Source organism: Paenibacillus sp. Mc5Re-14 (assembly GCF_001049835.1).
Taxonomy (GTDB): domain Bacteria; phylum Bacillota; class Bacilli; order Paenibacillales; family Paenibacillaceae; genus Paenibacillus; species Paenibacillus polymyxa_C.
Genome location: NZ_CVPD01000001.1, coordinates 4321610 through 4379280 on the forward strand (window position 1 = coordinate 4321610; position 57671 = coordinate 4379280).

The window sequence follows — 57671 nt, forward strand, 5'->3', positions numbered from 1 at the left end:
AGGATGATCTGGTCGTGTTGTTTCAACCAGCTGAGGAAGGACCTGGTGGAGCCTTGCCTATGCGGGACAGCACGGAGCTGGCCGACTGGATGCCGGATGAAATTGTCGCATTGCATGTTGCACCAGAATATCCTGTAGGCACCATAGCCACTCGCCCGGGCATCCTATTTGCCAATACATCGGAGCTTTTCATCGACCTCAAGGGTACGGGGGGGCATGCGGCGTATCCACACAAGGCGAATGATATGGTAGTGGCTGCTTGCCAGCTGGTGGGACAATTACAGACGGTGGTAGCCCGTAATGTGAACCCACTGGATGCAGCGGTCATTACGGTTGGTAAGGTTAGCGGAGGCACGAAGCAGAATATTATCGCGGAAACCGCCCGTTTGGAAGGTACGATCCGAACGTTGTCTGCCGATACGATGACGCTGGTTAAATCGCGGATTGAGGCGCTGGTGCGCGGTGTGGAAGCTGGATTTGAATGCCAAGCGAAGATTCATTATGGCTCCAATTATTTGCAAGTATACAATGAAGCCAAGGTGACTGAGGAATTCATGAAATGGGTTAGTAATCGGCAGGATGTGCAGCTTGTTGAATGCGGAGAAGCGATGACCGGAGAGGACTTCGGGTATTTTCTGGAACGAATTCCTGGCTTGATGTTCTGGCTTGGCGTGGATACGCCTTATGGCTTGCACCATGCTAAGCTGGAGCCTGCAGAGGAAGCCATCGAGGTAGCTATCCGAGTGCTGACAGACTATTTTACATGGAAGTCACAAGGGTGAATGATACAGCCTGAATAATTATTTTTAATGTAGAGAATGTAATGGAATGAAGTCGAATTTTTTGAAGGAGGGTGTTATGGGAGAGCAAACCATCATCCGATTCGAACGGGTGACCAAACAATATGACAACGATCCCCCAGTGCTGGCGGATGTCAGCTTTGAGATTGAGCGTGGCAAATTTTATACACTGCTGGGTCCTTCCGGCTGTGGTAAAACGACGATTCTGCGTATGATTGCAGGTTTTGCAGAGCCGACAGAGGGCTCTATTTATTTGAATGGAAAACTCATTAATCGTGTTCCAGCCAACGAGCGGCAGGTCAATACGGTTTTTCAGGATTATGCGCTATTTCCACATCTGAATGTGTTTGAAAATGTCGCTTTTGGTCTGCGGATTAAAAAGATGAACAAAAAGGACATTCAGGAGAAGGTGACACAGGCGTTGTCCTTTGTCAATCTGGAAGGCTACGGCGAACGGGAAATTTCTGAAATGTCCGGGGGACAGCGTCAGCGTGTAGCTATTGCACGGGCTATCGTCAATGAGCCTGATGTTCTCTTGCTGGATGAACCACTGTCGGCACTGGATTTAAAGCTGCGGACAGAAATGCAGTATATTTTGCGTGAAATGCAGCAGCGACTTGGAATCACTTTTATATTTGTTACGCATGATCAGGAGGAAGCACTGGCCATGTCAGACGAAATTTTTGTCATGAACAAGGGCAAGATCGAGCAGAGTGGGACGCCAAATGATATCTATGATGAGCCGATTAATCGGTTTGTTGCTGATTTTATCGGCGAATCTAATATTGTTCCTGGACGTATGATCGCGGATTACCAAGTGGAATTCAACGGCCGACAGTTTGAATGTGTCGACGGAGGATTGCGTCCGAACGAACCTATTGAAATTGTAATTCGGCCAGAGGACTTGGAGATTACCAGTGTTGCTGAAGGCAAGCTGCGTGTTCAGGTGGATACCCAATTGTTCCGTGGAGTTCACTATGAAATAAGCTGCTATGATGATTCAGGACAGGAATGGCTGGTGCATTCTACCAAAAAGGCGGAGCTGGGCAGTGAAATCGGTCTGCGATTCGACCCGGAAGCCATTCATGTCATGCGGTTCGGGGAAACAGAGGAAGAATTCGATCGGCGTCTGGAAGCCTATGAAGAGGTGGATCAGCATGTCCGGTAATACAAGAGCAGCGTATCTGCTGCCTTACTATTTATGGATTGTGCTGTTCGTGGCAGCTCCAGTTGTACTTGTATTTTACTATTCACTGTTTGATGTGGATGGTCATCTCACATTCAGCAACTACGCTCAGTTTCTGACACCTGTTTATTTAAGCATGACGCTTAGCTCGTTTTGGTATGCATTTCTGATCACTGTATTTTCACTGCTCGTGGCGTATCCGGCGGCATATTTGCTTACTCGCACCAAGCATAAGCAACTGTGGCTGTTGCTCATTATTTTGCCGACCTGGATTAACCTGTTGCTCAAAACGTATGCTTTTATCGGGATTTTCGGGACTTATGGTCCGGTAAATGCGGTATTAGGCATGGTTGGGTTGGGCGGTCAGCAAATATTGTTTACCAGCTCCAGTTTTGTGTTTGTATCTGTTTATATTTTTGTGCCTTTTATGATTTTGCCCATCTATAATGCGTTGGAAGGTTTGAATCCTTCACTGCTGGACGCAGCCCGTGATTTGGGCGCATCCAAATGGACTGCGTTTCGCAGGGTTATTTTCCCGTTAACACTTTCGGGTGTGCGGTCTGGTTGTATGGCTGTGTTTATTCCAGCGTTGTCGCTGTTTATGATTACCCGTCTGATTGCAGGTAACCGTGTAATTACGCTGGGGACGGCGATAGAGCAGCATTTTCTAGTTACTCAGGACTGGGGTATGGGCTCAACAGTGGCTGTGTTCCTGATTTTGGCGATGGCGATCATTATGTTGCTCACCTCGCGAACGAAACGGAGGGTGCGGCATGGTAAATAAAAACCGATTCGGGAATATATATTTGGTGATTGTTTTTCTCGTGTTGTATGCGCCTATCTTGTATTTGATGTACTATTCCTTCAACAGCGGCGGGACTATGCACGAGTTTGAAGGCTTTACACTTCAATATTACAAAGAGGTGTTTGCAGACACCCGCTTGATCATTATTGTTATTAACACCTTAGTAATCGCTTTGCTGTCGTCTGCGTTGGCTACGATTATTGGTATCATGGGTGCGCTGGCTATTCATCAGATGCAGAACCGTCGAGTCAAAAATACGTTGTTGTCGCTCAACAATGTACTGATCGTGAACCCGGACGTCATTATTGGCGCTTCCTTCCTCATTTTGTTCACGATGGTTGGCATTAAGCTGGGTTTTTACTCTGTTTTGTTATCCCATATTGCGTTTAGTGTGCCGATTGCGGTCATTATGATTTTGCCGCGGCTTCAGGAAATGAGCCCATCCCTGGTGGACGCTGCGCGTGATTTGGGTGCCAGCCGGCTGGATGTGCTAACCAAGGTGATTTTGCCCTTTATCAAGCCAGGGATTTATGCAGGCTTTTTTATGGCGTTAACGTACTCGCTGGATGATTTTGCGGTGACCTTTTTTGTGACAGGCAGTGGCTATTCGACCTTATCGGTGGAAATATACTCACGTGCCCGTCAAGGGGTTTCCTTGTCCATCAATGCGCTGTCCACGCTCATATTCCTGTTTACTGTGCTGCTGGTGGTGGGCTATTACTTTATTATGCGCAAGGCGAATCGTAATGGTAAAAAAGAGCCTGCGGCGGAAATGGGGGTGCCTAGATGAAGTCGCTTGTGCGCGTGTTTCTGTCCATTTTCATCATCTCGTTTGGTCTGATGGGTGTGGCAGCCTGGTTGAACTCTAGTCAAGGCTACTCCGGTGGTAACACACTGACGGTGTACAACTGGGGAGACTACATTGATCCTGAGCTGCTGGAACAGTTTCAGAAGGAGACGGGGATTACCGTCATTTATCAGACATTTGATTCCAATGAGGCGATGCTGACGAAAATCGAGCAGGGAGGAACTTCGTTTGATGTAGCGGTTCCATCGGAATACGCTTTGGCTAAAATGAAGCAAGAACATCTACTGCTCCCATTGGACCATAGCAAGCTGCCGAATTTGAAGCATGTAGATTCTCATTATCTAAACCTTTCGTTTGATCCAAATAATCAATATTCGGTTCCGTATTTTTGGGGTACAGTCGGGATTGTGTTTAACCCGGAGCTGACCAAAGGCATTGATTTTCATAGCTGGGATGGCCTGTGGGACCCGAAGTTGCGTAATAACCTGTTGCTGGTTGATGGAGCTAGGGAGATTATGGGCATGTCGCTGAACAGTCTCCACTATTCCTTGAATGATACAAACAAGGCGCATTTGCAGCAAGCTTTGACGAAGCTGGAAAAGCTAGCACCTAACGTCAAGGCTGTGGTTGGCGACGAGATTAAAATGCTGCTAGCCAACGAGGAAGCTGCTGCTGGAGTTGTATGGTCCGGTGATGCGTCCGAAATCATGGATCAGAACGATAAGCTGGATTACGTCGTGCCAGATGAAGGGTCCAACCTGTGGTTTGATAATATAGTTATTCCAAAAACGGCTACCCATGTGGATGCGGCTCATAAATTTATCAATTTTATGATGCAGCCCGATGTAGCCGCTCAAAATGCTGAATTTGTGGGTTATTCCACACCAAACAAGGATGCAAAGAAATTGCTGCCTGAAGATATTTCTGGCGATGAGCGGTTCTATCCTCCAGCTGAAATTACAGATAAGCTTGAAGTATACGATAACCTAGGCAAGCGAATGCTCGCTCATTATAACGAATTGTTCCTGCAATTCAAAATGCATTTAAAGTAGGAGAGTGGCGTGTGGATACGGGGTGGTGCTTTAAAGGCCGCTGCGGAGGCGGATGGTGCTTACCATCGCTGTTAAATTCCGATTTTTATGATTACCGCATAAAGGTGAAAATCGGAATTTAAAGGCGCCGCTTCGCTTGTCCAGCACCATTCCGCCCCCTTCGCTGTGCCGTGCTTAAAGCAACGTACCCATGAATCCCACGCCGACGGTGAGGGAGTAGTGAGAGCAAACAGGCCCTTGAACCACCCGTGTAGGTGATTCAAGGGCCTGTTTTTTTTACCCACCGCGTGGGGCGGGTGAGTAATGTTTTTAGCCCTACCACTCCACACACGTTAGATAATTGTGGGACTTTAAGGCGGGCAGTGAGCGAAGCGGGCCAATTGAATCTGGAGAAGCGGCAGCGTTCGCCTTTGCTGTGGGATTCTTACCTATAAGTGTTTTATCCATTCAAGAATCCCACCGCGACGGCGATCGGAAGATCAAATGGACTGCGTAGCGCCTCTCCCACCTTAACTCCTCACAATTCCCCTAACAAACCTCTCTATTTTATCCAACCCTTGCTCCAGTACATCCTGTCCGTAAGCGTAAGATAAGCGAATATAACCTTCGCCATAGGAAGAAAAAGCATCTCCCGGCACGACGGCTACTCCTTGCTCTTCCAGCAGCTTCAAGGTGAAGTCCATTGAGCTTAATCCAAAATGGGCGATGGAAGGGAAAAGATAGAATGCTCCCTCAGGCTTCTCCAGCGGAATCCCCATATCTGTCAGTCTTCCGTGTACATAGTCACGGCGTTTGCGGTACTCTTCGCGCATCGGAAGTGCATCATCCACCCCAACGGTCAGGGCTTCCAGTGCTGCATATTGGCTAATTGAGCTAGCACAGGTCACGTTGTACTGATGTACTTTGACCATGTGCTGTGTAATTTCAGCGGGTGCAAGTGTAAAACCAATGCGCCATCCTGTCATGGAATGTGATTTGGACAGTCCGTTAATGACGATGGTACGCTCCCGCATACCTGGAAGAGCTGCAATAGATACGTGCGGTGTATCGTAAATCAGTTCGCTGTATATTTCATCTGAAATGATAAACAGATCGCGTTCCTTAAGTAAATCCGCGACTGCTTCCAGTTCTTGGTGACTCATCACCCGTCCGGTTGGATTCGAAGGATAGCCGAGAATGACTGCTTTTGTCCGCTCAGTCAGATAAGGCTTCAGTACCTCTGCCGTTAGCTTGAATCCGCTGTTGCGGGTGTCAGCCAACACTGGAATGCCACCTGACAAACGGATCAATGGCTCATAACCTGGGTAAATCGGCACAGGTAGAACAACTTCGTCTCCCGGTGACAAAATTGTGCGCAGGGTAATATCCAGCGCTTCACTGGCTCCGTTCGTCACGATAACCTCATCTTGTCCACGGTAATTCAGGCCGTATTTGCGGGCTACAAACGCTGCTGCAGCTTCTCGTAATTCCGGCAGTCCCGGATTAGGTGTATAAGTGGTTCGGCCTTCATCAATCGCCCGATGGGCAGCTTCCATAATATGCGCAGGGGTAGGGAAATCCGGCTGCCCAATCGTTAATGACAGAGTTCCGGGTAATGCGGCAACTTTGTTGGCGATTTTGCGGATGCCGCTGATTTGAATATTTTTGACCTGGTCGTTAAGCAAATGCTCCATAGCGTGTGTGCCACCTTTTTCTGTATTAGAACAAGTTTACAATAATATGATCTGATTATGCTACGGCAAGAAGAATTCATTTTACATATTTAAGGTACTAAATTGGCTAATTTGTGGTATCTTAATTATAGGATAAGTTTGTAAGCGTAATCATACGGAGAATGGGGAGGGAGTAGCTTCAATATTCAAGAGTTGGATGATCAAGTGGATCAGGATGAAAAAACATCTGAAGTCATTTTGATGTACTAGCCTTTCATGGTGTAAAGCTAGGAGATAAGGTAAGCATTGGTAGTTCGGTGAAAAACACACGGAAAGAGCGTAGGCAAGCAAGCTAATTGACTTATCGACCATAGAACTATATAAATGTCAGATTGGTTGACTTTGTGAGATAGTTAAGTTATCTTTTGTGGAGAAGTCGTATGATAAAGTAGAAGGAAGAGGTGAAGCGTCGTGGGAGTAACAGCTAAACAAATCTTTGTGAATTTACCAGTTAAAAACCTGCAACACTCCATTGATTTTTTCACTACCATCGGATTTGAATTCAACGCTCAGTTCACGGATGAACATGCAACCTGCATGGTTGTTAGTGAGCATATTTTTGTCATGCTATTGGTTGAAGAACGTTTTAAAGCATTCACTACAAAGGAAATTTCAGATGCCACGAAAAGCACAGAAGCGATTGTTGCTCTTTCGGTGGAGAGCCGAGAAAAGGTAGACGAGATCGTCCGCAAAGCTTTGGAAGCAGGCGGCAAACCCTCAAATGGGCCTCAAGATCATGGTTTTATGTATGGATGGAGCTTTCAGGATTTGGATGGTCATCTGTGGGAGTTCTTTTATATGGCAGAGCAGTAATAGAAGTAAGGGTGATTAAGTAAACGAAGTATGATGGGAAGTAATCTGTCCTAAAAAGATAGTTTACTTTCTTTCTTGCATGTTATCGAACTCATCAGGAGGAATTACAATGTCTAACGAAGTGAGAATATACCCTGTTCAAGTGCTCAGCGAAACATTGTCAGATTCACTAAGCAGGCTGTTGATTGACGTGGTTGCTGATGGTGCATCTATAGGTTTCTTACCACCCCTAGGGTATCAGGAGGCAGCAGCTTATTGGAACAGTGTGCTTGAGGACGGTGTAGTACTGTGGATTGCCGAGAAGGACGGAGTACCTGTTGGGACAGTTCAGCTTCAGTTAGCCCAAAAAGCAAACGCTACACATCGTGCGGAAATTGCAAAGCTTATGGTGCATCCGTCTGGACGCAGGCTTGGGATCGCACGACAGTTAATGAAGGCAGCCGAAGAAGAGGCAGTGCGTCAGAATAGAACTCTACTGGTACTGGATACGCGGGTGGGAGATCCTTCTAATAGATTATACGAGTCGATCGGGTTTGTGGAAGCTGGTGTTATTCCGAACTACGCTCAATCAGCCGATGGTCAGCTGCACGCCACTCGATATTATTATAAGCCTTTAAATCCGTATTCCAGTCATTGCTGAGCATTTGCCGAATAACCGTGGTATTTACGGGTAATCATAACTTGTCATAGGATTACATAACCTTTTTCCGCGTTTATTCGACTGGTAAAGCACGGGAATTGGAACATATAATGAAGAGGAGATCAGAAAAGGTCTTTTTTGTCATTTGACTGTACTGAATTGAAGAACGTAGCAAACACAGCGGAGGAATCAAAGAATATGAGGCTGGAGCATGATTTTTTAGGAACCAAGGAAGTGCCGTCAGATGCTTATTACGGTGTACAAACTCTAAGAGCAAAAGAAAACTTTCCAATTACAGGCCAACGATTGCATCCTGAGTTGATTAAAGCCATGGCGATTGTAAAAAAGGGAGCAGCGACGGTAAACATGGAACTAACCCGTCTACATCGCTCCAAAGCAGAGGCCATTATTCAGGCTGCTGACGAGATTATTCAAGGACAGTTGCATGATCATTTTATCGTCGATCCGATTCAGGGCGGCGCAGGCACGTCCATTAATATGAATACAAATGAAGTGATTGCGAACCGTGCGCTGGAGCTGATCGGCAAGCAGCGAGGAGACTATCAGGAAATCAGTCCTAATAATCACGTTAATATGGCGCAATCGACAAACGATGCTTTTCCTACGGCTGTACATTTGGCTGTATTAAGTATGATTGATAAGCTGCTAGTCACCATGAGTGAGCTTCAGGAAGCATTTTCCCGCAAGGCCAATGAGTTTGATAGTGTGATCAAAATGGGTAGAACCCACTTGCAGGATGCAGTACCGATCCGATTAGGGCAGGAGTTTCAGGCTTATGCGCGTGTACTGGGCCGTGATATCGGACGCGTCCGTGCGACCAAGGAGCACCTGCTAACGATTAATATGGGTGCAACAGCGGTGGGTACTGGCTTGAACGCAGACCGCCGCTATATTCAGCGTGTCGCTGAGGTACTGGCTGAGGTCAGTGGCTTTCCTGTGGAAGCAGATGAACATCTCGTAGATGCCACACAAAATACGGATGCCTATACTGAAGTGTCTGCTGCCTTAAAGATTTGTATGATGAATATGTCCAAGGTGGCTAATGACATCCGCTTGATGGCTTCTGGACCTCGTGCTGGTCTGGGAGAATTGAGTCTGCCTGCTCGTCAGCCAGGATCATCCATTATGCCGGGCAAGGTAAATCCAGTCATGTGTGAAGTCATTAACCAAATTGCTTTTCAGGTCATTGGTAATGATCATACAATCTGCTTGGCTTCGGAGGCGGGCCAACTGGAGCTGAACGTGATGGAGCCTGTACTTGTCTATAATTTGCTGCAATCGCTGGAAATTATGAAGCAAGGCTTCCACGTTTTCCGTGTTCATTGTGTGGAAGGAATTGAAGCAAATGTGGAACGGTGCCGTGAATATGTAGAGAACAGCGTAGGTATTATTACAGCGCTCAATCCGCACCTCGGATATGAGGTGGTATCACGCATTGCCCGCGAAGCAATTACGACTGGCAAATCGGTACGTGAGCTGTGTCTGCTATATAATGTACTGACTGAGGAAGAATTAGACATTATATTGGACCCGTACCAGATGACTCAGCCTGGTATTGCAGGAGAATCTTTGCTGAATCGTGAATAATATTGCGGAGTTTAGAATGTAGGCAACTTTGAGATAAAATGAAGGCAGCCCTGTCGAATTCGGCGGGGTTGCTTTTGTGTAAAACTGTGTCAGTGTGATAGGTGGTAACGGTAAGCCTACTAAGGAATATACCGCTTGCATACCTGCTGTAGAAAAGGGGAAGAGGAATGCTGCTGGAGCAATTATCGGCATATAAGGAATTAGGAATAGGACTTATTGTATTACTATTACTGCTTGTGCTCACCATCAGGGGGATGATACGTGGTCGTCGGAATCGGATTTTACGAGATCTGGACCCGCGTAAAATTGGAATTCAGGATATAGATCGTATGGAGGACGGCTCGGAATTTGAGCTTTATTTGCAGCGGTTATTATCCTCACTTGGCTATAAGGACATTTATAAAACAACTAGCAGCCGCGATTTTGGAGCAGATCTGGTATTTACAGACCGAGAAGGCGCCAGAGTCGTAATTCAGGCCAAGCGTTATGCTGTACAACATCCAGTCGGCTTGGGGGCTGTACAGGAAATTTACACTTCTATGCGTTATTATGCGGCCGATAAGTCTGTTGTCATCACCTCCGGACGTTACACGGAATCCTGTAAAACACTTGCTGCTGTCAACGGGGTTAAATTATTGGACCGCAATGATTTGGTGGATATGATTGACCTGTTTAAAGCCAAACGTCGTGAGGAGGTCATGGAACGTATAGAAAGTAAAACCGACGTGGTCGCCTCCAAATGGTGGAGCAAGAGCAAATCATAAAAGGGACTGAACTACTAGCCAACGAGATCGATGCCTGGTAGTCAGTCCCTTTTATTTTTTACATGATGGATCTTTATATACCGTTATCATCAGATACCTGTCCAGACATCCTTGGCATAGCGTTTTTCCTGTTGGAGATGATCCAACCATTGCTGCGCTTCTTCTTTACTTGTATGGTGTATATCCGCGTAAGCCGCACAGAGCGTGTTTTCAACGTCGGGGGCCATCCGGCTACCATCACCGCATACATACAGATGCGCTCCTTCATCAAGCAAGTGAATCAGAGTGTCTGCCCCTTCATTCATAACGTGCTGTACATACCTTTTAGGTTGACCAGGCAGACGTGAAAAGGCTGTATGAACCGTAACGATTCCTTCCTGCTCCCAGGTTTGCAGCTCTTGCTTGTATAGATAATCGAGCTTTGGATCACGGCAGCCATAGTATAAATGAGCCTCGCCGAGCTGTTCTCCTCTCTCCTTAAGCACATGGCGTGTTTGGAGAAATCCGCGGAATGGGGCAACGCCAGTACCCGGACCGACCATGATGACAGGAACGGTCGGGTCTTCCGGCAAACGGAAGCCAGACTGAGGCTTTCGCACAAAAATGACAACCGGATCATCTGGTTGGAGCTGTGCCAAATAATTGGAGGCAATACCGAGGTATTCGCCCTGTCCGCTACGGGCTGGTCCACGCACAACGCTCACAGTTATACTCGCTGAATTCTCCGATTCAAGCGGAGAACTGGAGATGGAGTAGTATCTAGGCTTGAGTGGTGGTAACAGTGAGATGAAATTTTCAAATGGCAGCTCACAGGCTGGATACTTCTCCAGAATATCTAGCATCGTGACACGCTTCTTTCGTATCTCTTGATCAAAGGTGGTATCCTCTAGCAAAGCTTCGATTTCTTTCTTGTGCGGGGGACACACTGTAAAGGATGCTAGTTGCCGTAGCTGGGCTCTGGTCGCCGGTTCTTGCAGTTCCACACTGAGAGTGAGCAAATCTCCTACACTGACAGGCCGATCTAAGGGGAGATGTGCCGCATCCCGGTCACTGCCTCTCAATACGATGTAGTTTTGATCCTGTAACTTAAAGTGTTGCATTACCCTATTCACCAGCAAAGCAGGATTACGCGGCAAAACACCCAGATGATCACCCTCGCGATAGGACATTCCGCTTGGTAATTGGATCTCCAGATGCCGAGTACTGCGTTCACTTTCAGCAGCGTGCAGTTCACGATTCACAGTAACAACGGCAGTAGCTGCCTCATAGTTGGCCGCCAGAGGAGCGCTAAGTACGTCGCTTACAAACTCTATGCTCAGACTGCTGGTGTCCTGTGGTTCTGTATCACTGTGCTCTATCCCGAAAGCATTCAGCAATTCCGGCCATAAGCCGTGGTTCCAGACTTCCCAATCCTTCTCGAAGTCACCACTAGCGTCGCCCTCGCCGCGATCATACAGTCGTTTTGCCCCTTTGGCAGCCATCAGTTCATCGATCATCCTTGGAATACGCTGATATGTGCTGGCCCAATTCCGGTCACCGCAACCAAAGACAGCGTAGCTTATGCCTGCCAATTGTCCCTCATCTACCTTCTTCAACCATTCTACGAAGGCATCAGCATTATCCGGCGGATGCCCGTTATAAGATGCGGTCGTAATAAGTACCACGCCTTCTTTAGGCAAATGGTCCACATGATCATTCAGAGTTGCTATGCTGCTGTTGAAACCCCATTTCCGACCTAAATCGGCTAGTTCACCTGCAAGTCCCTCAGCTGTACCCAGATTCGAGCCGTATAAAGACAACAAAGAAGTATCATGCTTTTCGGCATGGGGGGCTGCAACTTTTTGTTCCTCCTTTTCATGAAGTTCTTGAGCGGCACCTGGCAACATGATGGTAGTCTGTGTGCTGCGCGGACGTACTTGAATGGTGAAGCCTTCCGGCTTGAGCGTGAGCGTTTCTTTGACTTTCAACTCATAATGAGTATGATCAATCAGCTCAAAATGTTTCAGTACCATCCCCAGCACAAGGGTGGCCTCCTGTAAGGCGAACTGTTGTCCAATACAGGCTCGTTGACCGTTGCCAAAGGGTTTGTAGGCATCTTGCGGAATGGCGGAAGGGTCCTCGAAGCGTTCCGGTCGAAATTCCTCAACATCTTCGCCCCAAGCCTCGGTATCACGGTGCAGTTTCGGGATGAGTACATTGACGCTGTCGCCTTTTTTAAGCGGATAGGTTCCGTCGAGCAGTGTATCTTCTTTGGCAAAGAGAGAGAAGGCGGGCGCTGTCGGCCATAGCCGCAGGGCTTCATTCAGTATCATCCTTATGTACTTGAGCTCACGCACCTGAGTATAGGAAGGCAGCGAATCGGTCAGCACGCGATCTACTTCTTCATAGGCTTTAGTTAGCGTTCGTGGATTTTTAAGCAAATAGTAAATGGCAAAGGATAAAAGCCCACTGGTCGTTTCATGACCGGCGATGAGAAAGGTGATGATCTGATAACGGATATTTTCATCATCCAGCGTTTCACCTGTTTCCGGGTCCTTGCCTTCCAGCATACGTGCCAGTAAATCCTCTTCACCTTGGTTGCCCACGGTTTTGCGTTCTTGAATAATGCTGTCCACTAGAGAGAACATCGTTTCGCTGTCGTGTTTAAACTGTTTTTTCTTCGATAACATCAACCTGTTTTGCAAATTGAGGCGTTGCAACTGACCCATTGCTTCATCCAGTGCGCGTGTCATACTGGTCACGAACGGATGGGGCTGGTCGCGGTAAAAGCTGTTAAAACGATAATTAAAGCCGCATAATCCGATGGTATCCAAAGTCAGCCGGGTCATATCTTCCGGTACCTCTACACTTTCATCTGGATTGAGCCGAGACCATTTCTGTACCAGCTGAACAGCAAGATCAAGCATCATATTGTGGTAACCCTTCATAGCCCGCTGACTGAAGCTTGGTAGCAATATTTGGTGGGCCTTGCGCCAGTTCGGTTCCTCAGTCCAGCTTGTGAATAGTCCGTCTCCGGCAAAAGCTCGTACTTTTTGTAAGGGAGCCCACACCTGTTTGTCGAAACGGGATTCATCACAAGCATCTGCGACCAGCTTATGACCGGAAATATAAATGTTCGTTCCTTCAGGCAGATCCATGCGAAAGATGGGACCGTGCTCATTAGCAAGCTTAACCAGAGACTGGACAGGGGCATGTGTATCGATCAAGGGCAGATTTCCTAAGGGACCATATGTTTTAGGCTGCGGAATTGAATTTGTTGAAGTCATTCTAAATGTAGCTCCTTTCAGTTTCAACATAGAGTGATGGTTTCAGTTTCAAAATACCTAGGTTTTTCAATGGAAATTACACTTTAATCTTTCGAGATAAACGGAGATAAATGAATTTAGACAGTTCGTATAATAAAAACAATGAAAAATATACATTTTTTACATAATAAACAAAGACATCACACTTATCACACTTCTATTAACAATGAATTTACAGAAATTCTTATGAAAAAATATGCTTTTATAACCGATATAAAGATGTTGGGGATTTGCATTTTATGTTGAGGTGATATGTCATGAAGAAACGAGCTCTATTATTAACTTTTAGGTGGATTCCCATTGTCACGATCTTTGCATTATTGCTAAGTGCATGTGGGCAATCAGACGTACAAACCAAGGCCGAACCCATTAAGGTGGGAATCGTACTGTCAGATATTGGTCTGGGTGACCAATCTTACAGCGACGCGGCTTTTCGAGGTTTAGTCAAGGCACGGGATGAGGGGAAGATTGTTTTTGAATACCGGGAAATAACTGAGACCAAGACGTATGATGCTGCTTTTAATCAGCTTGTTCAAGAAAAAGCAGATTTAATCATTGGGTTGGGTTATATGGTGAAGGACAGTTTGGAGGCCGTTGCCAAAAAGAATCCAGACCGTAAATTTTTAATCGTGGATGAAACATCGGAATTGCCGAATGTGGCCTCCATTACGTTCAAAGCAGAAGAGGGCAGTTTTATGGCCGGAGTTGTTGCCGGGTTGACGAGTCGTACGGAACAGGTGGGTTTTCTTGGAGGTGCGGAATCTCCTCTGCTGAAAAAGTTTGAAATTGGGTATCGTGCAGGGGTGCAATCAGTCAAACCTAATGCGAAAGTTACGGCAACGTATGCAGGAGATTTTGGCAAGCCGGAGCTGGGTACGAAAATTGCAGATGACATGATCAACCAGAATCAGATTGATGTCATTTTTGCAGCAGCAGGGCTAACCGGTGTAGGTGCATTACAGGAAGCGCAGAAGCAGCATAAATTCGCCATCGGGGTCGATAGCGACCAGTTTTTTATTGCGGAAAAAGCGGTAGTGACCTCAATGATTAAAAATGTAGACACTGCAATTTATACAGTAGTCAAAGGCTTTGCAGATCATCAAAGAAAATTTACGGAGAAGGATATGGTGTTTGGACTTGCGGAAGAAGGTATAGGCTTGGCGCCTATTCGTGTCGTGACACTGAATCCGGATCAGCAAAAGGTGATGGATGATTTAATGGAAAAAATCAAATCCGGCACACTTACTGTACCCACCCAATAAATTTTCGCAAACGGAGGATGAATACTGATGAAACTGCAAGGTAAACTGGTGCTTAACGCGATGATTTCCCTGATCGCTTGCCTGGCTTTAGTAGCTTATATCATTTTTGAATTGTTACGTATTAACGCTCAAAGCAGTAATCTTGTTCCAGCTATGTTGAATGTACAGCAGCTTAATGCCTATTTGATTCAGTCGGGGCAGGCGCTGCAAAATTATTCTACTTCCATGACGGAGAGCAACAAAGCCGATGTGCAAAATCAGCTAACTCAGTCTGAAAAAACGATTACTTTGCTTTCACAGGGCATGATGCAGACCGAAGCACAGCAAAAGCGACTGGATACGATTAAAACAAAATTTAACCAATTGAAAGCAGCAACGGAAAAAGCGATGAGTGCTCAGAACAGCCCAGAATCCAAACGAGAGGCCATGCGTGCCCAGGGGATTCAGAACGATGTATTTATGCTGGATCTACTGACCAAGGCGCGTTACGACCAATACACAGAAGAGTTGACCAAGAGTATTCGTTTTACTTGGCAATTAGCCTTGACAGGCGCAGTTCTACTTCTAGTGGCGGTTGGGCTATATAATACATATACCTCCAGGCAGCTTGCCCTTAGAACCCGCAAGTTAACGGATGCAGCGAAGCAAATTGCCGAGGGGAATTTAACCGTTCAACTTCCTCAAACAAAGGGCCGAGATGAACTGGACGAGCTCAATGAATCTTTCCGTGTTATGATTGGGAACTTGCGCAGCATTGTACTCTCCATTGATCAGGCGGGGAATCGTGTCGATCTGATGGCTCGGGATATTGATCAGCACAATGAGGCCATGAAGGAAATTGTGACACAAGTCAGCACATCAACAGAGGAACTTGCGATAGGTAGTCAGAAAATTGCTGAGGACCTGTCATCGACGGTTGGCGTGGTGGATGATATGCATCAGAAGTTTGAATCAAATCTGCTGGAGACCACGCAATCCACCGCGTATAGTGAGGATGCTTTGCGTGTCATTGAGCAGGGTGCGCGTGTCATGAGTGATCAAATGCGAATCGTTGCGGAGAATCGTTCAGCAATGTCCGAAGTGGAGCAAACAGTCAGAGAGCTGGAGTCTAATGCAGCCGAGATCACAACTATGACTGGTTATGTATCTGAAATTGCCAGCCAGACGTCGCTCTTATCCTTGAATGCGTCGATTGAGGCTGCACGTGCGGGTGAAGCGGGAAAAGGCTTTGCTGTTGTTGCCAATGAAGTGAAAAAGCTGGCGAGTCAATCTGAATCTGCTGTAAAGAAAATTTATACCGCTGTTGAGGGGATCAAGCAGGCTATGGATAAGGTGAAGGCTTCTGTGGAGCAAAGTCAGGAGCTGTTCCGCGAGCAGGAGAAGGCAACCTCCTCCACCGGAGAATCGTTTAGAGAGATTAGTGGCAAAGTCCAGCAAATTGCCGGCCAAGTCAGCAAGTTATCCATAGACATGAATGTATCGCGAGAACTGAGTGTACAGGTGCAGCAAGCTATTGAGAATATTAGCGCAATCACTCAGCAGTCCGCCGCAGGCAGTGAAGAGATTACGGCTTCCACGGTGGAGCAGAAGCGTTCCTTCGAGGAATCGGCTGAGAAGGTAAAGGAGCTTCGCCAGATTCGCGAGGAGATGCAGCGGGAACTGAATCGTTTTCAGGTGGAAAAGACGAGCTGACACTGTAATACGAATACCTATGCTGCTGACCAATGAAGGCAGGCAGCACGTAAGAAGAAGTTCTACCTTGTACAGGGAGACTTCTTCTTTTCTTTTTATTTTTAATGATGTGACTTCTGTTAAGTTTAATTTGTAAAGGCAGGAAATTCCACTTCATGCGTCAAATAGATGTAGAGGTAATATGTCATCTAATATAGAGTAAGAGGAAGATGGACAACGTAGTCCGGAAGGATGAAGTTACAGGAATGTTGCGACTTAAGCTTCGATTGATACTGAAAAATAAGCAGACAAGACTGATCCTGCTGCTCACGCTGTGCGTGTCGCTCGTGATAAGCGTGATCGGCTTGCTATCGTATTCAAGATACCGTGAAGGTTTGGATACCGAGCTGAACACACCTAATATAGAATTGTTGCAAATCAATCTGGATGTGACCAATCGGGCTTTCCGTGAGTCGGATAACAAGGCGCTGGATGCGGCTTATCATCCGGATGTAGAGTCTTTTATACGTATTCATACGGACGGAAAGTCGGTATCCAACAAAGCTTCCGTTATAGATCGGCTTCAGAAATATTTGAAAACCCTTTCTTCGAGCGAAGAAATTTATTCGGTTGAAGTCATTTCTTTGGACAATCATGCTCTCATCTCCAGCAATTATGGTTATTTGCCCGATTGGAACCAGGCACCGGATACAACCTGGGTTCCCTGGATTCAGAACATTCACAAAAAGCCGCTACTGATTAAGCGAAGATGGTATGGCACGGATCAACAGCATGGCACGATAGAACTACTCTCGCTGGCTAGGCCTATAGTAGAGAATGGACAGGTCATCGGTGCAGTGTTAATCAATTTGGATTACGACCGTTTTTTCTCCAAATTGTATATTCATTTATCCAACTCGCAATACGTCTATGATCTGGAGGGTGAGCTGATCTATCCCAAGCTGAGATCGTCCTTACCCTTAAATGAGATGGGCATGGTTTTGAAAGAGCTGGATGTGAATCCTTACGCTTATGTAGAAATTGGAGATATGGAATATATGGCGAACCAGACCTTCTCTGATGTCACAGGCTGGCGTCTAGTATCACTCGTGCCGATGGACAAGCTGCTGAAAAATGTCAAGCTGGCGCGCAATATGATGCTGTGGCTGGCCTTGATCTCTATCCTGGCTGGGTGCTCAGCGGTTTACTATTACAGTTATGCGGCTTTTCGCCCCATGAAAAAAATTAATAGCCTCCTGAATTCAGGTAATAAGGGAACGCGCCAGGGAGGATTGTATGATCTGGAACCTGTGATTAGCAAGTTGGTTGGAGAATTTCATCGCAAATCATTGGTGGTAGAGCGAAGCTTGCCGGAGCTGCGATCCAAATATATAGAAGATGTCATCCAGCGTAGAATGGGTATACAGGAAATGCGTACGAAATGGGAGCAGTATTTTTCTGATTGGGACCGTAATTCTTTGGTTGTTATAATCGTGTCGATTGATCGGTATTCTACGTGGACCGCAAGCTTTCCAGAAGAGGACAAAATGCTGCTCAAATATGCGCTGAACAATATTTTGCTGGAGATGCTTGAGCCTCAGTGGAAAGCAGTCAGTGCGCCGGAGGAGGAGAATGGTCTGGTTGTCCTGCTGCAGCTCAGGGAGAGTGTATATGAAGTTGGAGCAGAGGGAGCAGCCAAAGAGAGAACATGGCTTCGTAAGAGCGTTGACAGGCTAATTCAGGTTGTTGGGGAGTATCTTCCCATGACTATTTCGGTAGGGATCGGCCATAAGGTCACAGATATTCAAGAGGTACGGGCGTCTTTTATACAAGGAAAAGAGGCGCTTAATTTACGTTTATACGAGGGGTATGGACGTTCACATATGAATATGAGCAGCAACATAAATGTGAAATGGGATTGCATAGTGGATGTGCAATCACAGGATCAGGCTCAGGATGCAAGATTACTGGACCATCGGCGTGTGGATCTGATTCGTGCTGTGGAGTCACAGGAGCCTGGTGCAAGTGCAAAGCTAGTCAGCCAGTGGGTAGAAGAACTTCGACACTATAGGACATCTCCAAACCAGGTCTACCTATTTGTTCATGAACTGCTGGAAGAATTGCTAAAATGGTGTGCCACTCAGAGTGTGACACCGCCAGATCAGCTCGCTGATTATCATTGGAATCAGATTCTGACGCTAGACCTTCAAGACATTGAGCTTTTGCTGGCCATTATGTTGACTGATATTGAAGAAAAATGGCATGGACGCCAACAGTCCAAAGATTTTGTACGTGTACAAGAGATGATCGACTATATGGAAAACTATCTGCATTTGAACATCGGGCTTCAGGAAATTGCGGATCATGTTCACATGAGCGTGTCCTCGGTGAGCAGTATGTTCAAGGAGGAAACGGGGAGTACCGTTTACGATTATTTGACTGGATTACGTGTCAAAAAGGCATGCATATTGCTATGTGAAACGCATTTGAAAATTGGTGAAATTGCAGAACAGGTCGGGTACCGAAATGAGAACAGCTTTATTCGTGTATTCCGCAAGTATAAACAAGTGACCCCAGGGAAATTCAGACAAATCAACAAATCTTCTAATGAATATGCAGATCGGTCAAAAGATCGGCGCTTTGGTGAAATCGAAGATAAATACGAGGATTAGGCGATAGATGTGGACCTCCACGCTGCGGTACATTGACTTCATGTAAGCGTGAACAATATGTCCGTAAAGGTTGGAGGTGACAACGGGTGCAAGATGGGCCCAGTTCATTTTTGGAGAAGAGGAAGCGTAATGAAGAAAAAGCCATGGCAAAAATATGTGCTGGTTGCGGCAGGAGTGGCTATGCTTTCTGCCTTGAGTATCAGTGAATATGTGGATCACCGTACCCTGCAGGATCACAGTCGTATATTTCCTGCGAAGCCAGTAACGCTTGTCGTTCCATATGCGGCGGGGGGCGGTACAGATATTACCGCAAGAGCGTTGGCTAAAGCCGCCGAAAAGCATCTCGGGCAGCCGATCATCGTCGTTAATCGAACAGGAGGCGGCGGTTCTGTCGGGCTGATGGAGGGAGCTGAGGCGCAGGCGGACGGTTATACCGTAACGTATCTGGTCGCTGAACTGACTACATTACCACATTTGGGACTGCTACCAATCACCTACGAGCGTTTTAAGCCGCTGCTTCAAACCAATATGGACCCTTCTGCCATTACGGTTCGGGCGGATGCGCCTTGGAAGACAGCGGAGGCATTTCTGGAGGATGCTAGGGTCCATCCAGGCAAGCTGAAAATGGGTAATGCAGGCACAGGAAGCATCTGGCACCTCGCTGCCGCGATGCTGGAGCAGAAAAGCGGAGTCCGCTTTACCCATATTCCTTATGAGGGAGCAGGCCCAGCAGTTTCTGCTTTAATGAGTGGATTCGTGGATGCTGTACCCGTCAGCCCCGCAGAAGTAAAGAAATACGTGGACGATGGGAAGCTTCGCATACTGGCGATCCAAGCAGACACTGTTTCGGAAGCGTTTCCAAAGGTGCCGACACTTCAGCAGGCGACTGGGTTACGTGTCCATTTTATCGGCACTTGGAGAGGGCTGGCTGTACCCAAGGATACACCGAATGAGGTGGCTCGAACGTTAGCGGATGCACTGATCAAGGGGACGAAAGACGAGCAATTCAGGGAGGAAATGCGGAAGCATGGGTTAGGGTTGCGTGTCCAGGATGCAGAGGCATTCGCACGTCAACTGAAGGATAGTCATGATACTTTCGCCAAATTAATTCCTGAACTCGGCTTAAGTCGCAAGTAAAACGGTCTTGTTTTTGCATTGGCAAAAACGAAAGGGTTGAATGAAGTTATGAAAATCAAACAAAATATCGATAAAATTCCTGGGGGCATTATGCTGGTGCCGCTGTTTATTGGCGCACTTTTTCATACGTTTACTCCATGGGCAGGCGACTATTTTGGATCTTTTACCAAGGGATTGATGACCGGTACGGTGCCCATTTTGGCAGTGTGGTTTTTTTGTATGGGTGCTTCCATAGATGTGCGAGCGACAGGCACTGTTTTGCGTAAATCAGGAACGCTCGTATTGACTAAAATCGCGGTCGCATGGGTCGTGGCGATCATAGCGTCCAGATTGCTGCCTGTTGGCGGCGTAGAAAGTGGGCTATTTGCAGGTTTGTCGGTGCTGGCGCTGATCTCGGCTATGGATATGACGAACGGCGGGCTCTATGCCTCCATTATGCAGCAGTATGGCTCCAAGGAAGAGGCAGGAGCATTTGTGCTGATGTCACTGGAATCGGGCCCGTTGGTGACCATGCTTATTCTAGGTAGTACCGGACTGGCCGTTTTTGAACCGCAAACATTTGTCGGTGCCGTATTACCATTTTTGGTCGGCTTTATGTTGGGCAATCTGGATCATGACTTTCGTAAATATTTTGGAAACGCGACACAGGCTCTGATTCCATTTTTTGGTTTTGCACTGGGGTGTTCTATTGACCTGAGTGTTATTGTTCAGACAGGCGTACTAGGTATTTTGTTGGGCATTTTTGTAATTATCTTTACAGGTATTCCACTGATTCTGGCGGACAAATATATTGGTGGTGGCAATGGTACGGCAGGAATTGCAGCCTCCAGCACAGCAGGTGCAGCGGTAGCCAATCCAGTCATTGTTGCCAATATCAAACCTGAATTTTTGCCTGTTGCACAATCTGCAACAGCATTAGTAGCCGCTTCGGTCATAGTGACCTCTATTTTGGTGCCAATTCTGACGGCATACTGGGCCAATTATATGAAGCGCAAGGGGAAGTCCAAAGGAGCGGGGCCTGTAACTCCAGGGGCGAATGTACCTAAATAAAGTTTGAATAATGAGGGCTCAATGGATCGACGTTACCATTACCCGGGAAATGTTGTGTCAGTTACAGTTACACCTTATATCCTGACATGATAAAACTTGTCCTAAAACGCTTCTGCCAACATACATATGTAAGCAGAGGAGCGTGATGGAATTGGAAAACAAGGTGCGTCGCTATTACCAGTTAAAGCAAAAGCAAAAAGAAATTGAAGGCGAACTGGCTGATTTGCGTAATGACATTACCGCTCATTGTGCAGAGCAGGAAGTATCCGATTGGGAAATTGGCAACTACCGAGTCAGGATTGTACAGCAGCACCGCAAGGAATACGATCATGCGAAATTGTATGATGCATTGCCTGATCCTCAATTATGGCGTTTGTTTTCCAAGCCGGACACTTTAAAAATTTCCAGCTTGCTAAAACTTAAGGTTATCGCGGAGGAGCAAATAAAAGATGCTGTTTCTCTTAAAACGGTGACCTTGTTACAGGTGGATAAAAGATAAATAAAAAGAGCTGCCCCGTTTTCGGAGCCAGCTCTTTTTATTATCTGTGGTTAGCAGTCTTCCACTTTCATATCTATTAAGCTATTTATCAGACAAACCTTTTCCCATGCCTTTGAGAAAATGAATACCGAACCCCATAGCCCGGTTTACATCCGGATCATTCATTGCCTTCATAAGATCACGCAGGCGAGTCTTTTTATTCTGCTTTAGATGCTCTTCGGCTTCATTCAGGCCCGTAGTGACGCTGCTTGCCAGTTTTTTCATCAGCTCGGGGTCTACCTCGGACAGCATCCCTGCTGCACCCATCAGATTATTGATCATGTTCGTCACAGGCTTGCGCGTCGCTTGTCCTACAGCGATTTTGGCGATGGTTTCTTTGGCTTTTAGCATAGACTGGGCTGCTTCGAGAAGACCGCTGTCATGCAGCTCACGTACAATTTCAAGCGTCTTATGCAATGCCGCTCCATTGTCCGCCAGATCGGCAGTCAGTTGATCCAGGGATTGTTTTTGCCGTTCTTCTGCTGTCAAAATACGTTTTCTCACAATTGAAATAGGCTTAGCCATGGTTCGACCTCCTTATTTTTGATCTACCAAATCGACGTAACCGGGACGATTCCACTTACGGTTCACTTCAACCCCATTTTGCGGATGCCGCTTTTTATAACGTGGATTGATATGAGGCAGTGGATTTTGACCATCGATCTCCAAAATTTGCATCCGTACTTTGGTTTGTTTATAGGCTGGTGTACGGGTGATGATATCAAATGCTCCACCAGTTAATAGATTGACAGCACCCTCATGGCTGGTAGAGTGCATTGGCACATAAATTTCAGTTCCCTGTACCCGGTCCGTCACCAGAACACGTAGCTTGACCGCACCATAGGGAGATTCCAGCCGAACCAGCGATCCGTCTGTAACTCCACGCTCCTCAGCCAACTCAGGGGACACTTCCACAAATACTCTTGGAAGTTTGAGCTGAAGGCCTGTTGACTTTGTCGTCATATTTCCTTCATGAAATTGTTCGAGCAGTCGACCATTATTTAAGGTCAGATCGAATTCAGCGGGGTACTCTTTTGGTGGTACATATTCGAAAAGTCCCAAGCGTGCTTTTTTATCTGGAAAGTTAAAGCCATTGGTATGCAGAAGCGGTGTGTTGCTACCATCCGGCGATCCCCAATGGAAGCTGTTCCAGCCTTCTAATACGTCATAATTACATTGAGAGAAAAATGGAGTGAGCGCCGCCATTTCCTCAAAAATTTCACTCGGATGACTGTAATCCCAATCAAATCCCATGTGCTTGGCAAATTGGCTGAAAATCCACCAATCCGGTTTGCTGTCTCCTATAGGGCGGAGCGCCTCGTATAAACGCTGTACGCGACGTTCGGTGTTTGTGAAGGTTCCGTCTTTTTCGAGTGAAGGTACGGCTGGCAAAATGACATCAGCGAATTCAGCTGTCTTGCTCAGAAATACATCCTGAACGACAAGGAAATCCAAATTCGCCAGCATTTCTTGGGTATGGTTGGAGTCCGCATCCACCCATGCCATTTCTTCTCCAGCGATATACATACCTTTGAGCTTACCCGTCTCAATGGCTTCCAGCATTTGAATGTTATCCAGTCCGCGTTGGCTTGGAATTTGTACGCCGTAGGCCGCTTCGAACTTGGAACGAATGGCATCGTTCGTTACGGGCTGATAGCCAGGGAAAATATCTGGCATCGTACCCATATCGGCAGCGCCCTGCACATTGTTATGACCACGAAGCGGATATGCGCCTGCACCCGGACGCATAAAGTTGCCAGTCACCAGCAGCAGGTTGGCAATTGCAATCGAAGTGTAGGAGCCTGCGATGTTTTGTGTCACGCCCATACCCCAGCAAATGGCCGTGCCATCCGCTTCGTGAATCATGGTTGCTACCTGAATCAGCGTCTCTTTGGAGATGCCAGTTTCCTGTTCGGCGAATTCCAAGGTGAAGTTCTCCAGCAATTTCAAATATTCAGGATAGAAATTTACATGTTCCTCAATGAATTTAGCATCATGCCAGTTTTGCTCAATGATGTATTTGGCTACAGCGGATAACCATACATAATCCGTACCTTGCTTCGGACGCATGAACAGATCTGCGCGTTCTGCCATTTCATGTTTGCGCAGGTCCACCGAGATCAGCTTTTGACCATGCAGCTTATGCGCACGTTTGATGCGGGTAGCCAGCACAGGATGTCCTTCTCCCGGCGCACAGCCGACCAGTATGACCAAACCTGCTGAGGCAATGTCTTTAATCGTACCGCTGTCTCCGCCGATGCCTCCGGTGTATTGTAGACCCCATGATGCAGGAGATTGGCAATACCGTGAGCAGTTATCAACGTTATTCGTTTGGAACACCTGACGAGCCAGCTTTTGCATCAGATAATTTTCTTCATTGGTAAATTTGGACGAAGAAATAAAGCCGAGTGCCTCGCCGCCGTAGGTTTCTTTGATCGCTCCCATTTTGCTGGCCATCAGGCTCAAGGCTTCTTCCCAGGTTGCTTCCACGAATTCGTCTCCTTGACGAATTAAAGGCGAGGTCAAACGCTGATCGCTATTCACAAAATCCCAACCGAATTTCCCTTTGACGCAGGTCGAAATGCCGTTAACAGGCCCCTCAGAGGTAGGTTGTACCTTCAAAATTTTGCGGCCTTTGGTCCAAACTTCAAAGCTGCAACCTACACCACAAAACGTGCAGACGGTTTTTGTTTTTTTCGTACGGGTTTCACGCATCGCTGCTTCAGCTTCCGAAATTGCAAAAATCCCGCTGTAGCCTGGCTCCACTTCCTTAATTAGATCAACCATTGGATTTAATAAATCCTTATTTATGCCGCTCATGAAGCCCGCCTCTCCCAGCATGGATTTTTCCATCAAGGCGTTACATGGGCAGACCGTTACACACTGACCGCAGCTGACGCAGGAGGAATCGTTAATTGCAACTCCTTCATCCCAGATCACGCGAGGGCGTTCAGCCTCCCAGTCGAGGGACAGTGTTTCATTGACCTGAAGGTTCTGACATACCTCTACGCATTGGCCGCATGCAATACATTGATTGGGATCATAACGGTAAAAAGGATGGGACATATCCACTTCTGTGGGATCAACCTTCGGTCGATATGGATATTTTTGATGTTCAATTTCCATAAGCTCTGCGGTGTTATGCAGTTTACAATTACCGTTGTTGTTATCGCACACTGTACAGTAGAGGAGGTGATTTTCCAACAAACGATCCATAGCCTCGGTTTGAGCTGCTTTTGCGCGATCTGAATGTAGATGAATATTCATTCCATTCGTAGCAAGTGTTGAACAGGAGCGTACAAGCTTTCCGTCTACTTCCACGATACATGTGTCACAGGTGCGGATCGGATCCACTTCGGGAACGTAACACAGTTGGGGATGGGCAATATTGTTTTCGTTGATTACTTCAAGAATGGTTGCACTGCTATTCGTTTTCAGTTCCTGTCCGTTTAATGTAATTTTGATCGTACTATCCGTCACGGTTCAGGCTCCTTTCAGATTTTGAATTTTAAAATTGGGAACAAAAAAACTCCACCATAAACACAAGTGCTCGTGTTTAAGCACTTGTGTTTATGGTGGAGTAGTGACCAAGCTCTAGGTCCTGGAGGCCAATCCGCCATAGGAGTATGTATTAATACCAGACAGTACGCACCGTCTGTATATCAATAAATTGAATATGTCATTTTCTGCATGTCATCTGGTGTAACTATAGCGTAAAATTTAAGATAGTTCAACGGTGATTTATTAAAATTTTTAATCGATAATGATTATCAATTGAGAAAGCGAAAAATCATTGACAAACGACCCAGGATTGCTAACAATAGGAATGTATCTATTTGAGAGCATTCGTGAATGGAGTGTACGTGAGAATCGCGTATATTTTATTTGGCGCAGCGCTTGTTAGTTTGATTTTTCTATATCACATGATGTGAGGATTCGTAAAATCCTGATGTAGATAAATTAACCGGCATTTAGCAGATTCTTCGGTATTCATAAGCGAAGAAGTTGTTGTGATGCCGGTTTTTTGGTTCAGTTTAGAGTTTAAAGAGGTTTATTAATGAAGACGGATTGAGGTGAACGGGATGGCGAACCGCAGCGACGATCAATGGAATCGTCCGTTACGGGACTTGAGAATATCCGTCATAGACCGATGTAATTTTCGGTGCCGATATTGTATGCCTGAAGAAATATTTGGCCATGACTATCCGTTTTTGCCAAAAGAAAAAATATTGACCTTTGCGGAAATTACCCGCCTTTCTCGTATCTTTGTCTCGCTGGGTGTTACAAAGCTGCGCATTACTGGTGGTGAGCCTTTGCTGAGAAAAGATCTGTCCTCGCTCATTCATTCGTTAACTCAACTCGATGGGGTTGAAGACATTGCTATGACGACGAACGGTGTCTTTTTGCCTAAGTATGCAGCGTCACTGCGAGAGGCGGGGTTGAAGAGAGTGACAGTTAGTCTGGATTCGCTTGATGATGATCGATTCCGCCGAATGAACGGGGGGAGAAGCAGTGTAAAGGCGGTGCTGGAAGGTATTGAGGCTGCAGCTCAAGCGGGAATGCAGGTGAAAATAAATATGGTCGTGCAAAAGGGCTTTAACGATCAGGATATCGTGCCCATGGCCGACTATTTTCAAAAGAAAAAGCATATTTTGCGCTTTGTTGAATTTATGGATGTAGGCAACACCAATGGCTGGAAATTGGATCAGGTTGTTTCCAAGCAGCAGATCATCGAAACGATCCACGAGCACATGCCGTTAGAACCTGTTCCACCCCAATACAAAGGTGAGGTGGCGACGCGCTATAGGTATCTGGACAGAGACGGGGAAATTGGCATTATTTCATCCGTTACGGACGCTTTCTGCTCCACATGTACACGGGCTAGAATTTCTGCTGAGGGCTCCTTGTACACATGCCTGTTTGCGTCTAAAGGGTACAAGCTTCGCACGATGCTGCGGTCCGAGCAATCCGATGATGAGATTAGATCTTACATTGAGCGTGTATGGAGAGGACGTACCGACCGCTATTCAGAGGAACGGTTGACTCATACAAAGCAAGCATCGTCCAAAATTGAAATGTCACATATCGGCGGGTGAACCAAAGAGCCAGCCTGTCAGAAACAAGGGAGTTGAGCACATGGAAAAGCCGGCTGAGGTAAAACGCGAGATCCTACGTTACCGGGACGGTCAGATCAAGCGTTTTGAAGACACAGTGGTGACGGAGTATCCGGTGACCATTAAAATTAATCAGCAGGAATTTGCCACCATGGTTTGTACACCAGAGTATGTAGAGGATATGGCAGTAGGCTTTTTGGCCTCTGAAGGCGTCATTCAACGGTATGATGATATCGAAGATATTTGGGTTCAGGAAAAAGAAGGATTTGTTCATATTAAAACCCGTCGGATGAATGAGTTTTATCAAAACTTTCATTCCAAACGATACATTACCTCCTGCTGCGGAAAAAGTAGACAGGGATTTTACTTTATAAATGATGCCAAAGTGGCAAAAAGAATGAATGATGCCCATGTTACGGTATCTTTTGATGACTGTTTTCGACTGATGAATTTGATGCAAACCTCGGCACATACGTTTCAGGAGACTGGTGGCGTTCACAATGCTGCGCTGTGTGACAAAGACGGAATAATCCTGTCCAGAATGGATATCGGCCGACACAATGCGCTCGATAAAATCTATGGGTACTGCCTAAAGCATGATATTATATTACAAGATAAAATCATCGTATTCAGTGGGCGCATCTCGTCTGAAATTTTGTTGAAGGTTGCGAAAATTGGTTGTGAGGTTGTTTTGTCCAAGTCAGCTCCCACAGAGCTTGCACTTGAATTGGCAGAGGATCTCGGGATTACTACCGTCGGTTTTATACGAAGTCGTTCTTTGAACGTGTACACGCACACGGAGCGGATTAATGAACTGGTAGAAACTAAAATATAATATAAAAAATAATCAATGTAGACCATCATCGTTAACCAGCATGGAATAAAACCTTTCGAGGTATTAGTTCATGTTGGTTTTTCTTGGTGTATATGCGATGGTCAGTCCTTGTACTGAAAGGGGGGAACCTACTTAATGAACTATCATATTCAAGTTTTTGCCGGACTTGCAGAACTGATGGGAAAGCCTATGATCACGGTGTCTGCTGATCAGGAAACGATGACCGTCAACGAATTAAAAGACTTGCTGTCCAAATATTTTCCTGAAGCAGCGGCCCAGTTGCAGGGGGCTTTTGTTGCCAGAAATCAAGCCTACGCCGCTCCTGAGGATCTGGTTAGTATACATGATGAGATTGCGATTATTCCTCCGGTTTCAGGAGGATGAGTTTCAATAACAGACTAGGTGAATTCGATAGATAGGGTGTATTAAAGGGGGGCGGGTGCATAATGCAATATCATATTCAATTATTCGCAGGTATGGCGGAACAATTTGGTGACGTGATCACTATGGAACTTTCACAGGAAACGGTGACCATTGCAGACATTCGAACAAGGCTGAATGAGCTGTACCCGGAGATAGCTTCACAACTGTCAGGTTCTTTTTTTACCCATCATAAGAAGTTGGCTTCTCCAGATGAACTTGTGCTTCCATCAGACGCAATTGCTCTTCATCAGTCAGCACCCGGAATGGAGACGGTCGTTTCAAAATGTGGCTTATACGCTATTACCTACGATCTGATTGATGCCGATGAGGTAACCTCCAAGGTACACGACCCTTCACATGGGGCTTCATTGACCTTTAATGGTACGACTCGGGAATTTACACAAGGTCAGCGAACGGTGCTGCTTGAATATGAAGCATATGTGCCGATGGCCATGAACACGATGAAGCAGATAGGTGACGAAATTGCAGATCGTTGGCCGTCAACGCGCACTGCTATTACACATCGGCTTGGTACGGTAAGGATTGGAGAGACCAGCGTCGTGATTGCTGTTTCTGCTGCGCACCGTGATGCTTGCTACGAGGCCAGTCGCCATGCTATTGAACGCTTGAAGCAAATCGTACCGATTTGGAAAAAGGAAGTGTGGGAAGACGGCTCGGAATGGAAGGGGCACCAGCTAGGTGGCTGGAATCCTCATAACACCCCATAACTTCGAGTTAGGCGGGACATCTGGACTTTTATCTTGTCTGATCAACTTGCAGCAATTAATGGATAAGAAGTATGGGGGCGTAAATTAACATGTCTGAAATGAAAAAGGACCCAATAACAGATGCTGATGCAAAAGCACACACGCAGGCGTCTCACGCTCGATATTCAAGACAAGAATTATTCGGAAAAATCGGGCCGACAGGACAAAAAAATATCCGCAGCAAGCATGTATTAATGGTAGGTGCTGGAGCACTGGGAACTGCGAACGCGGACATGCTGGTGCGAGCGGGCATCGGACGGTTGACGTTGGTAGACCGGGATTATGTAGACTGGAGCAACCTGCAACGCCAGCAGCTCTACGACGAAGCGGATGCCCATGAACAGATACCCAAGGCAGTGGCCGCCCAGAGGCGATTGCAGCAAATCAATTCGGACGTGGACATCCGTGCGCTAGTCCAAGATGTATCACTGGAGGAAATCGGCGATATTGCCGCAGGGGTGGACCTCATCGTAGATGCCACTGATAATTTCGATACACGTCTGCTTTTGAACGATTACGCTGTAAAGCACCAAATCCCCTGGATTTATGGAGCGTGTGTTGGTAGCTACGGGACAACCTTTACGATCGTTCCAGGACAGACACCCTGTCTGCATTGTCTGCTCGGAACTGTACCGCTCGGCGGTGCCACCTGTGATACGGTCGGTATCATTAGTCCAGCTGTACAAATGGTGGCAGCTTACCAAAGTGCCGAAGCATTGAAGCTGCTGACTGGGGACAATTCAGCCTTACAAGGCAAGCTGATTTCCTTCGATCTATGGAATAATCAACATCAGGCGATCCAGATCAGCGCCATGAAAAAAATTGATTGTCCGACGTGTGGTGAGCATCCAGTGTATCCATTTCTACAATCGGAGCATCAGGCTAAAACGGCTGTACTGTGCGGACGTGATACGGTTCAGATTCGACCAGTCACGGGTGCTGTACGTGATCTGAACGAAGCGGCACGCCTGCTATCCCGCCAAGGGGGCAAAGTGGAGCATAATCCATATCTAGTATCCGTTGTCATTGGATCGCATCGGTTGGTTCTTTTTCAGGATGGACGTGTTCTGATCCATGGCACCAAGGATATCGCCGAGGCAAGATCTATTTATCACAAATATTTGGGTTGACCCAATAGATTTGGACCGTTATGAGATTGCATTGTCAACTCATTTCGGAATTTAGAGGACAGGGGAAAAACAAATTGAAAAAGAGATTCGGGTACATATTCATGTTTTTTGGATTGTTGGCATGGGTTCTGGCTGGGTGTTCGTCTCCGGCTGCTGTACAGTCGACACCGTCCGCACCCAAAACAGAGTTGATTGTATCTGCCGCTGCGAGTCTTCAAGATAGTCTGAATACGCTCAAGGATCAATATGAAAAGCAGCACCCAGATATCAAGCTTACCTTTAACTATGCTTCATCCGGTACTTTACAAAAACAAATTGAGCAGGGTGCACCCGCTGACGTATTTATATCGGCAGGCATGAAGCAAATGAAGGCTTTAACCGATGCTTCATTAGTGGAAAAAGATAGCGTACTGCTTCAAAATAAACTGGTTGTGGTTGTTCCGCAAGATAAGGCGAACAGCACGGATAACAAAAGTATTACACTCAATGATCTGACAAATCCTTCTTTCCTAAAGCTTGCTGTTGGGGAGCCTACTACCGTTCCAGCCGGACAATATTCCAAAGAATCGCTGACAAAGGCCGGATTGTGGGACAAGCTGGAACCGAAGATGGTATTCGCCAAAGACGTAAGACAGGTATTAAACTATGTTGAAACAGGCAATGCCGATGCTGGACTCGTTTATTTGACAGATGCCAAATCATCCGATAAAACAGTCGTAGCACTAGAAGTACCTGAGGAATTGCATGCACCTATCCTGTATCCAGAAGGTATTGTAAAAGCAACCAAACACAGCAAGGAAGCAGGCGAGTTTGTCGATTTTCTGCGTACAGATGAAGCCATGAGCGTATTCAGTAAAGATGGATTTTCAGCTCCAACAGAAAAGAAATAGAATTCACAGATAAAGGAGGGGGTCCCGTTGGATTGGTCGGCTTTTCTTCCTCCGGTTATCGTATCTGTCAAAGTCGCTGTCGTTGCCAGCATTATTGTCTTTTTATTAGCTACTGTGGTAGCTCGGATGATGGCGAACTGCTCGCTGCGGAGAGGAACCAGCGTGATTGAGACCGTCCTACTTCTTCCGCTCGTTTTGCCGCCCACTGTTGTCGGCTTTATATTGCTCATCTTGCTGGGAAGGAAAAGCTGGATTGGCACTGCCTTTGAAAGTCTGTTCCAGCAGACCATTGTATTTACGTGGGGAGCCGCAGTGGTGGCGGCCGTAGTTGTTGCTTTTCCACTGGCTTATCGGACGATCAAAGCAGGCTTTGAAGCTGTAGATCCCGAGGTAGAGCAGGCTGCACGTGCGCAAGGTGCCAATGAATGGCAAGTGTTTCGACATATTACGATGCCCCTTGCCTACCGACCGCTCATTTCAGGATACATTCTCGGATTTGCCCGAGGGTTAGGGGAGTTTGGAGCTACACTGATGCTTGCGGGTAATATTCCTGAACAGACTCAAACCCTGCCTACGGCGATTTACACCGCGTCCGAGGTCGGAAATATGACACTCTCCTGGAGTTGGGTAGCCGTCATTATTTTATTCTCTTTTATCATGTTGATGCTGTCGAATCGATTGGTGAAAGATTAGTCTGTTTGGATTCAGTAATATACGCAGTCTGTCCGATCGGGCGGGCTGTGTTTTCTTTTCTATGCGTCCAATGGTAAGCATGTTCCAAGAATCACTTTCGCTTCATCTCTGTTTTATATGATAGGAATCGGTTATGATGGAAATAGTAACAAGGATTTTAGTAGATTTAGGAGAGCGGTGCGATATGAGAAAGGAAACGGGTTTTAACGAAATTATTCGAAAAGTACGTAAAGAGCTATTTGGAAAAGGCCCGGAACGCATACATACAACCTTTGTAGATAATATGGCCATCACAATGCTATACGGCAATTTAACTCCATCCGAAAAATTTCTTGCACAAGAGGTTGCAGGAAGAGAGATGGTGCATGCAGCTCGAACCAAAATGGTACAAAAAATCTATCCTGTACAGTTCAATAAAGAACTGGAGGAGTATATGGATTCCCGCTTACTGCATCTTTTTTCAGATATTAAAGTGGAGGAGGATATAGCCATCTCCGTTTTTGTGTTCGAGGATAATATTGCTGTGAAATAAAAAGAAATTGGAACCCACAATATCCATATTGTTGGAGAGTTCGACTGCACCTTTGATTGATTTCGATGTTTGGATGCAATGAAAAGTGAAGGAGCTACATAGTTTATGAAAAAAGATGATTTTGGAAATAGAATGAAGGAATATGAAAATGCTTATAGATTAAGTCTGCCCCGCCGTTTACCCGTAATTATCAGAATCGATGGTGCTCATTTTCATACTTTTACACGTGGGATGACGAAACCTTTTGATGAAAAGTTAATCTTTGCATTATGGGAGACGTGCAAATATTTGGCTTATAATATTATGGGCTGTAAACTGGTGTACCATCAGAGTGATGAAATCTCTCTGCTTCTTACGAATTATGACAAATTAACGACACAATCATGGTTTGAAAATAATCTTCAAAAGATGGTATCTATATCTGCCTCTTTGGCTACTGCCAAATTTAATGAGGAAATCCAGAAAGTTTATCCGGATAAGCCTCTAGCCACTTTTGATGCAAGAGCATGGGTTTTGCCTCACGATGAGGTTGCCAACTACTTTCTATGGAGACAACAAGATGCTACTAAAAACAGCATTTCTATGGTAGCTCAAGCTCATTTTAAGCATTCAGAACTACAAGGATTGAACGGAAGTCAGCTCCAAGACAAGCTTTTTGTGGAAAAAGGACTGAACTGGAACGACCTTCCGGTCTGGCAAAAGCGGGGAATCTGTATTACCAAACAACAGTATAACAAAGGAGAAGCCGTCAGAAGCAAGTGGGATGTTGATCATGACACGCCAATCTTTTCACAAAATAGAGATTATATTAACCAATATGTATACCTGAACAAGGATGTGTGAGGTTTGGAGTGTGTCATTTTTATAGGAATTCAGGCTTCGGGCAAATCGACTTTTTATAAAGAACGATTCTTCAAAACACATATGCGAATAAATCTTGATATGCTTAAAACACGAAATAGGGAAAATATGTACCTTCAGACCTCCATCGAAACGATGCAGCGTTTTGTAGTGGACAATACAAATCCCACAGTCGAAGAACGAAAGAAATATATAGATGCTTGTAAAAACAAGGGATTTAAAATCATTGGCTACTACTTTGAACCTGATTATGCTGAATCTATTAAGCGTAATGAGCAGCGCACAGGCAAAGAGTATATTCCTGAAATCGGTATTAAAAGTGTAATGAGTAAACTAGAGGTCCCAAGTTACGAAGAAGGATTTGATGAAATTTACAGCGTGATTTCGAGTGAGGGGACGTTTCGGATCGAAAAGCAACCATAGAACCGTATAATTTAGGAGGAGCATCTATGAACATACCAGAGAGATTTATCAAACGTTTTCCAGCATACGAGGACGTATTTGCCAGCGATCTTGAACATCACCGCAAACACTTTCTGCCAATTTGCTCGATTAATCTCCAATTTTTATTTCCAGAGCAGGACGAGTGGCTTCATTTTGTTTCCGTAAAAGAAATCCACGAAGGCTGTGTGGGTGAAAATACTCAGCAATTTCATACCTTATATACCAAGGAAGATATGCTGGGATTCGATGTAATTGACGGCAAATACAAATTCGAAGCAGACTGGAATTATTTTAGTCTTCATCAGAAAGCGCAGCTGGAAGCTACCTATGAAGCGCTGAAATCTACCGGGGATAAAGCGTACCTACGTATGAAGAGAGAAGTCATGGCGTTGGACGGACTGGAGCAGGTGTACACAGCTAATGAACAAGATTACGAAGCTCGCAAAGCATTTTTCTTAGAAAATAATAAAATCTATCCTTATTCCTCCTTTGGAGAGGCCAAAAAGTCTGTGGAAGAGCTCACCCACGATTTTGAGGAAAAGCAATCCAGTGGTTGGGGGCTAAGCTTTCCCGAAGTCAACGGTATTCTGGATGATATTGCATTTCAGTCTGATGAGGCTCAAAGCTACATCAAGGAATATGACGAATCCTTGGAAGAGATGCTTAAGTTCGAGCAAACTAACTTGCTTCATGTGCCTAAACGTACCAATGGTGAGACATTTACATATATCGGTTCTTTCACCGGGTATTATTTTCAAGCGTTTGGAGCTGATACGGTTTACTTATTTTATGATCGAGAATTAAAGAAAGCGGTAATTTGCTTCGAGTATTCCTAGGAAATAGAAAAAGCTCCCCAGACGGGAGCTTTAAAATTTATTTCTTATTGATCTTCACGTCGTGCTCTTTGGCAAGTGTGTTAACCTGTTCACCAAAATCTCTGAATAGCTTTTTACCCTCGCTTAGCTTGGTATTACCCTCATTAATTAAGTTCAGATCCCCTTTTTCCAACGCATCGACCATCGTAATGAGTGCTTCCTTTTGAGTGCTAACTGCCTTGATGTAGGTTTCGTGGACAGCTCGTACCTCAGGAGTTTCCGTCTTTACTGCTTCAACCTTATCCAGGTATTTGGTGTATTCTGGGATAATATCATCTCGTAACGTATTATATAGTGTTTCATCATCTGTGAAGTTATCCCCTGTCACGGATTCATATTTTTCAGTTACTGCTTTTTCATCTTGTGCTAACGGAAGCATTCCGTCATTCACATAGGTAATTAAATCTTTTTTTACTGGATCGGTAGAGCAAGCTGACAAAATTGAAAAGCAACACAATACTAGCATAAATACGGTGAGTTTTTTCATCTGTATTCCCCTTTTTTATGTATGTTTATGGGTAATTCGACGCTGATATAGGCTAAAAGTACTACCCATATCTATTTATTATAACGTATAAACAAGAGATTGGTAGGGTTTTTATGGTAAAATAGTGTCTAAAATAAGTTTATTGTCCCAGAATTATCATATAATCTATTGACTCTAGGGGTTTCTATTTTAGGGAATGAAGACTAAAAAATATTTACTCAATATATTCCATTAGAACCAAGAATGTTTTATGATAGAGACAACAGCCTAGAATTGCCCTGGTTTCTCCGGGGAAAGCGGGAATTCCTTAAACCATTTGAGAGGGGATTTCAGTATGAAGAGGTTCAGAAAGGCTATTTCAGTTATGCTAAGCTTGATGCTCCTGTTTGCTTTTGGGATGACTGCAAACGCGAGTCAAGGTACAGAGTTGAACAAGGAGAAACAAGCTATTGAAGCTGATTCCAGTTTTCAGCTAACAACGAACAACGAACAACGAACAACGAACAACGAAGATGTTATTGAGCGTTTAACCCGGGTGGACAAGCCTGAAGGTATTACATCCTCCGTTTATAACATGCAGGAAAATATCAATTTTAAAGCACCAGAGACATTCTCTTTGAAAAGGGAGACCCTTCCTTCCCTGAAAGCTAGTCCAACGGCAGCCACAGCTTCTTCTGCTACGTATTCAGGTACAATTACGGAAGAGGGAGGCACGCAGTTTTTATATCCGATTTATGTGAAGCCAGGTGAATTGTTGCAGGCACAGTTGGATGGTCCATTTTCAGAGCAGCTTGACTATGACTTATACTTGTACGAATTTGATATGACAACAGGGGATATCAACCCCAATGCTATTGACGCCTCCACCTATGGAACCTATTTTAACAAGTATGAACAGGGATCGGCATCACTTCCTGAAAACGTAGGAAGCCGCAATGCTACCGGATCTGAGAAAGCTTACGCAGTTGCAGTCCATTCCAAAAAGGGATCGAGCATAAATGATCCTTTCTATTTAACCGTGGATGTAAACTCCCAATATGATGCCTATGAACCGGATGAGAGTGCTTTTCATGCCTATAACTTTACATTTAGTACAGGGGGATCTACCCTTAATTCACGCTCCATTCATTCAGGAATTGACAATGATTGGTATCAAATCGCAATTCCTGCGAATCGCAATTATGATGGTTTGAATGTCAAACTGGACAGCACTTCGGAAAGCTACGGTTACAAAGCGGAAGTTTATGGGGCTCTTAGTGGCAACCAAATGGCGCTTCTGCCGCAAACCAATCATAATGTCACTTTGAATACGGGAACCTACTATGTGCGAGTGTACACCACAAACCAGTATTCACCCGACCATTTATATGCACTCACACTTAAACCAGTACTTCGGGCTGGAAAAATTGTAATTAACGGTTATGACTCTAAAAACGGTCCGAATGACTATCCATCCTACTCTTACGGTCGCCATTATCGGGTTAATGGAAACACCAGCCTGACTGTAAAGGGTGTTGTTACTACAACGGATAATTATCCAGTAGCAAATGCACCAGTTAATGTGACATGGTTGAACCAGAACTGGACTGAAAGCAGCGGGAATCGAACTCGTACAGGTACTGGTTATACGGATCAAAATGGAGCCTTTAGTGTGACCCTTTCCCTGCCGCATTCTACGGGAAGTATTGCAGAATACTTGTCTGGTCCCATAAGCTTTACACATTACTATGATCTTTCAGGTGTAGCTGCCCAGGTGTCAGGTACTTCACTTACAGCTACAGATATTGTATATCACTTTGCTTATAGCATTTATGGTGGTTGATGTACTGTCTATAAAGCAATGACAACGTCAGATTGTTTATTTTAACAATTTATATTCAGAGTCAGGATCTTGCTTCAAAAATTGTTCATTTTTAGGACAAAGCATATATTCATTCCATATATGCTTTGTCCGATATATATAGCAACAGGGTTACATTACATCGTACATACGCCTTAGATTGCCTGTTACAAACATGACAGGAGGAAGTTGAATGAATTTTGAACCTCTTAAAGCACAACAAGCGGTTCTTAGCTCTGGTAGCTTACGGATCAATCCGACAAGCAAGCAAGTTCCGTCCCCCCAGCTACATGAAGAAAAAGTGTCCAGGTTCGTCGTTCAGGATTCTGTGGAGATTAGTGAAGCTGGCAGAAAGCTGGCTGAGGGGGATATCGTGTCACATGCTGCCAAGTATTTTGGCACAACTCAGATCAACGATGCATTAAACCGGGTTTTGGAGGGCCAACCGGAAGAAGTATCCGATGCTGTGTACAATATGATTCAATCCAATTTTATCGTCGATGGAACGGTAACGGATGAGAAGCAGCGCGCGGTATTGCTGGAGATGGGAGTTTCCCAGTCCAAGTATATTGCGGATCATTACATGGAAGGCGATAAAGCCAAGGAATTTATGCAAACCATGAACCAGATAGCTGGTATTGCCTTGACACGAACCATTGATTCAGAGACCGGAGATATTAGCTACACGACTCCTACGGATCGTCCGATAGGTGCCCCTGAGGACTACGTCAAGCTGTCGGAAGTGATGAAACAGGTCGATCCTCAAAAATATACTGCGTTCATGAATGACATTAAGGGTGGAGGAAATGGATTAAGCCAGCTGTTGAGTTTTGCACAAAAGGTTCCTCAAAACCCCTATTGGATTAATAAATACAAGGAACGTACAGAACAGACTGAAGAGCTGTTAAATAAACCACAGTTAACGAATTGGTTTGACAAAGCGGATACATCCTCAGCTTCCGCGTTTATGAACAGTATGCAAAATCTTCTTAAGGAATCTTCTCCTGCTCAGGACTCTTACATGCAGAATATGCGGGGATTTTTTCGAAACTTGGGTGTTCAGGTTGATTAAAACTTCAAAACGATCGCTGAGATGAGAAATTCGAGAATTTATTACAGTTCATTTTGCTGTTCTGTTTACATCCTGCTTGGAACGAAGTATAATAGCTTCAAAACATACTCGTGAACTTGAGGAAGCACCTCAAACTTAGGCATTATTGCCTTGGTTTGGGGTGCTTTTTCTATTTTAGTCAAAGCGAGTACGTAGAAATCTTTGAAAATAAAATAAAGTAAGGAGAAGTGATATGTATCGAAAAAATAAACGAAGGGTTAGGAAGCACAGTAAATGGGTGTATGGAGCACTGGCTTTACTCCTCTTATTGATGACCATTCCTATATTCCCGCAAAGGGTATCAGCTGCTACCCAAGAAATCATAGGAGGCCCTTTTTGCCAAAACAATTTGCCGGGTGGGGGCGACAGTTGGGGCTCTTGGTCAGGAAGTGGGATAGGAGCAACGGAAGTATACACTGGCATGGGCTCGGCAAGGTATAAATGTGATGGGACTACACAGCCGACAAATCGTTTTATTGATATTGGAAGATCTATTAAGACTTCTGATTACAGGGTTTTTGTTTACATTGAGGGGTCTTATCATACCGATATATATACATCTAATGCCGCAGCAGGCGACAGTTGGAGACCTAACGGAACGAATTTATATACATGGACTAATGTAACGAAATTCTATGCCAATAGCGATTACCAGGGAAAATGGATAGATATCACCGACTCTATTACATTAAGGGATGTTCGATATTTCAGAGCGATGGGAACTAGTCAACAGACAAGTAATGAAATATCCAGGTTTGGAATCCGTATTATTCCCAAATCAGACTTGATGCCTAAACCACCCCAGATTCATGCAGGTGCAGAGGGACAGGCTGTTACAGGGTGGACCAAAGAGCATGTAACCGTGTGGATCGATGGAGATGTAGCTCCTGAAGGATTAAAATACTATGAATATAGCCTGAATGGAGGAGCATTTCAGCAATATATCGGGCCTTTCACTGTCTATGATCATGGTGTAAATACAATTTATGCTCGTTCAGTGGATGTGAATAACCAGTATAGTGGTCTTTCTTCCGCGAATGTCCGGATAGACAGGATGCCACCCACTCCCCCCAATATAGACGTAACAGGAAACAGTAATGAATATGCCATTTCATTACAACCGGGTGCAGACGATTATTCTGGATTAGCTCATACTCAATTTCGGTTGACCGGCGTTGTGAATCAGGATTGGCAGGATTACGGTGGAGTGTTTCATGTGAATCAAGACGGCAAAAGCACGATATATGCTCGTTCCATCGATAGCGTCGGTAATGTGAGCCGGGAGGTAAGCAAAGAAGTCACGATTGATAAAAAGGGGCCGACGGCTCCTCTTATACGGGCTAGCGAAACAGGTCCAACAAACCGTGATGTGAATATTACCATTGAGTCAGGGAGTGACTCTACAAATGGAATTAAGATGACGCAGTATCGTTTGAGTCCAACAGGGGAGTGGCTGACATACAATAGCACTTTTACATTGAATGCAGAAGGGAGTTATGAGCTATCAGCGCGGACGATCAATAATCTTGATGTGTCTAGTCCAATTGTGACTCAATCGGTCCTGATTGATCGTACCAAACCAACCCCTCCGAAAGTTGCGTTTTCTGAGGTAACGAATCCTACCCGATATATCAATAAGCCAGTACAATTTACGCTCTCAGGTGCAACGGATACTACAGCCGTACATTATGAATATCAATTGGGCTCTGGCGCTTATGTGCCTGGTTCATCGGGAATATTAAATAGTTCGGGGATTGTAGAAGTAACTGCTCAGGCTGTAGATGCAGCTGGAAATCGAAGCGTTCCGGTGACTGCAAAAACTTATATCGATTTGGAACAGCCGAGCATCCAACTGACACCCAACTCGCGTGAATGGAAGGATACCCATATTGACGTGAAGATACAATATGCTGACCAGCATTCGGGGATTGAACCATCGACAATGCAGTATAAAGTCACGAACAGTCCCGATTCACCAGAAAACTGGAAGACTGCAGCCGATCCCATAGTCCAGCTGGATCTTTCAAATGAAGGTGAATGGTATGTCCATGCGAAGGTAAAAGACCAGGCAGGAAACATCTACGAAACGGTCAGCAGTGAACTTCGCATTCAAAGGCAACCGCAGTCGGTTGTACTGTCGGCAACATCTGTACGCAACACAGAGGTTGATTTGCAATGGATTCTACCCTCTGGTCTTAACGATGGTTATGTCTATACAGTCCGGAATCTAACAACAAATGAGGTTTGGAATGTTAGCCATCCAACCAATTCTTTTACAGATACAGGGCTACTAGGAGGACATGAATATGAGTATGAAGTGCGTTGTAGTAATCATGTAGGTGGCAATGCGTATTCCAATCGAGTGCATGTATTAACGTTACCTGATGCCCCAGATCACGTCCAGTTGCGACCAGTCTCTCGTCATTCAGCAGAAATTATGGCCGACTTTACGCCAGTATTTTCAGCTAATAAATATAGTATTACAGCAGCGGACGCAAGTACGGGAGAAATCATATTTAAGGATACGGTTACACAGGATGTGTATAACTCAATTAAGGGAATGGAGCCTGGTAAGTATTACGAAGTTTCTGTATCCGCTATAAACGACACGGGAGAGGGGGCAGCAAAGCATGTATCTTTTTTAAGTCTACCAGACAGCCCAAGCGGATTCCGAAATGTAACCGTAAGAGAAGATGGAATCGACTTGAAGTGGAATTCTGTAATCACTGCCACCTACTACGCCCTTGAGCGAGACGAGGTCTCGGTTTATAACGATGTGTATACAGAATTTACCGATACTGAGCTTCAGGCAGGAACGGAGTATAGCTATCGTATATCTGCCGAAAATGCAACAGGATTTGGAGACTACGCTAATCTCGGCGTTATGACATTACCAGATCGGGTAACTACACTTTCAAGTGTAACCAAGGATGTATATTCTGTCGGTGTAGCGTGGCAAGATGTGCAGGGGGCTGAAGGGTACATCTTGAATGTTAACGATGAACCAAAGGTGCAGATTCCGCGTGGTATCCGTTCATATACTTTTGAGGGCTTGCCAGCAGGCAGATCTGCCAATATTAACATTCGAGCTTACAATCGAAGTGGTACGGGTCGGGATACATCTATCAACGTAGTAACACTACCTAATTCACCTATACAACTTGCAGCTGTAGATGTTCGCGAGCATGATGTCACATTGATATGGGCGCCGGTTGATGGGGCAACTCAATATAAGGTAACAATCAACGGTCAAAATTATTATAGTACGGAACCACGGGTAGTTGTATCTGGTTTAGCAGGTGGGAAAAACTACGATTTTCAAGTGAGCAGTGGAAACAGCGGTGGTTACAGCCTGCCAGCGTTGGGTCAACTGCTGACACTTCCGCCTCAGGTACAAAATGTAAAAGTCACGGAACTTGGGAATGGAAAGATCTCGCTGACCTGGGATGAAATCAAGAGCTCTTCACAATATGCTGTAATCCGCAAAGATACAGGAGAAATTTTTAACACTAGAAAGGCTTATATTATACTTTCAGACATCCAGCCCGGTATAATTTACTCGTTTGGTATACAGGCGATGAATACAACGGGGGAAGGCGACATAACTCCTCTTACGTATCGCGCGCTGCCAGGTCAAATAGCAGATCGTAGCTTGGTTGTTAAAAGCGTAACGGATACCGATCTGCTTATTACGTGGCAAGAAGCTCCAGGTGCAGATGCTTATAATGTCTATAAAAATGAGATGCTTATTGGTCATACGATTGCTCATGAGTTTAAAGTAGACGGTTTAGACAGTTCTACATTGTATCGTATTACTGTTAAGCCAGTGAACACAAGCGGTGAAGGTAAGCGGGCAGAAGGTGAGGTGGAGACGCTACCGTCTTCAGCATTTGCGTTTTCCAAGATAGAAACAACCAATAGAGAATTTATCATCCATTGGGAGTCAGAACATGAAAATGATATTTTCGTCCTCGCCAGTGAAGAAGGAACTGAGCTATATCGTGGCAAGGATCGAGGTTTTATCTGGAGACAACTGAGAGAGAAGCAATTGTATACCGTTCAACTTTGGGCAGAAAATAGTCAAGGAAAACGCACGGAGGCAAAACAAGCAAACGGCAAAACTACAGGGAACACTGTGGATACAGGTGGTGGAGCAGGAGGCGCAGGGAGTGCAAAACCGATTCAGACTGTTGTAGAGGAGCCGACAGAAACAAAAACAGAGTTCTTTCAAGGCTTAACAATCGAGACGAAGCCAAATCATTTTAGTGACATCGAGCGGGTATTTAATAGAGAGAAAATAAATGCGCTTGCCGATTTGGGCGTAGTGAAGGGGGCATCCAGCACGCTTTTTGAACCAAACAGACCTGTAACACGTATGGAATTCACTTCGATGCTTGTTCGTTCTCTAAAATTACCGCTCGAAACGGATATGGCTCTAGAATTCGAGGATATTAATCCATCGGCGTGGTACGTTGATCTACTCAAAACAGCAATTAAGGATCAAGTCGCTCGAGGTTTTAGCAGCAAAGTGTTTGGTCCAGATCGGGTCATAAACCGGGAGCAGGCCGCTAAAATGGTGAATAACATTATCAAGGCAACACCACAGCAAGAAAGCAGTGTATACTCAGATTCCTCTCAAATCGTAGAGTGGGCCAGGAAGGATGTACTTGGCCTAACCGAGATTAATTTAGTGCAAGGATATCCAGATGGCAGCTTCCGTGCCAAACAGAAAGTTACGCGTGCGGAAGCTGCTGAGATGATTTATAATATGCTTCAAATGAAATAATCAAAATTAGGGAGGGGGGCTGTGAGTAACGGTAATAATTGAGACTGATTTGGTTGATAACTGAGACATTTTTGGGTATATGTTTGAGACATTTTTAAACCAATAGAAACAAAACCCCTTGTTTCTATTGGTTTTTTTGTGTTTCTATTTACTATATATATTCTATATATGCTAACATATGGTACAAGGTCAGAAATATAATAGGCATTCCCTCTGTACAGTATGTTGGATGGAATACGGGATTGATACCTCAGATAACATGTGGAAATCAATTAATGACTGGGTTGGTATGATTAAGAGAACACGGGAGATTCTAAAGAATACACAATCGGTGAGTGAAATAGCACGTCGACTAGGAAGGTCCAATAATACTGTGTACAAGATCATGGGATATTTAAATAAAAATAAGCTTTTGTCAAGGGAGTTATCTAAAAAATTCGGTCCAACCAGAACATGTAGTAGTGATTTGGTACAGATTTTTAGAGGGCATTTAAATTGGGAGGGTAAACTCGGATTACTACAGAACTCAAGAGCGATTTTAGGTTGGAATATTAACGTTCTACTATTATTTATTTGATCCTTCTGTGCAACGGTATTTTATATTTAATGCCCTATTTGAATAAAGAACATTATCAAAGGAAAACAATAGAACGTCAGAATTATAACAGTGCTGAACTTGTAGATCAATTGGAGAAAGCTCTTCAAACATTTGTGTATGAAAATCTTAAAATATCTCATAAGGCAATTGCTCGATATCTAAAAATTCCATTTTCTGCCTTGGGAGTACGGACTGGGTAATAGAATCTCTAAAGCAATTAGAAAGCAAAACCACAATAAGAAAAAGTTAAAGGAAAAATATCTTTGGTCACTTGCAAATGAGTACATCAAAACACACGATCATGAACAAATTACATTAAGGGATGTAGTCACATTTTTAGGGATGTCTTATAGCAATATAATCACGAATTATAACGAATTAAACAATAAAATAACTTCAAAAATAGAAGAAACTAAAGAGAAACTAAGACAGGAAAGAATCAATAAATATAAGGCTGATGTAGACTTCGTGATTTCCGATTTGCTCCAAAGGATAACAGTTTGTACAGTATTAGAATACACGGGGGTATCTTACCATACTTTATATAAATCTGTGCCCGAAGTATTACTGTATATCCGTAAGGAGAAAGATAGACTAAATTTTAATAAAATCCCCAAGTGCTGTACAAATCTCTTCAACTCGCATAGCAGCCATTGGCAGAAAAAAAGGGTTGTCCCATAAGTCATAAAAATGACTAGGGACGTCCTATTCTCCAATTGTAAAACAATAAGAAACCGTTCCTGGGTAAAATGGAGGTACCACCCGACCATTTGAAAGGATATGGTTTCTTTGTACATTCAATATACCATAATGAGATAAAAAGAGGAGTTACGCAGGACTATCCCTCATCCATGTTATGTGGCTTTGTGGCCAGCCCCTCAATTAATGTCTATTAGCTCTTAAACCTTCAATAAATATGCGGTGTAATCCATCAAGAACTCGTTGGCTTGTAAAGCCTTCATCTTGGAGATGGTAATCGATATTGTGAAGCACGGCCAGCAGGGCTTCAATAGTATATGAAATGTCCACCCCGGATACGTCTCCCTGTTCAACGGCCTCATTTAGCAGATTTCTGCTTATATTGCGCATCCATTGACATAACGGAGATTGTAACGGACGATGCCCGGTTGAGGCCCGGCTGACCTCACAGAGCCAAGGAACTTTCGCTTCTAAAAAAGAGACATATCTTACGATTACATGGTAAAGCCGGTCCAAGGCAGCGGTTTCTGGGGATTGATCAAGAAATGCTTGAACTTCATCAAACAAAGGTTGGTATTCTTCATACGCGATCTCCTGACATATGTCGCCCTTATCCGAGTAGCGGCGGTATAGGCTTGCTTGTCCTACTCCAGCAGTCTTCGCAATCTGATGCATATTGACATTGTAAACACCGTTTTTGATGAAAAGTTCTCTAGCCGCCGCCAAAATTCGTCTTCGGTTTAACTCCTCTCTGGGAATTTTCAGAGAGACAGATTGCGATTCTGAATTCACCATAAACATCTCCCTTCATCATTAATTTAACTGTTATTTAACACGAAAAACGGACAATATGTCCGTTTTTCGTGTATAGGACATGTTGTCCGTCTTCATAATTATAATACATTTCGTGAAAAATTAAAAATACATTCATTTGGGTGACCGATGAGCTTTTTTTTATTTCTTGGTATAGTGCTTTTTGTAAATTGGAGGCAAATGCGGCTCAATGCCCGATAGGTCCAGTTCCTTTAAACTTGCGATCGTAGGAATAAACTGCTCGTATGCTTTTTTCTTGTCGCTCGTCGTATCTGTTCCGGTTTCGGTTGATGCTTTCCTGCTAACTTCAGAGTTAAGTTGCTTTTGATCCATAGATTACCCTCCATCAAATATAGTCAGGCTTACAAATCCGGATGTCTCTTGTGCCAGTCTGTATTCATTTCATAAGTATTGCCGATACCTAGTACTGTCGCTTCTTCGAAGGGGCGGCCAATCAATTGCATATTAATCGGCAGATCGGAAGGTGAGAAGCCGCAAGGCATGCTCAGGCTAGGCAAGCCAGTCAAATTGGTCGGAACCGTAAATGAGTTCAATCTGAATACACTAGCATCATCATCTGCACGCGGCGCAGTGATCGGTGTTGCTGGCGTCAACAAGATGTCGATTCCGGACAATGCATTCAAAAAATCATTGACAATTAGTTGCCGGGCCCGCTGAGACTGAAGGTAAATGGAAGCCGGAATATCTCTACTGCTTTCAAGAAACATTCGGACGTCCGGTCCATACTGTTCCAGTTCTGTCTCAAGCCACTTCTCGTGGTACGAGTACATTTCCGTCATCATAATGGCCATCGTCGCACTTCTAACATGTTTGATCAGGGGCAGGCTAACTTCGATGATTTCTGCTCCCAGTTTTCGGAATTTATTGATAGCGGCCTTCATCGCAGCTTCCACTTCCGGCATCAAATCCTCGTAATAGTAGCTTGTCGGCAATCCGATACGCACACCCCTGAGACCATTCGGATACATCTTGATACCTGGCGCAGGCAGATCGACAGTCGATTCATCCTTTGGATCGAAGCCAGACATCACATCCAAGCACAGGGACGCATCCATGACACAGCGGGTCAACGGACCCGGGTGGTCCAATGACCAGGCCATTGGAATGATACCATACCGACTGACCCGACCATACGTCGGCTTCATCCCTACGACACCGCACAAAGCAGCGGGTATGCGGATCGAACCTCCGGTATCCGAGCCTGTGCCCAGATAAGTAAGTCCAGCCGCTAAAGCAGAAGCCGAACCGCCGCTTGAACCTCCCGTTACAAGTTCAGTGTTCCACGGATTGAGGCAAGGACCGAAGTGCGGGCTAGTTGTTGTCAATCCCGCAGCGAACTCGTGAGTCTGTACTTTGCCTAGCAGAACTGTTCCAGCCTCATGTAGCTTAGCTGCAACCGTCGAATCGTAATCGGGGACGAAGCTGTTCAATATTTTTGAACCGGCAGTTGTTCGGATCCCTTTAGTGTAATATAGATCCTTATGAACGATGGGAATCCCGTGAAGGGGCCCTTTGTACCGACCATGCATAATATCGCGTTCCGATTGCTTCGCTTGTTCAATCGCCAGTTCGGACGTTTGGGTAACGAAAACGTTCAGTTTCGGATTCAAACGTTCGATGCGGTGAAGCGCATGTTCTGTAATCTCTACCGGGGATATTTTCCTTGTTCGAATCCCCTCGGCCAGCTCATGAATAGCAGCAAAGGAAAGTTGGAAATTTAATTTACTCATCTATTCATCCTCCATATCTTTCGGACATGTCGTAAGTCTACCAAACTAATTACCATAGCTTCCGCTAGGATTTGCTTTTCTTGCGAATAAGTATGTCAGGATTGCCAACAGGGAAATGGTAAAATAAACAACAAAAAAAGGCATTTTTAGATCAATCAGTCGGCCGACCAGCGCAGGGCCGAATGCTCCGCCTAGGAGATAGGCCAGTGTGAAAATACCCATCCCCACACCCAGCTCAGCCGAACGGAGTGTCGTCGAAACTAAATTGCTGCTAGAGGTGAGGACACCGTTGAATCCAATCATAAGGATAATGATCAATAAAGCGTCGATCCATGGCGGCAAATGTACGGATACCCCCAGTAGTATAAATCCGCTGATGACGAGACTTTGCGATATGACAAGCACGCGGGAGCTTCCGAAACGATCTGTCCAACCTCCGATCCGGGATCCGAGCAAGGCTGCACAGGCGGCACCGGGAAGCATCAGCAGACCGATTTTACTAGTTGGTAAATGAAAGGAATTCTTCATCATGACAGGAAGAGTAAAGGTTAACCCCGTGTTGCATACGAAGGTAAGGAATCCAATCCCTAGAATTCGTCGGTAAGGAGCATTTTTCATGAAAGATGCATCGATAAATGGATGTTCTTTTTTCTGAATATGAGTACCGAACCATAGAAGAACTGCTGCTCCTGCAATGAGCATAAACCAATAGTTCGTAACCCCTAGCAACACCAACGCCAGTCCCGCGGAGAACAAAACAGCTCCGAGAAAATCGAATGAACCGCGGTCGTGTTTCTTGTCAGGAACATACTTGAATATCAAAGGGATAACAAATAGGCTCAGACTGGACACGATGAACAAAGCACGCCAACCAAAGTATTGCTCCACGAAACCGCCGAACACAGGCCCGAAGCCAGAAGCAAAGGCAATTGTGGCGGATAAGGTTCCCAGCACCCGTCCCTTGACTGTAGGCTTAAAATACAGGGTTACTGCCGCATAAGACAGGGGAGAGATGGATGAGGCCCCTGCTGCCTGCAGCAGTCTTCCAATGATGACTTGCAAGTATGAAGTTGCAAAAAAGCCGATCATAGAGCCGAAAGCTAAAAGGATTAAACCAATGACATACAGCTGGCGAAAGGAAAAGGACTCCGTTAACTTGCCGTAAGTACCAGCGCCGATAGCCATCAAAATGCTGTAACCGACCATAACCCAGCTCACCTGCGAGGAGGTCAGGGCAAAGTCAGCGGAAATCGAAGGTATAGACAAATTAAACATGGTCATATTGATGTTTCCGAAAATAATGAGCAAGCAAAGTGTCCCCATTAATTTCCGCTCATTGCCGGATAAAGCCATTGATTGAGTATCCATAGCCTGTCCCTCCATTACAGGAAGTCAGGAAAGGTGCGGCATTTTTGCGCCTGATCTCTATCGTGTCCCAAGAAAACATAGGACGGCCGAACATCCTGAATTAACTCCTGCATGCGAGTAATCGATTTGGCAGCCATCTCTTGATCGAATGTCAAGAACGGTACGCTATTCTCGAAGTTCTCCCGAGTATAAGCAACATCAATTGTCAGTAGCACTGGACCCGACTTTTCCGTTGTGACAAGGACTGATTGATGGCCAGGGGAATGACCCGGAGTGAATAAAATTTGAACCCCCGGAATCAATTCATGGTCACCCTCAATGATTTGATATTGTAAATCGGGCAGCCTGCACTCTAATGGAGAGTAATCCTCATTGTTTATGGCCGCATCATACTCTGCCCTTTGAATAATGATCGGCGTATTGCGGAAATGCCCGTTTCCCCCAGAATGATCCAAGTGTAAATGGGAGCTAATGACCATTTGAATATCGTCAGGTCGATAACCGACACGCTTTAACACATTTACGATCGAGTCGCCGTCAGACATGTTGGGGACGACGCGCCCTTCACGTCTAGTCCCCTTGTAGTAATCGGGATTGTTGATAAAAGCGTCGGGCATTCCCGTATCGATGAGTATCGGCCCGCTGGTCGTTTCCAATAGAAAAGACCACACAGGCATTCCGACTAATTTCCCGGGGGCAAGGGTTCGATTAACTGCCGATTGATCTAGGAAACATTCACCTACAGTTAAAAAATACAACTTTTTGATATACATCCCAGTTTCACCCTTCATATTATAAATTCGGACAGTTTGTCCGTTTTGTTTTGATTATATCGGACAAATTGTCCGATGTCAATTTATTATCGGCGGTTGGGCTTCGGCAAAAGCCTTACACCTGCAACAAGTAAAGATTGATTGAATAACTGCTACGGGCTGTGGAGTCGATCAGTTGGACTTAATTAATAAGGAAAGGATGAGTTTTATGAAACTAAGCCTAAGTCGAAAAGCTAATCTTGAAGGTATGCTGATAGGAGATCAAGTTACAATTGGAGGGCCGGCGGTAGAGGAGAACATCCGGTTTGAAGTATGGAGAAATGAATCGGGATTTGAAATTAAGGTTTTTGATCGATTGGGGAAGTGGCCAGCCTGCAGCAGGGTGCAGGTCGATATGTATGCCAATAATTGAGGACTTGAAAAGGGGGATTTTTTATATGTATACCAATACCCGGAAAGATTCTTTCGAAACCTGAGACACAGATATGATATCTTTTTGAATGCCGAAAAGAAACCTGACCGTCTCATAATGCTCAAGTACCTGATGGACGAGCTCATGGACAATAAGATAGATATTCATCTATATCATTTTGGTATGTATCTGCTCTACCCTTACGCATCCCGGAAGCAAGAAGATGCAGAGGCAGTTGGCAAAAAGCGATCCGAGTTTATTAGTCATCTGCCACGATTTGAATTGAAAAGCAACGATGAATTTGTATCTGAAGTGTGGTCCGATTTAATCTTACGACGGTACCCCGAAGTAGGAGAGGAAATTGTGACAGTGCCCTCTTTTAGTCAGCTTAGAATACTATTTACAGCGGATAACTTCGGAATCACACCGGAACATATTATTAGGATGCGGATTGGATAGAACCGATCCCTGGGCTGGAACTGAAAGTCAGGAAGTGGGTTGGGGAGAAGGACCCGATGACTCCGCGGCCGAAAAAAGATGGAATGATTGAAGATCTGATTACACTTGGACACAAAGGCAGCAGCAATGGCCTGCGGCATTTTGTTGCCGGTAAGCCGATCCAAGCGGGTAGCTACATGGAGGTTAAATTTGGGGACGGCTGGATACCAGGGAGATACGAGTGGTCATTTGAGAAAGATAGCCCGATTAGAATTCACTCCTCTCGGCACGAATGGATTTCGATCCATGAGGGGCATCTAGTCCGGGTAAAAGCTTGAATGTTGTCATGCTGTACACGTTACTGACTTACAGGATCTTGGGGAGTCAGCGGTTACTGTGATCAAATGGTGGAAAATCCACGGCATGGAGACAACTGCAGAGATTTAAGGATTGGTGGGATGAAATGTTTAAGAGATACAAATTTTGCTTCAGGCTTTATCAAGGGCGTTCGCTTGAAACTGTTTGCATAAGTTTTATATTTAGTTTTCTCGTTGGATTATTCTTGTATTTAGGTCATGCACCGGTTTCATGGTTGTCAATCGACATTATGGCATTCTTCTTGTATTGCTTAGCTCTAACACGAATAGTCTGGTGGCTACGAGTTCCTGGTAAAGGGACGAATATTTACGGCTATTTTCGGTGGGATAATACGATAGAAATTCATATCGGAAAGGTTAAATCACCAATGGAGTTTCAGCGTCGGATTAGAAACACAATCAAATATGCTCGTGAAAAAGGATATCTTATTGAATACACTTCCGGCATATTGACGCAGGTATGAGTTACGGTAATACATGAGACGAATTTGGCTATACTTTTTTTGGTATATGTCTGAGACTTTTTTAGCCGGGCAGATCGCATACAGTTTAATCAAACGGATGTTGTGTCGCTGTTGCGGTTCAGGTAGAACCAGTAGCTAAAAGGAATCTACTGGTTCTCATTTCTCTTCACAGTTATAGAATGACGAGTGATCATATTAGGGTGTGATTATGTTATTGTTGGAGGATAAGTCTCAGTTATAAAGCAAGAAAGTATCACTTATAACTAGAAATTTTAGGAATGTAAGAATAACTTTTGTCTCAAGTATAGCCATTACTCATAGGGGCGTTGTCCAGCCCCCTTTTTGTATTTTGTACTGGCTTATTCCGTAATAGCGGGATTTATATTGGACGCTCTGTAGGCAGGAACGCCATTGATTAGCGCGGTTCTTAGTTGAATGTATCGGATACCATAATAGGTGGTTGTATTATTCAATTCAGAGGAAAGTACAGCTATTTTATAATATGAAAAAGGAATTTCATTACTAAACTGATAGGTTATTTTTGCAGTGCTTGGTACAGCCTCGACTTGTCCTAACCTATACCAGTTTTCTCCGTCACTCGAGCCATGAAACGAAAACGAAAGTATAAAAGCGCGAGAAGGTGGCTGGGCTAAGAGGATATCATTGATCGTTTTTCCCGTATCTAATTTGAAGATGATTTCCCCACCTTTACCACTTAAGCTGCTCTCCCAATAGAGATTATTATCGATCAAAACATTTTTCGGAAAAGTATTTTTGGTATCTCCATTCGTTGAAACGTTATCTTCAGCTATAACGACAGGTTCCATGGAAAACGAATAACTATCTGGATTTTGTTTGTATGAAACTCTCAATGAATGTATTCCTTAATTAAAAAAAGGCATAATCATAAATGAGTGGCCAAGCATTATAATAGCAACTAGTTATTTCATGAACTATACTAGCAATGGACGGGATAAGAACCTACATAATTAAAAATTCAAACGATATAAGAGGAAATAAGAAAAGGGTGCTATTTTCGGGTCTTTAACAAGCTCATTCTAAAGGCTGGCTAATTTATATCGAAAAAGATTGAGAGAAACAATATAAATAACTATTTTAGGTGCGAGAAGGAGAATGTATAGAATATGAAAATATACACTTATTATTTGGCAAATGGCGTATTCCCTTTGGATTGGGAAGTTTGTTTTAGCACTGTTGAGGAATACAAGACCCAGTTATTTGAGAAGTATACCGCTTCCCAAGAGTCCAATGATTTTGTAATAGGTGGATTTCATGTGCTTACCGATAAAATAGATGCAATTCTGAATTATGCTTTAGAGGATTTTCGAAAAGAATCTCCTTATAATTATGAGTTGCGTTGTCCCGCTATGATCTTCCCGTTGCCAAGAGGCGATGAGAGTAATGGTGCTGAGTTTGCTATTATTTTAAAACGAGATGAGGATGGAGATACGATAGTCTATTCCCCACTTCCATTGTCATATTTAGAAAAAAGTTAATACTCTACTGAAAGAAAATGGGGAAATCAAGTGATGAATAATGTAAAGCTATCCCGTGTTTCCCTCTGGCTATAGGAGTGCGTTGATTTGTGTCGAAGAGATCTCTAAGTTTCAAATTAAGTATTGGAGATTGCTCCAGAAAGATATCCGGCAAATTGTTACGGAGCAGTTTTCGGAGTACAGGCACGGATGGGCACCTGCCTACATACAATAAACAGACCGTAAGCCCGGTAAGTAACAAAGGCCGGTAAGTTCGCAACTACCTCAGGAGGTGTCATCCGTGCCCGGACTATTTAGTGCTATCGCTCTGTTCATCAAGGAATTGACGCTACTCGTTTCCTACGTGAAAAACAACGCCTTTCCGCAGCCATTGACTGAGAAAGAGGAAGCTCGACACCTAAAGCTGTTTGCCGAAGGCAACGCACATTCCCGTAACACACTTATTGAACATAACCTAAGGCTGGTGGCCCATATTGTAAAAAAATTCGATAACACCGGCGAAGATTTGGAGGATCTTATATCCATCGGCACCATTGGACTGATCAAAGCTATTGAAAGCTTTCAGACCGGAAAAGGAACAAAACTGGCAACATTTGCAGCCCGTTGTATAGAAAATGAGATTCTGATGCATTTAAGGTCCCTGAAAAAGACACGCAAAGACGTATCTCTCCACGATCCTATAGGGACTGACAAGGAAGGCAACGAGATTACTTTAATTGATATCCTTGGTTCCGAGGCGGACGATATTGTAGATAAGGTACAGCTCAAAATCGAGAAGAGCAAAATCTATCGCAATCTGGATATTTTAGATGACCGTGAAAAAGAAGTGGTGATTGGCCGATTTGGTCTGGAAGCTGGAGGAGAAGAACGAACACAGAGGGAAATTGCACGAGAACTGGGAATTTCACGCTCGTATGTGTCACGAATTGAAAAGCGCGCGCTGATGAAGTTGTACCATGAATTTTACAAGCAGAAGGGATAATGGATAAGGAGATATTTGAAGCCGCGTTGCTCTTGTAGAGAACGCGTTGTTTTCTAGTTCATTTATTCAATTCCGAGTCTTTATTCAAATGATCTCCAAAAAGGATCTTCTCGTGACCAGCAAACAGCATACACTTGTCTTTTGTCTTTATCAACATGCTCTGTACTCGTACTACCGTTTTTTTTCGCTTAAATAATAGCTATTTTGCTATGTATTTTCATTTAAAACGCAAATAAAAGCCTGTAGTGGTTTTCTGCACTACAGGCTAAAAATGCTTGATATTATTGGGTATTTTTACTTCGTCAGGACAAGCTTTTTCGCTAGTCGGCTCTCTTGGATTGAATTTATTTTCCTACATACTCATCCAAAAAGCGATCTACTCTTTTGAAATATTCAGTGGGGTAATGGTTGATGGCATCGATGTGCTCCGTATTTTGCGGGTACCATACTTCTGCTTTTGGGTTATCTTTTAAGGACTCGTAAATAATTTCTGTATTTTTATAACTGATTTGCTGATCTCCAGTACCATGAATGAGCATAACTGGCTTGTCTTGCATCTTTTTTACCGCATTCATAGGAGATATGGAATCAAGATCAACCTTAAAGACCCAATTTGCCATCCATGTCGATGTATAACTGAATGGAAATGCAGGTAGACCTGAAAAGTAGGGCAAACCCTCTCTCAGAAATAGACCAGCATTACGAAAAGGACTATCCGCAATTACGGCTTTGATGTCATCACTTTCACTTGCGGCTAGCAGAGAAGTAGCAGCACCCATTGAAAAGCCGATAACTCCAATGTTATCACCCGTATGGTCTCTGGATTTTAAGTAGCTTACAGCTCCTAGCAAATCGTATTTTTCATTGAGGCCCAGTGTAATCAAGTCACCATCGGATTTACCTTGCGAGCTGAGGTCAAATGCCAATACATTGTAGCCTTTCGGAACGAAATGCTCTACTAACTTTTGGGTCCGCCCTTTGACTAAACGATTGCTCGTATATCCATGGACGACAACAATCGTCTTATCACTTGGTTTACCAGAAAGACCACTTGCAGGAAAGAATGTACCTCTAATCGTATTATCATTTTTCAAACTCTTGAACTCGATCTCTTCGTAGGGTGTTTTATCGATATTCAATTCGTAGCTGACATTAGTGTCTCTAGGATGGTGCAACAAGGTGTCTACTACTTTATAAGATATAAAAAATACAAGAGCCATTACAAGCAGAAGCACGATTCCTAGGCTCCATAAAATTTTCTTCCGTTTTTTCACACGAACGTTAAATGTCAGATCGGGTTGTAATGATGTTTGACTCATTCAGACTCCTCCGGTTTTTCTTTAGGTTGTATGGGTGCGAACAAATAAAAGGCATGCTCCTTCAGATTTTCCCACTCCGGATGCTGAATAATACTTTCTCCAAGAGTTAAGCCCACTCCATTTAAGAAAGAGATATAGGCACGAGAGATCATTGCTGGAGAAAAGCATTTGTTGAATTCTCCCATTAACTGTCCCTTGGCATAGATGCATTCGATCGCATCTGTCATTACCTTTACACTTTCAAGGACCTTCTGTGTAAGTTCAGGGAATCTTATTCGTTGTCCTAAGACAGATTGAACAAGCCGCAATTCATTTATATAGGAGTAGATATGGTTGAATTGTTCTGCCACCATGCTCTTAATCAATACGCCTGGTGTCCCTTCTTTTTTTAGACAAGCAAGCGATTTCACCTGAATATCAGCAAGCGGCTCAAGGACTGCGGCGTAGAATAAAGCTTCTTTGCTAGGAAAATATTGAAAAATGGTTCCAGGAGTCACTCCCACACTCTGCGCAATGATAGCCATTGTGGTATTAGAATATCCACTTTCTGCGAACAGGACAACAGCTTCTTCTAGGATACGTTTACGCCGCTCCAGTCTTTTTTCTTCATTGATGGGTCTTGCCAAATGTATTCCCCTTTCTTTAAACTAAACTTTCATTAATTAAATGATTGATTATTTAATTAATAATATATCTAAAATTATGACTTATAGCAAGAGTGAATTTATTTTACTTACGAGCAGGATGAACCTCAACATATAAAAATAAGCCGGAGTGCTACCCAATATGCGCCTCAGGCTTGTTTTTATCAGATTATTTTGGATGAGTTAAACGTTCCGCCTTCCTTAAATTCGATAACACCGGCGAAGATTTGAAGGATCTTATATCCATCGGTACCATCGGACTGATCTAGGTCATTAAAAGCTTTCAGAATGGGAAAGGCACCAAGTTAGCAATATTTGCAGCTCGTTGTATAGAAAATGAGATCCTGATGCATTTGCAATCTCTGAAAAAAACACGCAAAGACGTATCACTCCATGATCCTATAGGGACTGAAAGGAAGGCAACGAGATTTGAATACAGGATTATGATTATGAATCAGCTGGACGAATATCCTGACGGAGCGCGGACGTAGTGGCGAGTCTAAATTTTCGCACGATGACTCTTTGAGAAAATTTGTTTATACTTTAATTACTTAATATGAAAGCAATGAATATGAGGTGGGACTAGTGATTCTGGTAAGTTCATGTTTGGCAGGCCTAAAGGTTCGATATAACGGGACGGATAGCCTGCATGTACATATTCAGAAGTTGGTAGAGGAAAAAAAGGCAATGACGATCTGCCCTGAGCTACTTGGGGGCTTTATGACGCCGAGAGAGCCTGCTGAGATTGTTGGAGGGACAGGGGAGGATGTGCTGAGTGGCACAGCTAAGGTGATCGAGTTTTCAGGCAATGATGTCAGTGATATTTACATTAGAGGTGCGTACGAAGCTCTGCATATAGCCAGAGAGGTTAACGCGTCACTTATTGTTTTAAAAGAAAATAGTCCATCCTGTGGGTCGGCAGCGATCTATAATGGGGCATTCGAAAACCGTAAAATCGCAGGCAACGGGGTAACCTCGGCTTTGTTAAAAAGGGAAGGCTTTAAAGTTATTTCAGAAGAACAAATATCGGAAATTTTCTTGCATTAGAATATGTAATGGTAGATCAAGCGTCTTGATCGCTTACTAGCTTATAAACTGTGGGCGCAAGACGCTTGTTTGTGCTGTGTCCGTTTTACACCTGTGTATCAACATTATTTAAGCTTTAATGCCAAAATTCCCAAATATTCTTTGAGGGCTGTCCCGGTTGTAGATATGGCCCCAGCAGACGGTGAGAGCTTGGCAGCATACAGTGACAATTTTTCACTTGCCAGATAGTCGGTTGGATAAGCTGTAGTTTGCATACCTGCGCGCTGAAATTCCAGTGCAGCACGTGGCATATGGAATGCGGAGGTCACCAGAATAGGTTTTGTGAGCTGGTGCTGTTTTAGGATTTTGGAGGTATATACGGCATTTTGCTGTGTATTCAAGGAACGATTTTCGATGAAGATATCCTTTGCCGGAATACCGAGTCCTAATAGCTGCCTCTGCGCAATATTCGCTTCATTACCACTGTCTCCAAACACTTGTCCACCGGAAAAAAGAATAGGTAGACCTGTTGCTTCATACAGTCTGGCCGCAGTGAGCAGTCGGTTGGCTGCAGAACCTAGCAGATTACCTTGCCCGTTGATGTCGGGAGTTCCCTCTGTAGCTCCGCCCCCAAGTACGACAATAACATCGCCTTGAACAGTACGGGGCTGCGGGTACTGCTTTTCCAGACTACGGATTAACAAATCTCCAGCCAAATTAGTCGATGAAACATACAGCAGCAATGTAACAAGGAGCAGTACGACAGCAGGTTTACGCGCCCGTTTCCATAGCCAGATTACAAGCCCTGCCATCACGAGGATAAACAAACCGGGAGGAAGCACGAAGCTGTATAGAAATTTGATGAAATAAATCAAGTGCTGATAACCTCCTATCCTTATAAGCTTTATCTATTGGATACATTGTAACATAGGCAAATGACTGGATTCCTCTGTTGATAAAGTTATGCTGTAGGCGTAATATATAAAGTCTAGTGATTTTTTTCATAGAGGAGCGAGTGCATCATGGGAGAGTTAACGACAGCCAAGCGGATAATGATGATCGCGCTACTGGTCGTATTGTGGGGCATTTCTTGGCCCATCTATAAAGTTGCACTGGAATTCACGCCTCCCCTTTTGTTTGCAGGACTACGCACACTGTTGGGTGGCCTGCTATTGGGAGCGATTTTAGCACCGAGATGGAATCGCATTCGCTGGAAAGAAAATTGGCGGGTGTATGCTATTTCAGGTATTTTTAACGTAGTTCTGTTTTATGGCTTGCAAACCGTGGGGCTCATGTACGTTCCATCAGGTCTGTTCTCTGTGCTGGTATATCTTCAGCCTGTGCTGGTTGGCATTTTTGCATGGATGTGGCTGGGGGAAGCAATGTCCAAGCTCAAAGTGATTGGATTGATCATTGGATTTCTGGGCGTGGCAGCTGTCAGTATCGGAGGCTTTTCAGGACATGTGGCTATTGCAGGTGTAATTATTGCCATTATTACAGCGGTGAGCTGGGCGTTAGGAACCGTGTATGTGAAAAAGGTTAACAAGCGTGTGGATTCGTTGTGGCTGGTCGCATTTCAATGTACACTTGGAGGCATCGTGTTGACAGGAGCTGGATCGGTAACGGAAAGCTGGTCAGACATCGTATGGAATGTTCCATATGTGTCAGGACTGGTGTTCGGGACTGTGCTGGGAATTTCACTATCCTGGCTGCTGTATTTCACGCTGGTCAATTCGGGGGATGCCAGTAAGGTCGCTTCCTATACGTTTTTGGTGCCTGTGATTTCAGTATTTGTCAGTTCTATGCTGCTTCACGAATCGATTACGGCTTTTCTGCTAATCGGTCTGGTATTAATCGGCTTTAGCATTTATCTGGTTAA

The 57671-nt window shown here is 44.5% G+C and carries 50 protein-coding genes and 1 pseudogene (2 of these 51 running past the window's edge); 37 read left to right on the forward strand and 14 right to left on the reverse strand.

Annotated features, from left to right (window positions below):
* The 5 genes from BN1546_RS19840 to BN1546_RS19860 all read left to right on the forward strand — a co-directional run.
* Positions 1–782, forward strand: the 3' portion of a protein-coding gene (locus tag BN1546_RS19840; RefSeq protein ID WP_090738682.1) for an N-acetyldiaminopimelate deacetylase. 355 nt of this gene lie to the left of the window's left edge; only the last 782 of its 1137 coding nucleotides appear in the window; its start codon lies beyond the left edge, outside the window; it ends in the stop codon at positions 780–782.
* A gap of 76 nt (positions 783–858) precedes the next feature.
* Positions 859–1968: an ABC transporter ATP-binding protein gene (locus tag BN1546_RS19845; RefSeq protein WP_013372271.1), complete on the forward strand. Its 1110-nt coding sequence runs from the start codon at positions 859–861 to the stop codon at positions 1966–1968.
* A complete protein-coding gene (locus BN1546_RS19850; protein WP_013372270.1) occupies positions 1958–2770 on the forward strand; it encodes an ABC transporter permease in 813 nt (270 codons plus the stop codon). Before BN1546_RS19845 ends, BN1546_RS19850 begins: the two co-directional genes overlap by 11 nt.
* Positions 2760–3581: an ABC transporter permease gene (locus BN1546_RS19855; RefSeq protein ID WP_013372269.1), complete on the forward strand. Its 822-nt coding sequence runs from the start codon at positions 2760–2762 to the stop codon at positions 3579–3581. The genes BN1546_RS19850 and BN1546_RS19855 overlap by 11 nt, the downstream gene beginning before the upstream one ends.
* Positions 3578–4651: an ABC transporter substrate-binding protein gene (locus BN1546_RS19860; RefSeq protein WP_090738683.1), complete on the forward strand. Its 1074-nt coding sequence runs from the start codon at positions 3578–3580 to the stop codon at positions 4649–4651. The genes BN1546_RS19855 and BN1546_RS19860 overlap by 4 nt, the downstream gene beginning before the upstream one ends.
* A 509-nt stretch (positions 4652–5160) precedes the next feature.
* Here BN1546_RS19860 and BN1546_RS19865 read toward each other — a convergent pair.
* A complete protein-coding gene (locus tag BN1546_RS19865; RefSeq protein ID WP_090738684.1) occupies positions 5161–6324 on the reverse strand; it encodes an aminotransferase A in 1164 nt (387 codons plus the stop codon).
* A 450-nt stretch (positions 6325–6774) separates the two neighbouring features.
* On the opposite strand from BN1546_RS19865, the gene BN1546_RS19870 reads away from it, so the two are divergent.
* The 4 genes from BN1546_RS19870 (at position 6775) to BN1546_RS19885 (ending at position 10188) form a co-directional block, all read left to right on the forward strand.
* Positions 6775–7176 carry a VOC family protein gene (locus tag BN1546_RS19870; protein ID WP_090738685.1) on the forward strand — a complete coding sequence of 134 codons (402 nt, stop codon included), beginning with the start codon at positions 6775–6777 and terminating at the stop codon, positions 7174–7176.
* A gap of 109 nt (positions 7177–7285) precedes the next feature.
* On the forward strand, positions 7286–7816 hold the full coding sequence (locus BN1546_RS19875) for a GNAT family N-acetyltransferase (RefSeq protein ID WP_025675978.1): 531 nt from the start codon (positions 7286–7288) through the stop codon (positions 7814–7816).
* A gap of 198 nt (positions 7817–8014) precedes the next feature.
* Complete coding sequence (aspA, locus tag BN1546_RS19880) at positions 8015–9424, forward strand: aspartate ammonia-lyase (protein WP_013372264.1); 1410 nt, start codon at positions 8015–8017, stop codon at positions 9422–9424.
* A gap of 167 nt (positions 9425–9591) precedes the next feature.
* A complete protein-coding gene (locus BN1546_RS19885) occupies positions 9592–10188 on the forward strand; it encodes a restriction endonuclease (protein WP_090738686.1) in 597 nt (198 codons plus the stop codon).
* Positions 10189–10277: 89 nt separating this feature from the next.
* On the opposite strand, the gene BN1546_RS19890 is transcribed toward BN1546_RS19885, so the two are convergent.
* The gene (locus BN1546_RS19890; RefSeq protein WP_090738687.1) at positions 10278–13454 is read right to left on the reverse strand and encodes a bifunctional cytochrome P450/NADPH--P450 reductase; all 3177 of its coding nucleotides are present in this window, start codon (positions 13452–13454) and stop codon (positions 10278–10280) included.
* A gap of 296 nt (positions 13455–13750) precedes the next feature.
* Here BN1546_RS19890 and BN1546_RS19895 point away from each other — a divergent pair, with 296 nt between their 5' ends.
* The 6 genes from BN1546_RS19895 (at position 13751) to BN1546_RS19920 (ending at position 21784) form a co-directional block, all read left to right on the forward strand.
* Positions 13751–14755, forward strand: coding sequence for a BMP family lipoprotein (locus BN1546_RS19895; RefSeq protein WP_016324583.1), 1005 nt, complete (start codon positions 13751–13753; stop codon positions 14753–14755).
* Positions 14756–14782: 27 nt separating this feature from the next.
* Positions 14783–16447 carry a methyl-accepting chemotaxis protein gene (locus tag BN1546_RS19900; protein WP_090738688.1) on the forward strand — a complete coding sequence of 555 codons (1665 nt, stop codon included), beginning with the start codon at positions 14783–14785 and terminating at the stop codon, positions 16445–16447.
* Positions 16448–16656: 209 nt separating this feature from the next.
* Positions 16657–19098, forward strand: a complete 2442-nt coding sequence (locus BN1546_RS19905; protein ID WP_090738689.1) for an AraC family transcriptional regulator — start codon at positions 16657–16659, stop codon at positions 19096–19098.
* 129 nt (positions 19099–19227) lie between these two features.
* Positions 19228–20235, forward strand: a complete 1008-nt coding sequence (locus BN1546_RS19910) for a tripartite tricarboxylate transporter substrate binding protein (RefSeq protein WP_058829942.1) — start codon at positions 19228–19230, stop codon at positions 20233–20235.
* 48 nt (positions 20236–20283) lie between these two features.
* Positions 20284–21285 (forward strand): 2-keto-3-deoxygluconate transporter, encoded by a 1002-nt coding sequence (kdgT, locus tag BN1546_RS19915; RefSeq protein ID WP_090738690.1) that lies wholly within the window; start codon positions 20284–20286, stop codon positions 21283–21285.
* A 145-nt stretch (positions 21286–21430) separates the two neighbouring features.
* Positions 21431–21784, forward strand: coding sequence for a hypothetical protein (locus BN1546_RS19920; protein ID WP_090738691.1), 354 nt, complete (start codon positions 21431–21433; stop codon positions 21782–21784).
* An 81-nt stretch (positions 21785–21865) separates the two neighbouring features.
* On the opposite strand, the gene BN1546_RS19925 is transcribed toward BN1546_RS19920, so the two are convergent.
* Together BN1546_RS19925 and fdhF are read right to left on the reverse strand one after the other, a co-directional pair.
* Complete coding sequence (locus BN1546_RS19925; protein WP_090738692.1) at positions 21866–22348, reverse strand: helical membrane plugin domain-containing protein; 483 nt, start codon at positions 22346–22348, stop codon at positions 21866–21868.
* A gap of 12 nt (positions 22349–22360) precedes the next feature.
* The gene (fdhF, locus tag BN1546_RS19930) at positions 22361–25303 is read right to left on the reverse strand and encodes a formate dehydrogenase subunit alpha (RefSeq protein WP_090738693.1); all 2943 of its coding nucleotides are present in this window, start codon (positions 25301–25303) and stop codon (positions 22361–22363) included.
* A 602-nt stretch (positions 25304–25905) separates the two neighbouring features.
* Between fdhF and moaA the strand changes: the two genes are divergently transcribed.
* The 11 genes from moaA (at position 25906) to BN1546_RS19985 (ending at position 34348) form a co-directional block, all read left to right on the forward strand.
* A complete protein-coding gene (gene moaA / locus BN1546_RS19935) occupies positions 25906–26919 on the forward strand; it encodes a GTP 3',8-cyclase MoaA (RefSeq protein WP_016324579.1) in 1014 nt (337 codons plus the stop codon).
* A gap of 40 nt (positions 26920–26959) precedes the next feature.
* A complete protein-coding gene (gene fdhD / locus BN1546_RS19940) occupies positions 26960–27772 on the forward strand; it encodes a formate dehydrogenase accessory sulfurtransferase FdhD (protein WP_090738694.1) in 813 nt (270 codons plus the stop codon).
* 135 nt (positions 27773–27907) lie between these two features.
* Positions 27908–28156 (forward strand): molybdopterin converting factor subunit 1, encoded by a 249-nt coding sequence (gene moaD, locus BN1546_RS19945; protein WP_025675143.1) that lies wholly within the window; start codon positions 27908–27910, stop codon positions 28154–28156.
* Positions 28157–28218: 62 nt separating this feature from the next.
* Positions 28219–28923 carry a molybdenum cofactor biosynthesis protein gene (locus tag BN1546_RS19950; protein WP_025675145.1) on the forward strand — a complete coding sequence of 235 codons (705 nt, stop codon included), beginning with the start codon at positions 28219–28221 and terminating at the stop codon, positions 28921–28923.
* 98 nt (positions 28924–29021) lie between these two features.
* Positions 29022–30092 (forward strand): thiazole biosynthesis adenylyltransferase ThiF, encoded by a 1071-nt coding sequence (locus tag BN1546_RS19955; protein ID WP_090739178.1) that lies wholly within the window; start codon positions 29022–29024, stop codon positions 30090–30092.
* A gap of 74 nt (positions 30093–30166) precedes the next feature.
* The gene (gene modA, locus BN1546_RS19960) at positions 30167–30982 is read left to right on the forward strand and encodes a molybdate ABC transporter substrate-binding protein (protein ID WP_090738695.1); all 816 of its coding nucleotides are present in this window, start codon (positions 30167–30169) and stop codon (positions 30980–30982) included.
* A 27-nt stretch (positions 30983–31009) separates the two neighbouring features.
* On the forward strand, positions 31010–31675 hold the full coding sequence (modB, locus tag BN1546_RS19965; RefSeq protein WP_090738696.1) for a molybdate ABC transporter permease subunit: 666 nt from the start codon (positions 31010–31012) through the stop codon (positions 31673–31675).
* A 184-nt stretch (positions 31676–31859) separates the two neighbouring features.
* Positions 31860–32207: a Na-translocating system protein MpsC family protein gene (locus BN1546_RS19970; protein WP_013372245.1), complete on the forward strand. Its 348-nt coding sequence runs from the start codon at positions 31860–31862 to the stop codon at positions 32205–32207.
* Between the two features lie 105 nt (positions 32208–32312).
* A complete protein-coding gene (locus BN1546_RS19975) occupies positions 32313–33050 on the forward strand; it encodes a tRNA(His) guanylyltransferase Thg1 family protein (protein WP_058712445.1) in 738 nt (245 codons plus the stop codon).
* Between the two features lie 3 nt (positions 33051–33053).
* Positions 33054–33491 carry an AAA family ATPase gene (locus BN1546_RS19980; protein WP_013372243.1) on the forward strand — a complete coding sequence of 146 codons (438 nt, stop codon included), beginning with the start codon at positions 33054–33056 and terminating at the stop codon, positions 33489–33491.
* Between the two features lie 26 nt (positions 33492–33517).
* Positions 33518–34348 (forward strand): hypothetical protein, encoded by an 831-nt coding sequence (locus tag BN1546_RS19985; RefSeq protein WP_013372242.1) that lies wholly within the window; start codon positions 33518–33520, stop codon positions 34346–34348.
* A gap of 37 nt (positions 34349–34385) precedes the next feature.
* Here BN1546_RS19985 and BN1546_RS19990 read toward each other — a convergent pair whose 3' ends face one another.
* Complete coding sequence (locus BN1546_RS19990) at positions 34386–34874, reverse strand: hypothetical protein (RefSeq protein WP_013372241.1); 489 nt, start codon at positions 34872–34874, stop codon at positions 34386–34388.
* 334 nt (positions 34875–35208) lie between these two features.
* Here BN1546_RS19990 and BN1546_RS19995 point away from each other — a divergent pair, with 334 nt between their 5' ends.
* The 3 genes from BN1546_RS19995 (at position 35209) to BN1546_RS20005 (ending at position 42611) form a co-directional block, all read left to right on the forward strand.
* On the forward strand, positions 35209–36696 hold the full coding sequence (locus BN1546_RS19995; RefSeq protein ID WP_090738697.1) for an Ig-like domain-containing protein: 1488 nt from the start codon (positions 35209–35211) through the stop codon (positions 36694–36696).
* A 211-nt stretch (positions 36697–36907) separates the two neighbouring features.
* A complete protein-coding gene (locus BN1546_RS20000) occupies positions 36908–37786 on the forward strand; it encodes a hypothetical protein (RefSeq protein WP_090738698.1) in 879 nt (292 codons plus the stop codon).
* 232 nt (positions 37787–38018) lie between these two features.
* On the forward strand, positions 38019–42611 hold the full coding sequence (locus BN1546_RS20005; RefSeq protein ID WP_090738699.1) for an OmpL47-type beta-barrel domain-containing protein: 4593 nt from the start codon (positions 38019–38021) through the stop codon (positions 42609–42611).
* Between the two features lie 1480 nt (positions 42612–44091).
* Here BN1546_RS20005 and BN1546_RS20015 read toward each other — a convergent pair.
* The 5 genes from BN1546_RS20015 to aiiA form a co-directional block, all read right to left on the reverse strand.
* Positions 44092–44703 (reverse strand): TetR/AcrR family transcriptional regulator, encoded by a 612-nt coding sequence (locus BN1546_RS20015; RefSeq protein ID WP_013372237.1) that lies wholly within the window; start codon positions 44701–44703, stop codon positions 44092–44094.
* A gap of 159 nt (positions 44704–44862) precedes the next feature.
* Positions 44863–45054: a hypothetical protein gene (locus tag BN1546_RS20020; protein WP_013372236.1), complete on the reverse strand. Its 192-nt coding sequence runs from the start codon at positions 45052–45054 to the stop codon at positions 44863–44865.
* Between the two features lie 29 nt (positions 45055–45083).
* Positions 45084–46472 (reverse strand): amidase, encoded by a 1389-nt coding sequence (locus BN1546_RS20025; RefSeq protein WP_090738701.1) that lies wholly within the window; start codon positions 46470–46472, stop codon positions 45084–45086.
* 45 nt (positions 46473–46517) lie between these two features.
* The gene (locus BN1546_RS20030; protein WP_090738702.1) at positions 46518–47840 is read right to left on the reverse strand and encodes an MFS transporter; all 1323 of its coding nucleotides are present in this window, start codon (positions 47838–47840) and stop codon (positions 46518–46520) included.
* A gap of 14 nt (positions 47841–47854) precedes the next feature.
* On the reverse strand, positions 47855–48613 hold the full coding sequence (gene aiiA / locus BN1546_RS20035; protein ID WP_090738703.1) for a quorum-quenching N-acyl homoserine lactonase AiiA: 759 nt from the start codon (positions 48611–48613) through the stop codon (positions 47855–47857).
* A 208-nt stretch (positions 48614–48821) separates the two neighbouring features.
* Between aiiA and BN1546_RS20040 the strand changes: the two genes are divergently transcribed.
* The 3 genes from BN1546_RS20040 (at position 48822) to BN1546_RS27420 (ending at position 49801) form a co-directional block, all read left to right on the forward strand.
* On the forward strand, positions 48822–49025 hold the full coding sequence (locus BN1546_RS20040; protein ID WP_049825384.1) for a hypothetical protein: 204 nt from the start codon (positions 48822–48824) through the stop codon (positions 49023–49025).
* Between the two features lie 144 nt (positions 49026–49169).
* A complete protein-coding gene (locus BN1546_RS20045; protein ID WP_013372230.1) occupies positions 49170–49484 on the forward strand; it encodes a hypothetical protein in 315 nt (104 codons plus the stop codon).
* A 56-nt stretch (positions 49485–49540) separates the two neighbouring features.
* Positions 49541–49801: a hypothetical protein gene (locus tag BN1546_RS27420; RefSeq protein WP_176702313.1), complete on the forward strand. Its 261-nt coding sequence runs from the start codon at positions 49541–49543 to the stop codon at positions 49799–49801.
* A gap of 862 nt (positions 49802–50663) precedes the next feature.
* On the opposite strand, the gene BN1546_RS20055 is transcribed toward BN1546_RS27420, so the two are convergent.
* Positions 50664–51176, reverse strand: a complete 513-nt coding sequence (locus tag BN1546_RS20055) for a discoidin domain-containing protein (protein WP_240664061.1) — start codon at positions 51174–51176, stop codon at positions 50664–50666.
* Positions 51177–51449: 273 nt separating this feature from the next.
* On the opposite strand from BN1546_RS20055, the gene BN1546_RS20060 reads away from it, so the two are divergent.
* Both BN1546_RS20060 and sigK read left to right on the forward strand, forming a co-directional pair.
* Positions 51450–51821 (forward strand): hypothetical protein, encoded by a 372-nt coding sequence (locus BN1546_RS20060; protein ID WP_090738706.1) that lies wholly within the window; start codon positions 51450–51452, stop codon positions 51819–51821.
* Between the two features lie 280 nt (positions 51822–52101).
* On the forward strand, positions 52102–52803 hold the full coding sequence (gene sigK / locus BN1546_RS20065; RefSeq protein ID WP_025365394.1) for an RNA polymerase sporulation sigma factor SigK: 702 nt from the start codon (positions 52102–52104) through the stop codon (positions 52801–52803).
* 344 nt (positions 52804–53147) lie between these two features.
* Here the strand turns inward: sigK and BN1546_RS20070 are convergent, their stop codons facing one another.
* Positions 53148–54122, reverse strand: coding sequence for an alpha/beta hydrolase (locus tag BN1546_RS20070; protein ID WP_031461833.1), 975 nt, complete (start codon positions 54120–54122; stop codon positions 53148–53150).
* Positions 54119–54748: a TetR/AcrR family transcriptional regulator gene (locus BN1546_RS20075; RefSeq protein WP_090738707.1), complete on the reverse strand. Its 630-nt coding sequence runs from the start codon at positions 54746–54748 to the stop codon at positions 54119–54121. Before BN1546_RS20075 ends, BN1546_RS20070 begins: the two co-directional genes overlap by 4 nt.
* 221 nt (positions 54749–54969) lie before the next feature.
* Between BN1546_RS20075 and BN1546_RS20080 the strand changes: the two are divergent.
* Together BN1546_RS20080 and BN1546_RS20085 are read left to right on the forward strand one after the other, a co-directional pair.
* A pseudogene (locus BN1546_RS20080) lies at positions 54970–55185 on the forward strand (sigma factor); the annotation flags it as partial.
* Between the two features lie 166 nt (positions 55186–55351).
* The gene (locus tag BN1546_RS20085; protein ID WP_090738708.1) at positions 55352–55813 is read left to right on the forward strand and encodes a 2-thiouracil desulfurase family protein; all 462 of its coding nucleotides are present in this window, start codon (positions 55352–55354) and stop codon (positions 55811–55813) included.
* A 104-nt stretch (positions 55814–55917) separates the two neighbouring features.
* Here the strand turns inward: BN1546_RS20085 and BN1546_RS20090 are convergent, their stop codons facing one another.
* Positions 55918–56667, reverse strand: a complete 750-nt coding sequence (locus tag BN1546_RS20090; RefSeq protein ID WP_090738709.1) for a YdcF family protein — start codon at positions 56665–56667, stop codon at positions 55918–55920.
* A 147-nt stretch (positions 56668–56814) separates the two neighbouring features.
* Here BN1546_RS20090 and BN1546_RS20095 point away from each other — a divergent pair, with 147 nt between their 5' ends.
* Positions 56815–57671: the 5' portion of a DMT family transporter gene (locus BN1546_RS20095; protein ID WP_016821655.1), read on the forward strand. It continues 31 nt past the right edge of the window; the window shows 857 of its 888 coding nt (coding positions 1–857); the start codon lies at positions 56815–56817; its stop codon lies off the right edge, out of view.

Excerpts from the sequence above, each read along its gene's own strand:
- BN1546_RS20060 (WP_090738706.1), top strand. The coding sequence starts at position 51,450 with ATGAAAATATACACTTATTATTTGGCAAATGGCGTATTCCCTTTGGAT.
- fdhD (WP_090738694.1), top strand. The coding sequence starts at position 26,960 with ATGGAAAAGCCGGCTGAGGTAAAACGCGAGATCCTACGTTACCGGGAC.
- moaD (WP_025675143.1), top strand. The coding sequence starts at position 27,908 with ATGAACTATCATATTCAAGTTTTTGCCGGACTTGCAGAACTGATGGGA.
- BN1546_RS19900 (WP_090738688.1), top strand. The coding sequence starts at position 14,783 with ATGAAACTGCAAGGTAAACTGGTGCTTAACGCGATGATTTCCCTGATC.
- BN1546_RS20025 (WP_090738701.1), bottom strand. The coding sequence starts at position 46,472 with ATGAGTAAATTAAATTTCCAACTTTCCTTTGCTGCTATTCATGAGCTG.
- kdgT (WP_090738690.1), top strand. The coding sequence starts at position 20,284 with ATGAAAATCAAACAAAATATCGATAAAATTCCTGGGGGCATTATGCTG.
- aspA (WP_013372264.1), top strand. The coding sequence starts at position 8,015 with ATGAGGCTGGAGCATGATTTTTTAGGAACCAAGGAAGTGCCGTCAGAT.
- BN1546_RS19885 (WP_090738686.1), top strand. The coding sequence starts at position 9,592 with ATGCTGCTGGAGCAATTATCGGCATATAAGGAATTAGGAATAGGACTT.
- BN1546_RS19865 (WP_090738684.1), bottom strand. The coding sequence starts at position 6,324 with ATGGAGCATTTGCTTAACGACCAGGTCAAAAATATTCAAATCAGCGGC.
- BN1546_RS19990 (WP_013372241.1), bottom strand. The coding sequence starts at position 34,874 with ATGAAAAAACTCACCGTATTTATGCTAGTATTGTGTTGCTTTTCAATT.
- BN1546_RS19975 (WP_058712445.1), top strand. The coding sequence starts at position 32,313 with ATGAAAAAAGATGATTTTGGAAATAGAATGAAGGAATATGAAAATGCT.
- BN1546_RS20030 (WP_090738702.1), bottom strand. The coding sequence starts at position 47,840 with ATGGATACTCAATCAATGGCTTTATCCGGCAATGAGCGGAAATTAATG.
- BN1546_RS19925 (WP_090738692.1), bottom strand. The coding sequence starts at position 22,348 with ATGGCTAAGCCTATTTCAATTGTGAGAAAACGTATTTTGACAGCAGAA.
- BN1546_RS19955 (WP_090739178.1), top strand. The coding sequence starts at position 29,022 with ATGAAAAAGGACCCAATAACAGATGCTGATGCAAAAGCACACACGCAG.
- BN1546_RS20005 (WP_090738699.1), top strand. The coding sequence starts at position 38,019 with ATGTATCGAAAAAATAAACGAAGGGTTAGGAAGCACAGTAAATGGGTG.
- BN1546_RS20045 (WP_013372230.1), top strand. The coding sequence starts at position 49,170 with ATGGACAATAAGATAGATATTCATCTATATCATTTTGGTATGTATCTG.
- BN1546_RS19910 (WP_058829942.1), top strand. The coding sequence starts at position 19,228 with ATGAAGAAAAAGCCATGGCAAAAATATGTGCTGGTTGCGGCAGGAGTG.
- moaA (WP_016324579.1), top strand. The coding sequence starts at position 25,906 with ATGGCGAACCGCAGCGACGATCAATGGAATCGTCCGTTACGGGACTTG.
- BN1546_RS20070 (WP_031461833.1), bottom strand. The coding sequence starts at position 54,122 with ATGAGTCAAACATCATTACAACCCGATCTGACATTTAACGTTCGTGTG.
- BN1546_RS19855 (WP_013372269.1), top strand. The coding sequence starts at position 2,760 with ATGGTAAATAAAAACCGATTCGGGAATATATATTTGGTGATTGTTTTT.
- BN1546_RS19970 (WP_013372245.1), top strand. The coding sequence starts at position 31,860 with ATGAGAAAGGAAACGGGTTTTAACGAAATTATTCGAAAAGTACGTAAA.
- BN1546_RS20020 (WP_013372236.1), bottom strand. The coding sequence starts at position 45,054 with ATGGATCAAAAGCAACTTAACTCTGAAGTTAGCAGGAAAGCATCAACC.
- BN1546_RS19905 (WP_090738689.1), top strand. The coding sequence starts at position 16,657 with ATGGACAACGTAGTCCGGAAGGATGAAGTTACAGGAATGTTGCGACTT.
- BN1546_RS19875 (WP_025675978.1), top strand. The coding sequence starts at position 7,286 with ATGTCTAACGAAGTGAGAATATACCCTGTTCAAGTGCTCAGCGAAACA.
- BN1546_RS19860 (WP_090738683.1), top strand. The coding sequence starts at position 3,578 with ATGAAGTCGCTTGTGCGCGTGTTTCTGTCCATTTTCATCATCTCGTTT.
- BN1546_RS20015 (WP_013372237.1), bottom strand. The coding sequence starts at position 44,703 with ATGGTGAATTCAGAATCGCAATCTGTCTCTCTGAAAATTCCCAGAGAG.
- aiiA (WP_090738703.1), bottom strand. The coding sequence starts at position 48,613 with ATGTATATCAAAAAGTTGTATTTTTTAACTGTAGGTGAATGTTTCCTA.
- BN1546_RS19995 (WP_090738697.1), top strand. The coding sequence starts at position 35,209 with ATGAAGAGGTTCAGAAAGGCTATTTCAGTTATGCTAAGCTTGATGCTC.
- BN1546_RS19890 (WP_090738687.1), bottom strand. The coding sequence starts at position 13,454 with ATGACTTCAACAAATTCAATTCCGCAGCCTAAAACATATGGTCCCTTA.
- BN1546_RS19950 (WP_025675145.1), top strand. The coding sequence starts at position 28,219 with ATGCAATATCATATTCAATTATTCGCAGGTATGGCGGAACAATTTGGT.
- BN1546_RS19920 (WP_090738691.1), top strand. The coding sequence starts at position 21,431 with ATGGAATTGGAAAACAAGGTGCGTCGCTATTACCAGTTAAAGCAAAAG.
- BN1546_RS19845 (WP_013372271.1), top strand. The coding sequence starts at position 859 with ATGGGAGAGCAAACCATCATCCGATTCGAACGGGTGACCAAACAATAT.
- BN1546_RS20040 (WP_049825384.1), top strand. The coding sequence starts at position 48,822 with ATGAAACTAAGCCTAAGTCGAAAAGCTAATCTTGAAGGTATGCTGATA.
- BN1546_RS19895 (WP_016324583.1), top strand. The coding sequence starts at position 13,751 with ATGAAGAAACGAGCTCTATTATTAACTTTTAGGTGGATTCCCATTGTC.
- BN1546_RS20000 (WP_090738698.1), top strand. The coding sequence starts at position 36,908 with ATGAATTTTGAACCTCTTAAAGCACAACAAGCGGTTCTTAGCTCTGGT.
- BN1546_RS19850 (WP_013372270.1), top strand. The coding sequence starts at position 1,958 with ATGTCCGGTAATACAAGAGCAGCGTATCTGCTGCCTTACTATTTATGG.
- BN1546_RS19985 (WP_013372242.1), top strand. The coding sequence starts at position 33,518 with ATGAACATACCAGAGAGATTTATCAAACGTTTTCCAGCATACGAGGAC.
- BN1546_RS27420 (WP_176702313.1), top strand. The coding sequence starts at position 49,541 with ATGACTCCGCGGCCGAAAAAAGATGGAATGATTGAAGATCTGATTACA.